The sequence below is a fragment of the Pseudobacillus wudalianchiensis genome, from assembly GCF_001685015.1.
GTDB classification, from domain to species: Bacteria; Bacillota; Bacilli; order Bacillales; family Domibacillaceae; genus Pseudobacillus; species Pseudobacillus wudalianchiensis.
Window position 1 is genome coordinate 173,014 of record NZ_MAYT01000028.1, and the last position, 57,671, is coordinate 230,684.

Annotated in this window: 60 protein-coding genes (2 of these 60 only partly in view); 1 reads left to right on the forward strand and 59 read right to left on the reverse strand. The window is 42.5% G+C overall.

Annotation, left to right across the window (positions count from 1 at the left end; all coding sequences use genetic code 11):
- The 51 genes from fliY to A8F95_RS16480 form a co-directional block, all read right to left on the reverse strand.
- Window positions 1–682 carry the 5' portion of a flagellar motor switch phosphatase FliY gene (gene fliY, locus A8F95_RS16230; protein WP_425415014.1) on the reverse strand. The gene continues 527 nt to the left of window position 1, outside the view, so 682 of the gene's 1,209 nt are visible here — the first part of the coding sequence; the start codon lies at window positions 680–682; the stop codon falls past the left edge of the window.
- Window positions 666–1,667 carry a flagellar motor switch protein FliM gene (fliM, locus tag A8F95_RS16235; RefSeq protein ID WP_065411474.1) on the reverse strand — a complete coding sequence of 334 codons (1,002 nt, stop codon included), beginning with the start codon at window positions 1,665–1,667 and terminating at the stop codon, window positions 666–668. The genes fliY and fliM overlap by 17 nt, the downstream gene beginning before the upstream one ends.
- A gap of 32 nt (window positions 1,668–1,699) precedes the next feature.
- Window positions 1,700–2,152 carry a flagellar basal body-associated protein FliL gene (gene fliL / locus A8F95_RS16240; RefSeq protein ID WP_065411475.1) on the reverse strand — a complete coding sequence of 151 codons (453 nt, stop codon included), beginning with the start codon at window positions 2,150–2,152 and terminating at the stop codon, window positions 1,700–1,702.
- Window positions 2,142–2,363: a flagellar FlbD family protein gene (locus A8F95_RS16245; RefSeq protein WP_065411476.1), complete on the reverse strand. Its 222-nt coding sequence runs from the start codon at window positions 2,361–2,363 to the stop codon at window positions 2,142–2,144. The genes fliL and A8F95_RS16245 overlap by 11 nt, the downstream gene beginning before the upstream one ends.
- A gap of 63 nt (window positions 2,364–2,426) precedes the next feature.
- Window positions 2,427–3,212 carry a flagellar basal body rod protein FlgG gene (gene flgG / locus A8F95_RS16250; protein WP_065411477.1) on the reverse strand — a complete coding sequence of 262 codons (786 nt, stop codon included), beginning with the start codon at window positions 3,210–3,212 and terminating at the stop codon, window positions 2,427–2,429.
- 162 nt (window positions 3,213–3,374) lie between these two features.
- Complete coding sequence (flgD, locus tag A8F95_RS16255; RefSeq protein WP_065411478.1) at window positions 3,375–4,013, reverse strand: flagellar hook assembly protein FlgD; 639 nt, start codon at window positions 4,011–4,013, stop codon at window positions 3,375–3,377.
- Between the two features lie 6 nt (window positions 4,014–4,019).
- Window positions 4,020–5,387, reverse strand: coding sequence for a flagellar hook-length control protein FliK (locus tag A8F95_RS16260; protein ID WP_245671408.1), 1,368 nt, complete (start codon window positions 5,385–5,387; stop codon window positions 4,020–4,022).
- Between the two features lie 40 nt (window positions 5,388–5,427).
- Window positions 5,428–6,060, reverse strand: a complete 633-nt coding sequence (locus tag A8F95_RS16265; protein WP_077247409.1) for a MotE family protein — start codon at window positions 6,058–6,060, stop codon at window positions 5,428–5,430.
- Window positions 6,061–6,069: 9 nt separating this feature from the next.
- Window positions 6,070–6,513: a flagellar export protein FliJ gene (gene fliJ, locus A8F95_RS16270; RefSeq protein WP_065411480.1), complete on the reverse strand. Its 444-nt coding sequence runs from the start codon at window positions 6,511–6,513 to the stop codon at window positions 6,070–6,072.
- A gap of 2 nt (window positions 6,514–6,515) precedes the next feature.
- On the reverse strand, window positions 6,516–7,838 hold the full coding sequence (gene fliI / locus A8F95_RS16275; protein WP_065411481.1) for a flagellar protein export ATPase FliI: 1,323 nt from the start codon (window positions 7,836–7,838) through the stop codon (window positions 6,516–6,518).
- Window positions 7,835–8,617, reverse strand: a complete 783-nt coding sequence (gene fliH / locus A8F95_RS16280; protein ID WP_065411482.1) for a flagellar assembly protein FliH — start codon at window positions 8,615–8,617, stop codon at window positions 7,835–7,837. The genes fliI and fliH overlap by 4 nt, the downstream gene beginning before the upstream one ends.
- On the reverse strand, window positions 8,610–9,623 hold the full coding sequence (fliG, locus tag A8F95_RS16285) for a flagellar motor switch protein FliG (protein WP_049661517.1): 1,014 nt from the start codon (window positions 9,621–9,623) through the stop codon (window positions 8,610–8,612). The genes fliH and fliG overlap by 8 nt, the downstream gene beginning before the upstream one ends.
- Before the next feature lie 48 nt (window positions 9,624–9,671).
- Window positions 9,672–11,258 (reverse strand): flagellar basal-body MS-ring/collar protein FliF, encoded by a 1,587-nt coding sequence (gene fliF, locus A8F95_RS16290; protein ID WP_065411483.1) that lies wholly within the window; start codon window positions 11,256–11,258, stop codon window positions 9,672–9,674.
- Window positions 11,259–11,314: 56 nt separating this feature from the next.
- Entirely contained in the window at window positions 11,315–11,623 is a 309-nt protein-coding gene (fliE, locus tag A8F95_RS16295; RefSeq protein WP_065411484.1) for a flagellar hook-basal body complex protein FliE, read from the reverse strand.
- A 13-nt stretch (window positions 11,624–11,636) separates the two neighbouring features.
- On the reverse strand, window positions 11,637–12,095 hold the full coding sequence (gene flgC, locus A8F95_RS16300) for a flagellar basal body rod protein FlgC (RefSeq protein WP_065411485.1): 459 nt from the start codon (window positions 12,093–12,095) through the stop codon (window positions 11,637–11,639).
- A 2-nt stretch (window positions 12,096–12,097) separates the two neighbouring features.
- Complete coding sequence (flgB, locus tag A8F95_RS16305) at window positions 12,098–12,490, reverse strand: flagellar basal body rod protein FlgB (protein WP_065411486.1); 393 nt, start codon at window positions 12,488–12,490, stop codon at window positions 12,098–12,100.
- Between the two features lie 382 nt (window positions 12,491–12,872).
- Window positions 12,873–13,652 carry a GTP-sensing pleiotropic transcriptional regulator CodY gene (codY, locus tag A8F95_RS16310; RefSeq protein WP_049661509.1) on the reverse strand — a complete coding sequence of 260 codons (780 nt, stop codon included), beginning with the start codon at window positions 13,650–13,652 and terminating at the stop codon, window positions 12,873–12,875.
- A 118-nt stretch (window positions 13,653–13,770) separates the two neighbouring features.
- Window positions 13,771–15,180, reverse strand: a complete 1,410-nt coding sequence (gene hslU / locus A8F95_RS16315) for an ATP-dependent protease ATPase subunit HslU (protein WP_049661506.1) — start codon at window positions 15,178–15,180, stop codon at window positions 13,771–13,773.
- 17 nt (window positions 15,181–15,197) lie between these two features.
- Window positions 15,198–15,740 (reverse strand): ATP-dependent protease subunit HslV, encoded by a 543-nt coding sequence (gene hslV / locus A8F95_RS16320; protein WP_049661505.1) that lies wholly within the window; start codon window positions 15,738–15,740, stop codon window positions 15,198–15,200.
- A gap of 21 nt (window positions 15,741–15,761) precedes the next feature.
- Window positions 15,762–16,664, reverse strand: a complete 903-nt coding sequence (gene xerC / locus A8F95_RS16325; RefSeq protein ID WP_065411487.1) for a tyrosine recombinase XerC — start codon at window positions 16,662–16,664, stop codon at window positions 15,762–15,764.
- 60 nt (window positions 16,665–16,724) lie between these two features.
- On the reverse strand, window positions 16,725–18,029 hold the full coding sequence (trmFO, locus tag A8F95_RS16330; RefSeq protein ID WP_065411488.1) for an FADH(2)-oxidizing methylenetetrahydrofolate--tRNA-(uracil(54)-C(5))-methyltransferase TrmFO: 1,305 nt from the start codon (window positions 18,027–18,029) through the stop codon (window positions 16,725–16,727).
- Window positions 18,030–18,153: 124 nt separating this feature from the next.
- Complete coding sequence (topA, locus tag A8F95_RS16335) at window positions 18,154–20,238, reverse strand: type I DNA topoisomerase (protein WP_065411489.1); 2,085 nt, start codon at window positions 20,236–20,238, stop codon at window positions 18,154–18,156.
- Window positions 20,239–20,488: 250 nt separating this feature from the next.
- On the reverse strand, window positions 20,489–21,289 hold the full coding sequence (gene dprA, locus A8F95_RS16340; RefSeq protein ID WP_245671397.1) for a DNA-processing protein DprA: 801 nt from the start codon (window positions 21,287–21,289) through the stop codon (window positions 20,489–20,491).
- Between the two features lie 247 nt (window positions 21,290–21,536).
- Window positions 21,537–22,439 (reverse strand): succinate--CoA ligase subunit alpha, encoded by a 903-nt coding sequence (sucD, locus tag A8F95_RS16345; protein WP_049661497.1) that lies wholly within the window; start codon window positions 22,437–22,439, stop codon window positions 21,537–21,539.
- Between the two features lie 34 nt (window positions 22,440–22,473).
- Entirely contained in the window at window positions 22,474–23,637 is a 1,164-nt protein-coding gene (sucC, locus tag A8F95_RS16350) for an ADP-forming succinate--CoA ligase subunit beta (protein WP_065411491.1), read from the reverse strand.
- Window positions 23,638–23,860: 223 nt separating this feature from the next.
- On the reverse strand, window positions 23,861–24,133 hold the full coding sequence (locus A8F95_RS16355) for an EscU/YscU/HrcU family type III secretion system export apparatus switch protein (protein ID WP_049661494.1): 273 nt from the start codon (window positions 24,131–24,133) through the stop codon (window positions 23,861–23,863).
- Window positions 24,130–26,028 carry a hypothetical protein gene (locus A8F95_RS16360; protein WP_141676290.1) on the reverse strand — a complete coding sequence of 633 codons (1,899 nt, stop codon included), beginning with the start codon at window positions 26,026–26,028 and terminating at the stop codon, window positions 24,130–24,132. Before A8F95_RS16360 ends, A8F95_RS16355 begins: the two co-directional genes overlap by 4 nt.
- A gap of 5 nt (window positions 26,029–26,033) precedes the next feature.
- Window positions 26,034–26,813 (reverse strand): ribonuclease HII, encoded by a 780-nt coding sequence (locus tag A8F95_RS16365; protein WP_425415017.1) that lies wholly within the window; start codon window positions 26,811–26,813, stop codon window positions 26,034–26,036.
- A 230-nt stretch (window positions 26,814–27,043) separates the two neighbouring features.
- Window positions 27,044–27,901: a ribosome biogenesis GTPase YlqF gene (gene ylqF / locus A8F95_RS16370; RefSeq protein ID WP_065411494.1), complete on the reverse strand. Its 858-nt coding sequence runs from the start codon at window positions 27,899–27,901 to the stop codon at window positions 27,044–27,046.
- Between the two features lie 33 nt (window positions 27,902–27,934).
- On the reverse strand, window positions 27,935–28,471 hold the full coding sequence (gene lepB, locus A8F95_RS16375; protein ID WP_065411495.1) for a signal peptidase I: 537 nt from the start codon (window positions 28,469–28,471) through the stop codon (window positions 27,935–27,937).
- A 124-nt stretch (window positions 28,472–28,595) separates the two neighbouring features.
- Window positions 28,596–28,940 carry a 50S ribosomal protein L19 gene (rplS, locus tag A8F95_RS16380; protein ID WP_049661486.1) on the reverse strand — a complete coding sequence of 115 codons (345 nt, stop codon included), beginning with the start codon at window positions 28,938–28,940 and terminating at the stop codon, window positions 28,596–28,598.
- 126 nt (window positions 28,941–29,066) lie between these two features.
- Window positions 29,067–29,810, reverse strand: coding sequence for a tRNA (guanosine(37)-N1)-methyltransferase TrmD (gene trmD, locus A8F95_RS16385; protein ID WP_141676292.1), 744 nt, complete (start codon window positions 29,808–29,810; stop codon window positions 29,067–29,069).
- Window positions 29,810–30,328 carry a ribosome maturation factor RimM gene (gene rimM, locus A8F95_RS16390; RefSeq protein WP_065411497.1) on the reverse strand — a complete coding sequence of 173 codons (519 nt, stop codon included), beginning with the start codon at window positions 30,326–30,328 and terminating at the stop codon, window positions 29,810–29,812. The genes trmD and rimM overlap by 1 nt, the downstream gene beginning before the upstream one ends.
- Window positions 30,329–30,341: 13 nt before the next feature.
- Complete coding sequence (locus tag A8F95_RS16395) at window positions 30,342–30,722, reverse strand: YlqD family protein (protein WP_049666312.1); 381 nt, start codon at window positions 30,720–30,722, stop codon at window positions 30,342–30,344.
- Between the two features lie 264 nt (window positions 30,723–30,986).
- A complete protein-coding gene (locus A8F95_RS16400; protein WP_065411498.1) occupies window positions 30,987–31,220 on the reverse strand; it encodes a KH domain-containing protein in 234 nt (77 codons plus the stop codon).
- 5 nt (window positions 31,221–31,225) lie between these two features.
- Window positions 31,226–31,498: a 30S ribosomal protein S16 gene (gene rpsP / locus A8F95_RS16405; protein WP_041099936.1), complete on the reverse strand. Its 273-nt coding sequence runs from the start codon at window positions 31,496–31,498 to the stop codon at window positions 31,226–31,228.
- A 244-nt stretch (window positions 31,499–31,742) separates the two neighbouring features.
- Window positions 31,743–33,092: a signal recognition particle protein gene (gene ffh / locus A8F95_RS16410; protein ID WP_065411499.1), complete on the reverse strand. Its 1,350-nt coding sequence runs from the start codon at window positions 33,090–33,092 to the stop codon at window positions 31,743–31,745.
- 11 nt (window positions 33,093–33,103) lie between these two features.
- Entirely contained in the window at window positions 33,104–33,418 is a 315-nt protein-coding gene (locus A8F95_RS16415) for a putative DNA-binding protein (RefSeq protein ID WP_065411500.1), read from the reverse strand.
- Between the two features lie 496 nt (window positions 33,419–33,914).
- Window positions 33,915–34,925 (reverse strand): signal recognition particle-docking protein FtsY, encoded by a 1,011-nt coding sequence (gene ftsY, locus A8F95_RS16420; protein ID WP_065411501.1) that lies wholly within the window; start codon window positions 34,923–34,925, stop codon window positions 33,915–33,917.
- 98 nt (window positions 34,926–35,023) lie between these two features.
- Complete coding sequence (gene smc / locus A8F95_RS16425) at window positions 35,024–38,587, reverse strand: chromosome segregation protein SMC (protein ID WP_065411502.1); 3,564 nt, start codon at window positions 38,585–38,587, stop codon at window positions 35,024–35,026.
- Window positions 38,588–38,605: 18 nt separating this feature from the next.
- Window positions 38,606–39,346 (reverse strand): ribonuclease III, encoded by a 741-nt coding sequence (gene rnc, locus A8F95_RS16430; protein WP_065411503.1) that lies wholly within the window; start codon window positions 39,344–39,346, stop codon window positions 38,606–38,608.
- Between the two features lie 118 nt (window positions 39,347–39,464).
- Window positions 39,465–39,698, reverse strand: coding sequence for an acyl carrier protein (gene acpP, locus A8F95_RS16435; protein WP_049661467.1), 234 nt, complete (start codon window positions 39,696–39,698; stop codon window positions 39,465–39,467).
- A 413-nt stretch (window positions 39,699–40,111) separates the two neighbouring features.
- On the reverse strand, window positions 40,112–40,855 hold the full coding sequence (fabG, locus tag A8F95_RS16440; protein ID WP_065411504.1) for a 3-oxoacyl-[acyl-carrier-protein] reductase: 744 nt from the start codon (window positions 40,853–40,855) through the stop codon (window positions 40,112–40,114).
- Complete coding sequence (fabD, locus tag A8F95_RS16445) at window positions 40,852–41,799, reverse strand: ACP S-malonyltransferase (protein WP_065411505.1); 948 nt, start codon at window positions 41,797–41,799, stop codon at window positions 40,852–40,854. The genes fabG and fabD overlap by 4 nt, the downstream gene beginning before the upstream one ends.
- 13 nt (window positions 41,800–41,812) lie before the next feature.
- Window positions 41,813–42,814 (reverse strand): phosphate acyltransferase PlsX, encoded by a 1,002-nt coding sequence (plsX, locus tag A8F95_RS16450; RefSeq protein WP_065411506.1) that lies wholly within the window; start codon window positions 42,812–42,814, stop codon window positions 41,813–41,815.
- On the reverse strand, window positions 42,811–43,395 hold the full coding sequence (gene fapR / locus A8F95_RS16455; protein ID WP_049661459.1) for a transcription factor FapR: 585 nt from the start codon (window positions 43,393–43,395) through the stop codon (window positions 42,811–42,813). The genes plsX and fapR overlap by 4 nt, the downstream gene beginning before the upstream one ends.
- 180 nt (window positions 43,396–43,575) lie before the next feature.
- On the reverse strand, window positions 43,576–45,651 hold the full coding sequence (gene recG / locus A8F95_RS16460) for an ATP-dependent DNA helicase RecG (protein ID WP_095407482.1): 2,076 nt from the start codon (window positions 45,649–45,651) through the stop codon (window positions 43,576–43,578).
- Window positions 45,623–46,510, reverse strand: a complete 888-nt coding sequence (sdaAA, locus tag A8F95_RS16465; RefSeq protein ID WP_065411507.1) for an L-serine ammonia-lyase, iron-sulfur-dependent, subunit alpha — start codon at window positions 46,508–46,510, stop codon at window positions 45,623–45,625. Before sdaAA ends, recG begins: the two co-directional genes overlap by 29 nt.
- A gap of 38 nt (window positions 46,511–46,548) precedes the next feature.
- A complete protein-coding gene (gene sdaAB / locus A8F95_RS16470; RefSeq protein WP_065411508.1) occupies window positions 46,549–47,211 on the reverse strand; it encodes an L-serine ammonia-lyase, iron-sulfur-dependent subunit beta in 663 nt (220 codons plus the stop codon).
- A 259-nt stretch (window positions 47,212–47,470) separates the two neighbouring features.
- Window positions 47,471–49,144: a DAK2 domain-containing protein gene (locus tag A8F95_RS16475; RefSeq protein WP_065411509.1), complete on the reverse strand. Its 1,674-nt coding sequence runs from the start codon at window positions 49,142–49,144 to the stop codon at window positions 47,471–47,473.
- A gap of 20 nt (window positions 49,145–49,164) precedes the next feature.
- Window positions 49,165–49,527 (reverse strand): Asp23/Gls24 family envelope stress response protein, encoded by a 363-nt coding sequence (locus A8F95_RS16480; RefSeq protein WP_049661452.1) that lies wholly within the window; start codon window positions 49,525–49,527, stop codon window positions 49,165–49,167.
- 250 nt (window positions 49,528–49,777) lie between these two features.
- Between A8F95_RS16480 and rpmB the strand changes: the two genes are divergently transcribed.
- Window positions 49,778–49,966 (forward strand): 50S ribosomal protein L28, encoded by a 189-nt coding sequence (gene rpmB / locus A8F95_RS16485; RefSeq protein ID WP_041099906.1) that lies wholly within the window; start codon window positions 49,778–49,780, stop codon window positions 49,964–49,966.
- 236 nt (window positions 49,967–50,202) lie between these two features.
- On the opposite strand, the gene spoVM is transcribed toward rpmB, so the two are convergent.
- From spoVM to rsmB, 8 genes are all read right to left on the reverse strand, one after another.
- Complete coding sequence (spoVM, locus tag A8F95_RS21780; RefSeq protein WP_099098601.1) at window positions 50,203–50,280, reverse strand: stage V sporulation protein SpoVM; 78 nt, start codon at window positions 50,278–50,280, stop codon at window positions 50,203–50,205.
- A gap of 28 nt (window positions 50,281–50,308) precedes the next feature.
- Window positions 50,309–50,962, reverse strand: a complete 654-nt coding sequence (locus tag A8F95_RS16490) for a thiamine diphosphokinase (RefSeq protein ID WP_065411510.1) — start codon at window positions 50,960–50,962, stop codon at window positions 50,309–50,311.
- A gap of 75 nt (window positions 50,963–51,037) precedes the next feature.
- Window positions 51,038–51,694: a ribulose-phosphate 3-epimerase gene (rpe, locus tag A8F95_RS16495; protein ID WP_065411599.1), complete on the reverse strand. Its 657-nt coding sequence runs from the start codon at window positions 51,692–51,694 to the stop codon at window positions 51,038–51,040.
- A gap of 1 nt (window position 51,695) precedes the next feature.
- Window positions 51,696–52,577: a ribosome small subunit-dependent GTPase A gene (gene rsgA / locus A8F95_RS16500; protein ID WP_065411511.1), complete on the reverse strand. Its 882-nt coding sequence runs from the start codon at window positions 52,575–52,577 to the stop codon at window positions 51,696–51,698.
- 55 nt (window positions 52,578–52,632) lie between these two features.
- Window positions 52,633–54,630: a Stk1 family PASTA domain-containing Ser/Thr kinase gene (gene pknB / locus A8F95_RS16505; protein WP_065411512.1), complete on the reverse strand. Its 1,998-nt coding sequence runs from the start codon at window positions 54,628–54,630 to the stop codon at window positions 52,633–52,635.
- Window positions 54,631–54,637: 7 nt separating this feature from the next.
- Entirely contained in the window at window positions 54,638–55,387 is a 750-nt protein-coding gene (locus A8F95_RS16510) for a Stp1/IreP family PP2C-type Ser/Thr phosphatase (protein ID WP_065411513.1), read from the reverse strand.
- A 5-nt stretch (window positions 55,388–55,392) separates the two neighbouring features.
- On the reverse strand, window positions 55,393–56,484 hold the full coding sequence (gene rlmN, locus A8F95_RS16515) for a dual-specificity RNA methyltransferase RlmN (protein ID WP_065411514.1): 1,092 nt from the start codon (window positions 56,482–56,484) through the stop codon (window positions 55,393–55,395).
- A protein-coding gene (gene rsmB, locus A8F95_RS16520) for a 16S rRNA (cytosine(967)-C(5))-methyltransferase RsmB (protein WP_065411515.1) crosses the window boundary here: on the reverse strand, window positions 56,484–57,671 show its 3' portion. It continues 153 nt past the right edge of the window; the window shows 1,188 of its 1,341 coding nt (coding positions 154–1,341); its start codon lies beyond the right edge, outside the window; the stop codon is at window positions 56,484–56,486. The genes rlmN and rsmB overlap by 1 nt, the downstream gene beginning before the upstream one ends.

The following is a 57,671-nucleotide window of genomic DNA, read 5'->3' on the forward strand; positions in this document are numbered from 1 at the left end:
CTTTAGCAAACTCTAATGGAACAAGCTGCATAATGTTGGAATCAATGAGATCGCCAATCGTTAAACGGAAAGAAATTTTCACAAGCAGTTCTTGTTCTTTTAGCGCATCTTCGCCCTTCCCTACATTCAAATCCATTATGCCGATCGAAGGCGGAGAAATATCAACACGCTTATTAAAAATCGTTGACATAGAGGTTGCAGCCGAACCCATCATCTGGTTCATTGCCTCTTGTACGGCGCTTAATTGGATCTCTCCTAGGTTTTCGCCAGGGTTGGTCCCATCGCCTCCGAGCATTAAGTCCGCAATGATGGCTGCATCTGATTGTTTAATAACGAGCAAATTAGTCGCCCCTGTAAACCCTTCTGTATACTCTACTTCAATTGCTACATATGGATGAGGAAATTCATCCTTTAGATTTTGACGATCGATCACACTGACTGTTGGCGTTGTAATTTCCACTTTCTGATTTAATAAACTAGAAAGTGCCGTAGCAGAGCTCCCAAATGAAATGTTACCGATTTCGCCGAGGGTATCCTGCTCAAAAGAGTCTACATACGTTTCTGTAGCCGATGCAGCGGCTGCCTCCATTGTATGATCGCTTTCTTCGTTTGTATCAGCTGTACCTCTTAACAAGGCATCTATTTCTTCTTGAGAAAGCATGCCGTCACCCATTGTCCTCATCTCCCCCCTTGAACTCATCAAGAATTTGAATGGCCATTTTTTTATTCATTTTTCCAGGTTGTGCAGTGAATTTTGGAATATCGCTAACCTTTACGATGAGCGGCTCATTGATACTTTTTTCCATCTCAATAACATCACCGACAGCAAGCGCCAAAAAGTCCTCTACCATAATAGTAGTACCGCCAAGTTCAGCTATAATAGGAACTTCTGCTTTTTGAATTCGTCGTTGTAAATTTTCATACTCCCCTGGCTGCCTTTCTTTTTTGTCCGGATTTTGCATCCAGTAATGGACAGAAAGTTTGGGGATTACTGGCTCTAAAACGACGTGAGGTATACAAATATTAATCATGCCTGTCGTTTCGCCAATTGTTGTATCTAATGATATCACAACTACCGTTTCATTCGGAGATACCATCTGCAAAAATTGTGGATTTACTTCAAAATTTGTCATAAGTGGATCAATATCCATAAGATTTGACCAGGCCTCACGATAATTCTCGAACGCCCGTTCAAATATATTCGACATAATCTTTGTTTCTATTTCCGTTAATCCCTCAACATTGTGGACACTTGCTCCGCGGCCGCCAAGTAATCGATCTAAAACAGCGTAGGCAATATTGGGGTTCACTTCCATCAGAACGTGACCATCAAGCGGCGGCACTTCAAAGACATTTAGCACCGTCATATTGGGAATAGAGCGGATGAATTCTTCATAAGGGACTTGATCCGTTGATGCGACTGAAATCTGTACGAACGTCCGCAGCTGAGCAGAGAAAAAAGTCGTTAAGATTCGAGCAAAATTATCATGCATCCGCGTTAAGCTGCGAATTTGGTCTTTTGAAAAGCGGAGGGCTCTCTTAAAATCGTAAACTTTGACCCTTTTCTCCTGCTCTTCCTTCTTCAGTTCATCCGCATTCATTTCTCCTGTAGAAAGAGCGGACAGCAAGGCATCTATTTCATTTTGCGATAAAACCTCTCCCGGCATGCTGTCACCTCCATCAAATAAATTGTCATGTATTACTGGATAATATAAGAGGTGATATAAACGTCAAGCACTTCTCCATCCTGCATAATTTCATTTAACTGATCTTTTAGCCGATTTGTCAATTGTTCTTTTCCTTTTTTCCCTTTTAAATCCTGCGATTTCATTTCAGAAAGCTCTTCAATAATAATATTCTTTGCTTGGAAATCACGCTTTGTTAGTTCCTCTTGCGTTTTTTTACTGTCTGTCTGAATTTTAAATGAGATGCGGATATAGTCATCCGACGCAAGATTCGTCGTCATTTCCGGAATATCTACTGAGGACTCAATGACCTCATCAATGTCAGGCTCTTTTGCACTGCCCTCTTTAGAAGACTTTAAGATAATGATGATTGCTACGGTGCCGATCAATAAAATGACTGTCAACATGACGATCATCACGGTGAGCAGCTTGTTATTCCCTTTTCCGGCTTTCGCTTCAGTCTCCATTCTTCATCTCTCCCTGTTCCATTTTCCCTAATACGTGCACCCGGCGATAAAACTCTTCCAACCGCTTTCTTACCTCTTCCTCCGACTCGCGCACAATATATTTCTTTCCATTCGAAAGTGTAATGGTTGTATCAGGGAAACTCTCAATCGTTTCAATATAAAGAGCATTCAGCGAAAACGATTTGCCATTTAATCTCGTTACACTAATCAATAGATTTTCAGGGTTGAAGCGGCAGCTCCAACCCTGACACCTCCCTCATTTACAAATCAGTCATTACCGCTTCAGATTCACAAGCTCCTGAAGAATTTCATCCGACGTCGTAATAATACGCGTATTCGCCTGGAAGCCACGCTGTGCCACGATCATTTCTGTAAACTCTTCAGAAAGGTCAACGTTTGACATTTCTAGTGTGCCGGAAACGATTTTACCAGCTCCCGTTTCTCCTCCCGGGGCACCTAACTCCGGCTCTCCAGAGTTACTAGACTCCCTGTACATATTTCCACCTGCTTTTTCCAAGCCATCAGGATTAGGAAATTTGGCCAACTGAATAGGCCCTCCATCTACAGTAGCTCCTACTGCTGTAATACTTCCATCTGCACCAATACTAAAGCTTTGAGCTTCCGGAGGTATAGTAATATTTCCACCGCCCTCGCCTTGTAAATAATAGCCATCGCTATTCACGACATTGCCCTCTGCATCTAAATAGAAGTTTCCAGATCTCGTATACAATGTGTCAGTACCATTAGACAATACGAAGAATCCATCTCCTGAAATACTTAAATCTAGTGGTCTTGCCGTAGTTTGCAAACTTCCTTGTGTATGAATTGTATCGATAGAACTAATTTGGCCACCCAATCCTACTTGTTTTGGATTCGTGCCGCCTAATCCGTTATTCGCTCCCGAAGCTCCAGAGATCTGCTGACTCACCATATCTTTGAAGGTAACGCGCCCTTTTTTAAATCCAAATGTATTCACGTTGGCAATGTTGTTGCCAATAACATCTAATTTATTTTGAAAGCCTTTCATTCCGCTGATTCCTGAGTACATTGAACGTAGCATTGATTATTTTTCCCCTTTCGAATGGGCTTCTTTCACAAACCCAATTCGTTATTTTCAATGGACTGACCATCCTCTTGCTTCTTCATTATTATCGGCTCATCGGCCGGTTTGATTAGGTCTTTTTTGTGAAATTTGTCGTTTTTATTAAAAAAATGGCAGCGATTATTTTTCAATTTTCGTTAGTGAAGAAGGGCTGGCTTTTTCTCCATTGTCTAATTGCAGCCAGATGGCGCCGTCCTTCATTGAAACGGATTGAACGATTGCTGTTTGGTCGGCTCCGTCTTTATTCCAAGTGACTTTATGCCCAATTAAATGACTGGCATCGACAAGTGAATGGCTGCTGCCAGTTCCGCTGCCGCCCTTCACTTCTGAAATATTAGCGGGTTCTAATATCGTTCCGTCTGTCATTAAAAATTGAACGCCATTTCCTTTAAACTGCACGGAAGCGATCGTTCCTGTTCCTGTTTGCACTTCTGGTTCAGCGTTCGGATCGCTGTTTTCCACAATTTTATGCCAGGTCACTTCTTTGCCAACGAACGAGTTATAGCTGATCATCTGGGAAGCCTGCTGCATTTGCAAAAACTTATCGAAAGAGGTAGCCATGTTCGTCATTTGTTCTAAGGAAGAAAAGGTGGCCATCTGGGCGATAAAATCTTTATCCTCCATCGGGCTGAGCGGATCCTGATTTTGCAGCTGTGTCATTAAAATCTTTAAGAACTCATCTTTCCCAAGTGCACTATTTCCTGTTTTCGGCTGCTGCTTGTTGTTTGCTAAGTATAAGCTAGGATCAATTTTTGCCATAGGTTGTTAAACCTCCATGTTTAATAATAGGTCTTGAAAGTTTTCCGTTGGCTCGTCATCAGTCTCCTGAGATTTTGCTTCCTGTTGTGGCTGACGAGATTGATCTTGCTGTTGCTGCTGACGATCAAACTTCTGCGGTTCTGCCTGACTGAATGTTAATTCGATTTTATCGACCGTAACATTTTGCTGGCTAAAGGCATGCTTTAGGCTGCTTACATGCTGCTCAAACAGCTCTTTTACCGCGGGAGTGGAAGATAAGATTTTCGCTGTCATGACGCCATTTTGCTGCAATAGCTCAATGCGCAAGCTTCCGAGCTGCTCTGGATACAATCTTAACAGCAGCTTTGTTCCATTTGGCATTTTCACTAAATTAGAGTTCCCAAGAATTTGCGAAAACTTTTCCATAAATTGCTCCATGTTCATCGGCCGTGGATTTGTTTGAACACTCATTGAAAAAGTTTCCGTACGGCCCAGCGGGTGGAAAAATGGTTGAATGTGCGTCGTTCCTTCTTTCCCAGGCAATAAAGCTGTAGTTTTCTGTGTTAATTGCCCGTCTGTTAGCTCACTCATGCCTTCTTGTTGAGGAGTACTAGACTGATGAGCAGAGGCTAACTTTGTATTGCTTGCTGATGGCTGCAAAAAGCTTTGGAAAGCCTTTTGTAAAATAGCTGTTCGGTTATCTGACTGCGGCTGTGCCAATAGTTTATCTAACTTGCCAGCCACTTCTTTCATCATTGTTTTCAATACCGCTTGTGAGGCAAGGTCTTTTGTTTGACCATCTGCTTTTTCACCTAGCAGCTGCCACAGCTTCCCTGCCTGTAAAACAGTTTGCACAGCCTTTTCTTCAAGCTTTGGCCATTCTTTCGAAGGGACAGCTGCCAATAGTTGAATGGCCTGCAATAAGGCATTCATTCCTTCTTCTCCGACTAATTCAATCGGCAGATCTTCTTTCTGAGCCTCGCTTTGATCTGCCTTTACAGACTCCACCGGAAGAGCTTCCGATTTTTCCGTACCAGCCAAAGCTGTAAGCTGGTCCGTTAAATCTTGGATGCTTTTTTGCAGCTGTTCTGTACTCATTCCTAAAAAGGCAGCGAGTTCTTCAAAAGAAGGCTGCTTTCCATCAGCGACCCATTCTTTAGCGATTAATTTAATCGCTTCTGGTATATTTAATAAACCTTCTAAACCGGTTGCTTCGACAATTTGCTTTTCTTCCATAAGCCTGGTCTGTGTCGGGTTAACAGCGGCTTCTTGAACCGGAGCGCTGCTTTGCTGTCCAGTAAGGATTGTTTTAAAATCCCCTGTCGAGGCAGCCTGCTCATTTACTGGTGCTTGCTTTTTATTCGTTTGGGCTGAGAGCGCATTTACTAATTGCATCACGATCTTGCCATCCCCCTGCTCTTATCATCATCGGCCACTAGGAAGCGCCTGAAAGTATTTTCGTGTATTTAGCAGCTTTGTCTGGAGGAAGCTTCTCTAAAACAGCCGCCTGCTTTTCTGTACTCATTTCGGTTAAAATTTTTACTGCTTCATTATCAGACAAATTGACTAAAATGCTGGCAATATTCTTCGGTGCCATTGCTTCATATGTGTCGCTCAACTTCTTATTTTCACTGTTCTGCTGCTCCTTAGCTGCATCAGCAGTATTGTCTTGCTGCCGTAATTTCTCTATTTCGATTTCTAAGCGGTCTTTCTCTGTTAACAGGTCTTCCATTTTTTTATCGGACGTCTTTAGCTTTTTTTCAAGCTGTTCTATCTTTGCTTCTTTATTTTTTACTTCCGCCTGCAGCGAAACAATCTTTTCCTTGTCTGTTTGGCCGCCCTGATTGTTTCCTCCATCGTCTATGAGCTTGGAAACGAAGGGGACATGTGCTCCTACTTCTTTTGCTTTCTCAAATATATTTACACCCGCTACAGTCATTACGATCAAGGCCACCGTAATGGCAAACAGCAATGGAATTACAAGAACAAAAAGAATCCATTGAAATACGCCGTATCCTTTCTCTTCTTCTATTTCCACGAATTCTTCTTTTTTCTTTTTCTTTGCCAAGACCCTCACCTATTTTCCACGGTTCATAAATTGAATGGCTGAAATTTCATCCATTTGTTTACTTTCCTCTTCCAACAAGCTTTCTTTGAACTTCTCAAAGTCTTTTTCTTTTATTTTTTCGTATTTTTTTACTTCTATATTTTTCTCTTGCAGCTGCTGCTCATGCCATTGCATTTTACTGCGGGCATTTATGACTACTTGCTGCTGATAGCGAATCGTTTGCTCTAGATTAGAAACAAAAAGCTGGTAGTGCTGAATTTCATGGATAGAAAAGCCGCTAACCATTTTTGTTTCCTGAAAATCAATTAAACTTTCTTTTTTCTTTAATAAAGAATATAACTTCTCAGCTGCTTCTTCGAATTGCTTTAGCGATTCGTTATAAAGGGTTTGTGTTTCTTCCTTTTCACGTTCTTTCAGCTGTAATATTTTTTGGAATTTATAATGATACACCATAGTTAATATTCTCCCCTTTCAGCTAACTGAATAAGAGATGCTACGCTTTCTTCTAGGGAAACTTTTTCATCTGTCCGTTGTTTTAAGTAAGAAATAATCTTTGGATAATATTCAATGGCGCGGTCTATTTCAGCCGATGAACCTTTTTTGTAAGCACCTATATTGATCAGATCTTCAGAATTTAAATACGTGCTCATCATGTCTCTAATTTGAATAGCGGCTTGCTTGTGTTCTTCTGTTGCTAAATGACTCATTAGCCGGCTTACACTTTTTAACACGTTAATCGCCGGATACTGTCCCTTATTAGCAAGCGCCCGGTCAAGGACAATATGTCCATCTAATATCCCTCTGACTGCGTCAGCAATGGGTTCATTCATGTCATCTCCATCGACAAGCACTGTATAAAAAGCTGTAATCGTACCTAACTCGTTTGTACCAGTCCGTTCTAGCAGCTTCGGCATGATGGCAAATACGGAAGGTGTGTAGCCTTTCGTTGCCGGTGGTTCTCCGACCGCCAGCCCAACTTCTCGCTGCGCCATCGCCACCCTTGTAACAGAATCCATCATCAACATGACATTTAGGCCTTTATCTCTGAAATATTCAGCAATAGCCGTCGCTGTAAAAGCTCCTTTGATTCTCATTAAAGCCGGCTGATCGGATGTAGCCGCGACAACGATTGAGCGAGAACGTCCTTCCGGTCCAAGATCGCGTTCGATAAACTCCCTGACTTCTCTTCCGCGTTCTCCAATTAAAGCAATTACATTTAAATCTGCTTTTGTATTGCGGGCAATCATGCCAAGAAGGGTGCTTTTGCCAACACCGCTTCCCGCAAAAATGCCAATCCGCTGTCCCTTTCCAACCGTTAACATACTATCAATCGCCCGTACACCTACTTCTAGCCGGTCATGAATGGGCGGCCGGGTAAGGGGATTAGGCGGACTTTGCTCTGTTCCAACAGAAGTAAGTGTTTTCGGAAGAGAAGTTCCATCCATTGGATTTCCCATTGAATCGACTACTTTTCCAATCAGTGAAGGGCCAACTTTAATAGCTAAAGGATGCCCTAAAGATTCCACAAGGCTTCCCGGTGAAATATCGCTTATATCGCTGTAGGGCATTAAAATGACCATTTCATCTTTAAAGCCGATCACTTCTGCATGGATGACCTGATCTTTGGCTGCTCCGTTTGGATAGATAAGACAAACATCGCCAATGGACGATTTTGGGCCTTGTGATTCAATCATTAAACCAACTACCCGCTTTATACGGCCATACCGCTTATACGTATCAAGACTGCTAATTTTTTGAGCTAACTTGGATAGCTTCAATGTTCTTCACCTTCAAGAAGTTCAAATAGTTGTTTTCTTAACTGCTGCAACTGGCTATCAAGCCCGATTTCGATCCGGCCATGACTCGTTTCAATATAGCAGCCGTCTTCCTCCAGCTTTTCATTCGGATAAATATAACAAAGCGTATCAATTGGAAACATGGCATCTATTTCTTCTTTTTGACTAACGACGAACGAATAGTGTGCCGGATGAACGTGTATTTGGATTTCTTTCTGGTCTGGCATATCTTTTAACGCTTGCTTGATCATCGTTAAGAAGGCTTGCTCGTCTTCTTGAAGTTTTTGGCTAGTAATCCTTTCAGCTGACTTTATGGCAATATCGAGTATGAGTTTTTCAGATCGCTGAACATTCATTTCATACTCTTTTTTCGAACATTCCACTGCTTCTTTTGCTGTCTCAATCAACTCTATATAGTCATCGTATCCCGCTTTACGTCCTTGAGCTTGACCAGCCTGAAATCCCTCTTCATAAGCTTGTTCAACTAGCGCTTGCTTCTCTGCCTCCCACGACTGCTTTTCGCTTTCTATCGCTTGTTCGATTTCTCGTCGTTGCTGTTCCGCTTGAGCAATCATATCGCGAGTTGCTGCCTCAGCCTCTTCCAATATCCTTTTTTTGTCTTCCTCAAAATAAACTGTTTGATTTGACAGTCCCTCTCCTTGATCTGAATCAGGAGGCGGGGAGTGAAATACTTTTACTTTGATTTCTTTATTCGCTTCGCTCGTACGTTCGGCCCGGTGGGATTTGATAATTCTAGACAATAATGTCATCCCCTCCACCGCGGGCTATAATAATTTCACCGGCTTCTTCAAGTCTGCGGATTGTACTTACAATTCGGGACTGTGCCTCTTCTACATCACGCAGCCGCACAGGACCCATAAATTCCATTTCTTCCTTGAAGGTTTCTACCATCCGCGTCGACATGTTTCGGAAGACGACCTCTTTTACATCCTCACTGGATACTTTTAACGACAGCAATAGATCTTCGTTCTCACAATCACGAATGACGCGCTGAATAGAACGATTATCCAATGTGACGATGTCTTCAAAGACAAACATCCGCTTTTTAATCTCTTCAGCGAGTTCAGGATCCTGAATTTCGAGAGAGTCCAGAATCGTTTTTTCTGTTGCCCGGTCGACACCATTCAATACCTCTACGACTGCCTCTACTCCGCCTGTTTGCGTGTAATCTTGTGTAACGGTAGCACTTAGCTTTCGCTCCAAAATGGCCTCTACTTCATTGATAATCTCGGGAGAGGTACTATCCATAATAGCAATTCTCCTAGCAATATCCGCCTGCACATCTTGAGGCAGTTCAGAAAGAATCTGACCTGCCTGCTGTGGATCTAAGTAAGAAAGAATTAAAGCGATCGTTTGTGGGTGTTCATTTTGAATAAAATTTAAAATCTGGCTTGCTTCTGCTCTGCGTGCAAAATCAAAAGGTCTAACCTGTAAAGAAGACGTGAGTCTATTAATAATGTTCTGGGCTTGATCTTTGCCGAGCGCTTTTTCAAGAACTGTCTTGGCATACCCAATGCCGCCTTGTGTGATGTAATCTTGGGCCAGCGCAATATTATGAAACTCTTCAAACACTTCCTCTTTCGCCTCAGCATCGACTTTTTTTACTCCTGATATTTCCAAAGTGAGCCGTTCGATCTCTTCTTCCGATAAATGCTTGTAAACAGAAGCAGAGACGTCCGGGCCGAGGGAAATAAGAAGAATGGCCGCTTTTTGTTTTCCTGTTAATTTTTTTTCTCTCACAGCCATCATGAACTCCTCCTATTCAGCACATGCTTATCTTTACCTAACCAATTCTTATTCTTCCGATAACCAGGATCGAAGGAGCTTAGCGAATTCTTCAGGTTTCTCTTTCGCCATCTTCTCCAACTGCTTTCTGCGGGCTGACGCTTCTGTTTCGATTTCATTAATATCTTCAAGTGTTTCAACTGGGTCCATTTCCTCTTCGAATTCCTCTTCCTCTTCTCGGCGACGAGCACGCAAAATAAAGAAGACTAAAATTCCGATAACGACGAGCAGTACCGCTCCAATCACATACACCCACCAAGGTATATTTGATTGCTTTTCCTCATCAAATGTCACTTTGCCTTTAAACGGCTGAACAGAAACGGCAATTTTTTGCTCTAAATCCTGATCCGTTAACTGCTGGTTATATCCTTTATCTATGGATGTGCGGACAATCGTACCAAGCATTTGCTGGATATCATCCACCCGCTCTTGAGGCAATGAATCCGGGCTGTTAGCTTTTGGAGGCTCAACCATCACTTGAATGCCTAAATCACGAATCTTATAAGGACTTTCTTTAATTTTCTTTCGAATTCGATTTACTTCGTTATTAATCGTTTCCTCTGAACGTTCATAATCTCCGGAACCACCTGCTCCCTCCATATAAGTGGAGCCTTGTGAATCAGCCGGGTCTTCTCCTTGGGGAACACCGCCCGCTGCGGCCTTATCCCCCGTAAAGGTTTCGGTAATTCGCTGAGCACTAATCTGAATTCCTTGCATCTTTTCTTCATCGACAGGAGTAACGAGGTTCTCTTCTCTATTTTCCTGAGTAAAATCGATATCCGCAGTGACGGATACTACAACCTTGTCCTGTCCCATAAGCGTCCCAAGCATACTCTGAACTTGGCGCTGAATATCCCGCTCAACATTTTTCTTGATTTCCATTTGTTGAACCATCTCATTGCCAGATAAAGAACCGCCGCCATCCTGCTGGTCATAATACTCAAAATTTTGATTCATAATAACAATATTCTCAGGTGGCAGGTTCGGCACAGTTTTCGAGACGAGATGATAAAGCGCTCGAATTTGTTTTTCATCAAACTGATATCCAGGCTCAGTGTTCAATACGACGGACGCAGAAGCTTTTTCTCCATCGTCTCTCACGAATACATCTTTTTCTGGGAGATTGATCATGACTTTGGCATCTTTTACTCCCTCAATACCTGTTATTAAATGAGCAAGTTCGGTCTGCATGGCATCGAGCTTTAAAATGTTAAATTCATTGTCGGTCATCCCAAAGCCAGCATTTTCACTAAAAAATCCATAATCAATGCTTCCTGACTTAGGTAGTCCCTCAGCTGCTAAATCAACCTTTAATGAATCTACGGTTTCTTCAGGAACTAATATCCCGGTTCCTCCCTCAGTAATTTCATACTTGATTCCCCGGCCATCTAAATTTTCTTTTATCGCTCCTACTTCCGTAGGTGAAAGGTCGCTGTAAAGGGGTACCATTGTTTCCCTTGTCATAAATAGAACAAGAGCACTAATAGCGATCACGAATAACAAAAAGGAACCAATCCCTATCCACTTTTGCCTTTTCGTGCGGCTACTCCAATATTCTCTTATTCTCGTTAATTGTTGGCGTATCGTTTCATTCATTACAATCCCCCGGTTAAGTTGCTTCTAATTCAAAGGGTGTTTCTATCTTTCTGCTTTTACATTTGCATTCTCATAACTTCCTGATAAGCTTCCACCGCTTTGTTGCGTACTTCCATTGTTAATTGCATAGCTATACTTGCTTTTTGCCCTGCAATTAATACTTGGTGGAGGTCAACATCTTCTCCACGAATCAATTTATTAGTTAAGTTATTAGACTGCGCCTCTGCCTGGCTGACTTGATTAAGTGACTCTTTCAAAAAGTGGGCAAAGTTGTGCTGCGCCTCATAAGGTGTTGCCTCCGGCTTCGTTTCAGCCCTCTCTGTTTTTAAAAAAGGTGTTACTCCTTGAATAGATTGAATAGCCATTTATTTATCTCCTTTACTTACCAATCTCTAGAGCCTTCGTCATCATAGATTTAGAAGCGTTAAATACCGTTACATTTGCCTCGTAGGAACGAGTAGCGGCCATCAAATCTACCATCTCACGCAATGGATCAACGTTAGGCATTTGTACATATCCTTCTTTATTGGCATCCGGATGGGTTGGATCATACACCATTTTAAAAGGTGTCACGTTATCATCGATAATCTTTGTGACCTTAACTCCGCTTCCTGCCCTGCTATTTTCTCTTCCCATTGCCTGATTCAAATACGAAGAAAACCCGCTCTGTTGAGGTTGAAAAACGACAGATTTCCGTCGATACGGCTGCCACTCCCCATTTATCTGACGGGCACGGGTTGAATCCATATTTGCCATGTTGGAAGAAACAACATCCATTCGTAGTCGTTGGGCGGTCAAAGCTGATGAAGTCGTGTTCATACTATGGAACATGGACACTTTTATCTTCCTCCTTTAATGATGTTTGAAAGAGAAGTAAACTTACCGCTTATCCGATCAGCAAGAGCGTTATAATAAATTTGGTTTGTGGCAAGATCTGCCATCTCTTTATCTACATCGACACTGTTTCCATTCTGATTAAAGGAAAGGTTACGATTCGTCATAATAGCGGGATGGCTTGCACTTGAATGGAAGGAAAAATGACGAGAGTCAGTACGGTGAGCAGTTAATTCATTAGCCTTTGTTTCGTCAAAAATCTCCTTAAAGCTGACATCTTTCGATTTATAATTCGGTGTATCAGCATTTGCGATATTATTAGCGATTACTTTTTGCTTTAACGCCGAATAATCTAATCCCTTTTCAAGATTGCTGAATGAATCTGAAAATATCTTCATTTATCACCACTCCGTCTACATATATTAATAATATTTTCTCTTATAAACACATTTTGAAACATTTTTTCCTCTATTTCCTTTATTTTAAAGAGAAAGCATCTTTTGCCCTAATTCTCTTTATTTTCAATCTCATGTTAGAAACTATAACATAAATCCTGTCTAAATTTCACGAAAGATTACGGTTTTACGAATAAATTAATAAAATTTTAACTAAAATGACAAATATAGGCTTAAAGACTCATATAATAGAACAATTAGAATTCGCTACCACACATTTAATCACAATTCCATAACAAGAAGCAAATGACAAACTTCCCATTTTGACAAAAACCAACAAAAAAACCACCTGTCGAAAACAGGTGGTTTTTGCTTTATTATTACTTTAATTTGATTTTAATTTTTCCAATTCTACTAAGAATTTATCGTTTAACACTTTGATATATGTGCCTTTCATCCCTAGTGAACGAGACTCAATTACACCAGCACTCTCCAATTTCCGTAGCGCATTTACAATAACAGAACGAGTAATCCCTACACGATCAGCAATCTTCGAAGCAACGAGTAAACCTTCTTTGCCGTCTAACTCTTCAAAGATATGCTCAATTGCTTCTAATTCACTGTACGAAAGAGAGCTAATGGCCATTTGGACCACCGCTTTGCTTCTTGCCTCTTCTTCAATTTCTTCTGTTTTTTCACGAAGAATCTCCATCCCTACGACAGTAGCACCATACTCTGCTAAAATTAAATCCTCATCGTGGAACTTCTCTTCTAAACGGGCAAGAACTAACGTGCCAAGACGCTCACCTGCTCCTTTAATCGGTACAATAGTAGTATGGCCATTTCTAAACAGTTCTTTATTCTCAACCGGAAAAGCAGTGTATTCACTATCGACACCAAGATTTGAAGAGGTGTCTTCCAAATTAAATAGATTTTTTGTGTACTCTTCAGGAAATTGCCTTTCAGCGAGCATTTTTTTCATTCGCTCATTTTCAATTTGCTGATTTACTCCAAAGCCAAGCAGCTTGCCTCGACGGCTAACAACATACACATTCGCTTCAATAAGACCTGACAGGGATTCTGCCATTTCTTTGAAGTTGACATGCTTGCCCGCCGCATCTTGAAGCAGCTTGTTAATTTTTCTAGTTTTTTCTAACAAATTCATGATTAAATCCTCCTACAATGACTGGTCTTTCTGTTACCGATCAATGCTCTTATTTTTTCTTATTTTAAACTAATCCATTTAATTCCTGTTGTGCCCTTCTATCCATCTGATTAAAACTTTATAAGATAAACTGGCTTACATCTTTATCACGTGAAATAGCTTCTAGCTTTTCATTCACGTATTGCGGGGTAATCGTTATTTTCTCCATTGTAATATCAGGCGCTTCGAATGATAGGTCCTCGAGCAGTTTTTCCATAATCGTATGGAGACGGCGCGCACCGATATTATCGGTGCTTTGATTCACTTCAAAGGCAATTTCTGCTATTCTTTTAATAGCATCGTCAGAAAATTCAATTTCTATACCTTCTGTTTCTAATAAAGCGATATATTGTTTAATTAACGCATTATCCGGCTCCACTAAAATACGAACAAAATCTTCTACCGACAGCTTTCCAAGTTCTACACGAATCGGAAAACGGCCTTGTAATTCCGGAATAAGATCAGATGGCTTTGACATATGAAAAGCCCCAGCTGCGATAAATAATACATGATCTGTTTTTAACGAACCATATTTGGTCACAACCGTTGAGCCCTCGACAATCGGTAGAATATCGCGCTGCACACCTTCTCTTGAAACACTAGCTGATGAGGAGGCGGCACCTTTAGCGGCTATTTTATCAATTTCATCAATGAAAATAATCCCCGTCTGCTCAGCGCGTCTAACAGCTTCTTGTGTCACGTCATCCATATCAATTAGCTTTTGAGCTTCTTCATTTGTCAACGCTTCTCGTGCTTCACGCACCGATAATTTTCTCTTTTTCTTCTTTTTCGGCAACAGTCCTCCAAGTGCATCCTGCATGCTCATGCCCATTTGCTCCATCCCTGATCCTTGGAACATGTCAAACATAGAAGGCGGCTGCTCCTCTACCTCAATCGTAACGACTTCTTCTTCCATATCGCCGCGCGCCAGCTTATCCGCTACAAGCTTTCTCTGTTCGCGAATAGAAGTTTCTTCATAAGAATCCTCTTGACTCGGTTGTTCCTGCCCGCCGCCGCCAAATAACATTTCAAATGGGTTCTTCATATTATTTGCTTTTTTTCTTGACGGAACGAGCAATTCAACGAGCCGCCGATTAGCCGCTTCTCTTGCCGGCTCTTGTACAGACTGTATTCTCTCTTCTTTCACAATTCTTACAGACGTTTCTGCTAAGTCACGAACCATTGATTCTACATCCCGGCCAACGTAACCGACTTCTGTGAATTTGGTTGCTTCTACTTTAATAAAGGGCGCGCCTGAAAGCTTCGCAACACGGCGGGCAATTTCTGTTTTCCCGACCCCTGTCGGTCCGATCATCAATATATTTTTCGGGATCACTTCATCTCGAATTTGATCACTTAACAAACTGCGTCGATAGCGATTACGCAAAGCAACCGCAACCGCTTTTTTAGCCTCTCTCTGACCAACAATATATTGGTCAAGTCGTTCTACAATTTGCCTTGGTGTCAATTGCAATGATTTATTCTCCAAGCTTCTTCACTCCTTTACTAAAGTTCTTCAACGATAATCTGATCATTTGTATAGACACATATTTCTCCGGCAATTTCTAGAGCAGCCTTGGCAATTTCCCGTGCAGACAAATGATCCCCTGAATAAGTTTTCAAAGCACGGCCTGCAGCGAGCGCAAAGTTTCCGCCGGAGCCGATCGCTAAAATGCCGTCATCCGGTTCAATAACTTCACCTGTTCCAGAGACGAGTAGAATATTGGATTGGTCCATAACGATCAGCATAGCTTCTAAACGGCGCAACACTTTGTCAGAACGCCATTCTTTCGCAAGCTCTACCGCTGCACGCTGCAGGTTGCCGTTGTATTCTTCAAGTCTCGTTTCAAACAGTTCAAACAGCGTGAAGGCATCAGCAACCGATCCTGCAAATCCTGCCAGTACCTTCCCATTAAATAGCTTGCGTACTTTTCTAGCTGTGTGTTTCATCACGACCGCATTTCCAAATGTCACTTGTCCATCTCCGGCCATCGCACACCCGCCTTTATGCTGCACAGCAAAAATGGTAGTAGCATGAAATTGATCCATAAATCTTGATTCCTCCTTTACTTACGCACGGGGATGATGAGTTAAATACGTCTTTCTTAAATGTTCCTTTGTGACATGAGTATACACTTGCGTAGAAGAAAGATGATCATGTCCAAGCAGTTCTTGCACTGTCCGTAAATCCGCTCCATTATTCAGCAAATGAGTGGCAAATGTATGCCGCAGCATATGAGGGTGGATTTTCCTTGTCAAAGAAGCTTTCTCAATCAACGTTGTTAAGATGTGCCGGATACCTCTCGAAGTCAGCGGTTTGCCACGATGATTAACGAATAAAAAAGAGTGATGGTCTGTCGGCTTCATTAAGAATTTTCTCGCAGTTGCTATGTATCGCTCGATTGCTTCAAGAGCAAAGCTTCCGAAAGGCACGTATCTCTCTTTATTCCCTTTTCCTTTAATAAGTAACACGGAAAAATCAAAATCAATATGTTTCATCTCAATTCCTGTGCATTCACTTACCCGAATGCCTGTTGCATAGAGCAGCTCAAGGATGGCTCTATTACGAATATCTAAAGGATCCTCTCCTTCACACACAGCAAAAAGCTCTTCCATCTCTTCTTCATAAAAAAAGGAGGGGAGCTTCTTTCCACCTTTTGCCTGCTGCACGAGCGCAAAGGGATTTTCCGTTATAACCTTTTCTCTAGATAAAAAGCGAAAAAAACTGCGCATGCTAGAAACCCGTCTAGCGATAGTAGCACGGGACAATTGTTGGTCATGCAATGTTGTTAAATACAACCGTGCATCTAAATATTCTATTTCTTTTAAGTCCTCAATGCTTTGCTCACTAGTGAACTTAAAGAATTCTTCAATATCGTATCGATAAAATTGTACCGTATAATCTGAATAGTGTTTTTCAACCCGCAGGAACTCAATGAAACGTTGTAAATACTTATTAAAAGGTTCAGACATTTACACACCCCCTTAGGGCTACTAAATCTTATCATAATCAAGCAGCCCTTGCAAGAAAGTTTACAAACTTTTCACAAAAGTTTGAATTGTTTCTAATGCCCGTTGAGCATGAGCTTCATATCTTTCTTTCTTATTTCTTATTTTAACCGGGAGATCAGGAAACAAACCAAAATTAGCATTCATTGGTTGAAAGTTCTTGGCGTTTGTTGTTGTAATGTAATGGGCCATGCTGCCAATGGCTGTTTCTGGCGGAACCACTACCGGATCTTTTCCTAATGCTAGGCGTGCAGCATTTATCCCCGCAATTAAACCGCTCGCTGCCGACTCCACATAACCTTCCACTCCTGTCATTTGACCGGCAAAAAATAAATGATTGCGTTCTTTAAACTGATAAGTCGGATTCAATACTTTTGGTGAATTAATAAAGGTATTGCGATGCATCACACCGTAACGAACAATTTCTGCTTGTTCAAGACCAGGAATTAACTGCAAGACCTCTTTTTGCGGACCCCATTTTAAATGTGTTTGAAAACCGACGATATTATAAAGCGTTCCTGCTGCATCGTCTTGTCGCAATTGTACAACCGCATAAGGTCTTTTGCCCGTTTTAGGATCTTCTAATCCTACAGGCTTCATTGGCCCAAATAGCAATGTCTTTTTCCCACGGCTTGCCAACACTTCTACTGGCATACAGCCTTCGAAAAAAATTTCTTTTTCGAATTCTTTGAGGGGAACAGTTTCTGCTGAAATAAGCGCTTCATAAAACTTATCAAATTCCTCTTCTGTCATCGGACAGTTTAAGTAAGCAGCTTCTCCCTTATCGTAACGGGATTTTAAATAGGCTTTATTCATATCTATGCTGTCTCTTTCAATAATAGGAGCCGCAGCGTCATAAAAATATAAATAATCCTCTCCCGTTAATTCTTTCAGCTTTTCAGATAACGCTGCGCTCGTCAGCGGACCTGTCGCAATTACGGTAATCCCTTCAGGAATCTCCGTTACTTCTTCATTAAATACCGTCACATTCGGATGATTTTTCACCCGTTCTGTTACTTGACCAGCAAACTCGTGGCGGTCAACAGCAAGAGCTCCTCCCGCTGGGACAGAACAATGATCAGCAGCAGAAATGATCACTGAATTCAATGTTCTCATTTCTTCTTTTAATACGCCGACAGCATTCGTAAGTGCATTCGCCCGTAATGAATTGCTGCAAACAAGCTCAGCAAATTTATCTGTATGATGAGCCGGTGTTTGTTTAACCGGACGCATTTCAAATAGACGTACCTTTATACCCCGTTCAGCAATTTGAAATGCTGCTTCACTTCCGGCTAGGCCTGCTCCGATCACATTAACGACTGGTTCCATTGTTTTCAACCTCCTCAAAAATAATGGTACGTACATCTATGTCCCTAAAGCATTGTACAACAGACGTTCGCATAAAAAAAGTATTATGTGCGAAAACAAGTAAAAAAGCGGGAATATCCCGCTTTTACACTTGTGTTTCTTCCTTATAATCGCATCCCGTGCATTGAATTTGCACGCCTTTTTTCAGTTTTTTCTCGACGAGCATCTGTTCACATTTTGGACATTTTCGTTCAATTGGTTTATCCCACGATAAAAAGTCACATTCTGGAAAACGATCACATCCATAAAAAATTCGCCGTTTCTTACTTTTTCTTTCTATTATATTTCCTTCATTACACTTTGGACATTTCACACCGATCTCTTTTACAATTGCCTTTGTATTTCGGCAATCAGGAAAATTACTGCAAGCCATAAACTTTCCGTAACGGCCCATTTTAAAGACCATTGGGCTGCCGCAGTTTTCGCAATCTTCTCCTGCCGGCTCGTCTTTAATTTCTACCTTTTCCATTTCTTCTTCCGCTTTGACTAAGTGCTTCTCAAACCCTTGGTAAAACTCATCGATGACTTCTACCCATTCAACTTGCCCATCCTCTACATTGTCTAAGTCTTTTTCCATTTTTGCCGTGAACTCCACGTCAATAATATCTGAAAAGAACTCCACCATTAGCTCATGGACAATCTCACCTAGTTCTGTTGGGATAAATCTCTTATTATCAAGAGCTACATAACCGCGTTTTTGAATCGTATCGAGCGTAGGAGCGAAGGTAGACGGACGGCCAATACCAAGCTCCTCAAGTGTTTTGACGAGTCGTGCTTCTGTGTAGCGGGGTGGCGGCTGGGTAAAGTGCTGCTTTGGATCAATTGTTTCTGTTTGAACGTTGTCACCTTTCTCTAGGCTAGGCAGCTGCTTTTCTTTCTCTTCCTGGCCGTCATCCGATCCTTCTATATATACTTTCATAAACCCTTGGAATTTCACTTTCGAACCGGTAGCTCGAAACGTAATCTCACCGTTTACAAGATCTGCACTAACCGTATCTATAATGGCTGCTGACATTTGGCTAGCAAGGAAGCGTTCCCATATGAGCTTATAGAGTCTGAGCTGGTCCCGTGACAAAAATTCTTTTAACATACTAGGTTCTTTTAACACACTGGTCGGTCGAATGGCTTCATGTGCATCCTGGGCATTGGCTGCTTTTTTCTCTTTTTTCGCTTTTGCCTCTATCTCTTTCGTATATTCTTTCCCATGGACAGATTCGATAAATTCACGAGCCTCTTTTTGGGCAATCTCTGAAACCCTTGTAGAGTCTGTTCTCATATACGTAATCAATCCGACTGTTCCTTCTTTGCCAAGGTCAATTCCCTCGTATAATTGCTGGGCGAGCATCATCGTTTTCTTTGCCCGGAAGTTTAGCTTACGAGCTGCTTCCTGTTGAAGCGAAGAAGTCGTAAATGGCAATGCAGGATTTCTTCTTCTCTCTTTCTTTGTGACACTCGCAATTTCAAAACGATTTCCCTTAATAGCGGACAGAATCTCTTTTACTTCTTCTTCTGATTTTAAGGCTGTTTTCTTTCCGTTTTTTCCATAAAATGATGCTGAGAAGGACTCTGTTCCCTTTAAAAATTGTGCTTCAATCGTCCAGTATTCTTCTGGCGTAAATTGATTAATCTCTTTCTCACGGTCAATAATAAGCCGCAAAGCAACTGACTGCACACGTCCCGCACTTAGTCCTTTCTTTACTTTCTTCCAAAGAAGCGGACTGATGTTGTAACCGACTAGCCGGTCTAAAATACGGCGTGCTTGCTGAGCGTCGACAAGATCCATATTAATTGGGCGTGGATGCTTGAAGGATTCCTTAATCGCATCTTTCGTAATTTCATTAAAGACGACACGGCAATCGGATGACGTATCTAGATCTAAACTATGAGCCAAATGCCAGGCGATCGCTTCCCCTTCTCTATCGGGGTCAGCTGCCAGGTAGATTTTTTTGGCCTTTTTAGCAGCTGTCTTTAATTCCTTCAATACTGGCCCTTTTCCGCGAATGGTAATATATTTCGGTTCATAGTTATTTTCTATATCAACACCCATTTGGCTTTTAGGCAAGTCGCGTACATGCCCCATGGATGCTTTTACTTTATATTTTTTCCCCAAATAACGTTCGATTGTTTTCGCTTTTGCAGGGGACTCGACTATTACTAAGTATTCTGACATGCATAAACCTCCCCCTAGAGGTGAAAATAAATAGATGTAACACACATTATTAGCCGGTTTGATGACAATTGTCAATCAATTGGTGTTTTAATTATGTTTTTCTATTTGTTTTTCTCTATTCACTAAAAGTATTTTTTATCCTTTTATTTCATTGATTCTTTTGCAAAATTTAATACAGTTTGCGAATAAAAGCAACCTTTTTTTATAAAAGAAGAAAAATCAATTGACTTTTCTATAACATTTTCCTTCATTATTGCATGATTTCCGATAAAATATCTTCGCTCGTCTGCACTAACTTTGCTCCCTCACTGATTAATTCATTTGTTCCTTGAGACAACGGATCGTCGATTCTTCCCGGCACACAAAAAACTTCCCTCCCCTGCTCTAAAGCACAGTAAGCAGTAATTAACGAGCCGCTTTTCTTTCCTGCTTGTACTATAACAGAACCAACTGATAACCCGCTAATAATTCGGTTTCTAGCCGGAAAGTGCCATCTTTCCGGCTTTGTATTCGGTGGATATTCTGATAAAAGCAGGCCCGATTTGATAATTTTTTGTGCTAAAGGAATGTTCTCTCTAGGATACAAGTGTTGAAAGCCTCCTGCTATGACAGCGATTGTTTCTCCTTTGTTAGCCAACGCTTCCTCGTGGGCAAAAGTATCTATTCCTTTGGCAAGCCCACTGACGACGACGCAGTCATTCTGAATAAGGTTTGGCACTAATAATCGCACGGACTTATGTCCATACTCATTTGCTTTTCGTGCCCCTACGATGGCCACCTTTCGTTCTCGAGTAAGCAAAGCCGGGTTCCCCGCCGCATAAAGAATCCAAGGAGGCTGCGGCAATGTTTTTAAGAGGGCGGGATAAAAAGGGCTATAAATAGGGATAGCCATGATCCCCTGGCTTTCATATTTACTAATCAATGGCTGGATTGGCTGTTCTTTTAACTGTTCTATAACAGTAATAGCTTGTGAAGAAGAAAGGGCAAGTGTGTTGGAGAGATACGTAGAGGAATATTGATAAAGGTTTTTAAGATCACTCTCTTGTTTCAAAAGCAGATAAATTGCTTTCCAACCAATACCGCGGCAGTGTTGCAAATGAATAATTTTCTTTGTTAATAGATCCAGCTTAAGTTCCCCCTTTTCATAAAAAGCGCTATTAATAATGAATGTTCCTCGGCCCTTCTATCAACCATAAAAAGTCTGCATTGACCTTTAACAGAGCCTATAAAAAAAGACTGTCCCGAATGCCTTTTTCGCTGCTTTCGGGACAGTCTCTTCGTTGTATATTCAGGCAAAATTAATGAGTTTTACACTCGTCATAAATGCCTTTTTCTTTGATGACTTCGATCAATGTTTCGCCCATAACAGATGGAGTTTCAGCTACTTTAATGCCGCATTCGTTCATGACACGGATTTTTTCGTCAGCTGTTCCTTTTCCGCCAGAAATAATCGCACCAGCATGGCCCATGCGTTTTCCTGGAGGTGCTGTACGGCCGCCAATAAAGCCAACAACAGGTTTTGTCATATTTGCTTTTACCCATTGTGCTGCTTCTTCTTCAGCTGTTCCGCCGATTTCACCGATCATAATAACCGCTTTTGTTTCTGGATCTTCGTTGAATGCTTTTAATACATCAATGAAATCCGTACCGTTTACTGGGTCTCCACCAATACCAACAGCTGTTGACTGGCCAATTCCAGCTTGTGACAATTGATGTACTGCTTCATAAGTCAATGTACCGGAACGGGACACAACGCCCACGTGTCCTTTTGTGTGAATGTAACCAGGCATGATACCAATTTTACACTCACCAGGTGTAATGACTCCTGGGCAGTTTGGTCCAACTAAACGAGTTTTCTTGCCTTGCATGTAACGCTTTACTTTTACCATATCTAATACTGGAATGTGTTCAGTAATACAGATAACAAGTTCAAGTTCTGCATCTACTGCTTCTACAATTGCATCTGCAGCGAATGGAGCAGGAACATAAATTACAGAAGCGTTCGCACCTGTAGCTTTTACTGCATCACTCACAGTATTAAACACTGGTACACCTTCTACTTCTGTTCCACCTTTACCAGGTGATGTACCACCAACGATTTTTGTACCGTATTCTAGCATTTGTTTTGTATGGAAAAGAGCTGTTTTACCAGTAATACCTTGAACGATTACTTTTGTGTCTTTATTAACAAATACACTCATGCCTATACCTGCCTTTCTCTGGTCAACTCCGGGATTATTTGCTTACAAGCTCAACGATTTTTTGTGCGCCGTCAGCCATAGACTCAGCTGCAACAATGTCGATATCAGATTCACTTAAGATTTTCTTACCTAAATCAACGTTTGTTCCTTCTAAGCGAACAACAAGTGGTACAGATAAGCCAACTTGCTTCGCTGCTTCTACTACACCAGTAGCAATAATGTCACACTTCATGATTCCACCGAAAATGTTAACGAAGATTCCTTTGACGTTTTCATCGGAAAGAATAATTTTAAATGCTTCTGTTACTTTTTCAGCTGTCGCGCCGCCGCCAACATCAAGGAAGTTAGCCGGATCGCCGCCGTAATGCTTAATAATATCCATTGTTGCCATAGCAAGGCCTGCCCCATTAACCATACAGCCAATGTTGCCATCAAGAGAGATATAGCTTAAGTCATATTTAGAAGCTTCGATCTCTTTTGGATCTTCTTCTTCTAGATCGCGGTATTCCATAATGTCTTTATGGCGATACAATGCGTTAGAATCAAAGTTGATTTTCGCATCAAGAGCCATAACATTGCCATCACCTGTTACAACAAGCGGGTTAATTTCAGCGATAGAAGCATCTTTCTCAATAAATGCTGTGTAAAGCCCCATCATGAATTTAACTGCTTTGTTTACAAGCTCTGCTGGAATGTTAATGTTGAAAGCAATACGACGAGCTTGGTAAGGCATTAAGCCAGTTACTGGATCGATATACTCTTTGAAAATTTTCTCTGGAGTCGCTTCAGCTACTTCTTCAATTTCTGTTCCGCCTTCTTCTGAAGCCATTAATACGACTTGAGATGTAGCACGGTCTAGAACAAGACCTACATAATATTCTTTTTGAATATCGCAGCCTTCTTCGATCAATAAACGCTTGACTTCTTTACCTTCTGGACCAGTTTGATGAGTGACAAGCGTTTTACCTAAAATTTCTTCAGCATATGTACGCACTTCATCAATATTTTTTGCAACTTTAACTCCGCCCGCTTTTCCGCGGCCGCCTGCATGAATTTGCGCTTTTACGACACAAACCTCCGTGCCAAGTTGTTTTGCTGCTTCAACTGCTTCTTCTACGGAAAAAGCAACTTTACCGTTTGGAACGGCTACCCCGTAACTTCTGAGGATTTCTTTACCTTGATACTCATGGATATTCATACTCCATCCTCCTATCAATCTCAAAAAAGTAGACTGCGTTTCCATTGTATATAAGATCGGAATTTCTGTCTAGATGTTGAACTTAATTTTGTTATTGTTCGGCTTTTTTATAGAATTTTGCAATTATTTAAGCGTTCGTAAGCGCTTTTTATGGAAAAAATGGTTGTTCTTTCGCAGTCCCTTCTATACAATACCCTGCCCTCATATGATAAACCTCATTCACTTATTTTTTCGATTGGTCCAATCTATAAATGAAGGCAAATACTTCCGCTACTACCTGATATAGCTCTTCTGGAATCGATTCATTAATTTCCAGCTTTCCTAACAGTTCGACAAGACTCGGGTCCTCTTGGATAGGAATATTATGTTCTTTAGCCTTTTCAAGAATGTTATCGGCTACTTTTCCTTTCCCTTTGGCAATTAATACCGGTGATTGGTTCTTTTCCGGGCGGTAAGAGAGCGCTGCCGCCTGTTTTCTCTTCGCCTCTTTATTCATATGCGGATATCCACTCCCTCATAAGACGGCGCTTCCATTGCTCTTACAAGTGCAGGCTGCTTGTTTTTTTGCGACTGCTTAAATTGAACACTGGATAGTTGGTACCCCTTTTCTTCTATGCCTGTTTTTAAAGCAGGTATCAGGGCAGCAGCAGCCGCTTTTAATCCCGGTGTCCCATTAAATACTTGTAATTGAATGACTCGGTTTTGCACCTGCATATCAATAACCGTTTCTTTTATATGCTCGAGCTCTAAATAAAATAGCACTCGGCAAAAGTTGGAATCAAGTTTGCCGTCCTCTGTTTTTTTTCCTGACCATTGTAGGGTCATCTCCGTATGAAATCCGAATAAATTCATTGGCACCTGCATGATCAGCTGCTGCAGAGGACCATTTTCTGTAGACAACAGAGGCTGGACATTCATTCGTCCTAGCAATTGTTCAGCAGGCTCTCTCACGTGAACAGGTATATTCTCGCTAAGAAGACGGAGAAGCTGCGGCTTTATCATTTTCTCTAATTCAGCTTCCACAGACTTATTGGACCCGAGTTTTCCTTCTAAATCTACTCCTAATAATTGAAAGGTATCTTTGATGATAGAATGAGCTTCTTTAGCTGTTAGAGGAAACGGCCGATCATTTTCCAAAGCGAGAACGATTTGTTGAAAAAGGATCTCCTTTTTCGAAAGCGACGCTAATGGCGAAGCGTGAAGAATGGCTGTTTCATTTTTAACGACACGGATCAATTCCTCTGCTTCTTTGTTAAAGAGGGCAGCTAATTGACGAAGCGCTTCCTTCGGCTGACCGTGTTGAACGCTCACTTTAGCTGCGGTTTTGAAAATGGCAGCTAACTGTTCATTGTTAAAGTCCTTGCCCTTGAGGCCGTCCACTAACGTCTTAATTTCAGCAAGCAAAGGCTCAATAGCCGTTTTTCCCGCTGCTCTCGCATGAGTAGACAGTGCCTGTTCTAATTTCTGCAAAGCCTCTTTGCTCATTGGCTGCTGGATCAATGGGCTGAGCGCCTCTTTTAAAGGCACCTCTTTAGGACTGGAAGGCAGCTGATTTGCCGCTTCCGCCTGGACCCCTTCTCTTCCTTTCCATTGACGCATGATTTGAACAAGAGCATCCTCTATGGTTTCTGCGGTCTCCGGTATGATTCCCCACGATTTAACTAAGTCCAAAGCTGCTTCCTTAGAAGCCGACACTTTTTCCGGCAAAAATAGCCTCTCCATCACTTTAGCCATGATTTTCTGAGTCGTATGTTTTTCCAGCGGCGTCTGCCATTCTTGCAATAACTTTGTTAAGGCAGCGGCCGAGGCTGGAGGCCGTTCCATTTGCTGAAGCTTTGCAGCCAGCTCCTCCGTCAATTGGCTGAGCGGAGCTGGAGAATGAGCTGTCATCAGAGGCTGAAACACATCTTTAGTCATTGGCAAAGACAGCTTGGCCATCATTTTGATGACTTGTAATCCTTCGGTTAGTGGTGCCTTTGCCAGCCACTCTCCTGCTTTAATGATCAATTCCTTCGTTAAAGGAATTTTTGCTTTCATCATCATTTCCACAAACGATTTATTCTCTTTTGTTAGCGGCAAGGATAACTGCAGTAACAAGTCCTTAGCCATTCTTGCTATACTTTCGGATGCCGCCGTTGGGGAGGTAATTACCTGCAGTTGTACCCCTTCATTCGTTGATGTGACCCGAAACCAATATCGTTCCCCTGATTGAAGGGGGACTTCCAGTTTGGCAACCATTGTCGTCGTCCCAGTTGAAAGTTCAGCCATCCCATTCGGCAGCATTTTGACAACTTTAGCAGGAAATATTTCTCCTTCTCGAAATTGTGCTGTTTTCTCTTTGCCAATCAGACCTTGTGCTAATGCTGCTTGCTGAATAATCACGTTATTCACCTCCGTTACTTTTTCTGTTGCTGTTCCATTTCTTTGATCGGAGAAAAACTTTTTCGGTGAATCTCACACGGGCCGCTCACATTCAGTCCCTCCAAATGTTCTGCTGTACCGTATCCCATGTTTTTTTCAAAAGCATAGTGCGGATAACGCTGAGCATACTCCGTCATTAACCGGTCCCTCGTTACCTTTGCGACAATAGAGGCTGCTGCGATAGATACACTTTTGGCATCCCCCTTAATAATAGACGTCTGCGGGATTGGTGCAGGCAGCCTCATCGCATCAATCAGTAAGTGTTCCGGTGTTTGTGAAAGACCCGCGATAGCAGCTTGCATGGCTTTTTTTGTCGCCTCATAAATATTGATTTCATCTATTTCTGAAGCAGTAATGATTCCAATACCTACGTCTGCTTTTTCCATTATTTCGCTATAAAAATATTCTCTTTTCGTCTTGCTGAGCTTTTTTGAATCATTAAGGCCTAACAATTCGAGATCTTTTGGCAGTACAACCGCTGCTGCTACAACCGGTCCCGCGAGCGGTCCTCTCCCTACTTCATCGATTCCCGCTATGTAATGTATCCCTTGCTTCATAAGCTTCCACTCTTCTTCGAGCATTTGTTCATAGTGTAATTGCTCTTGCTTTCGCTTGTTCTGCAGACGGTACCATTGGGAAATAGCCTGCTGAACTCCTTTCCGGGGATCTTTCAGCCATTCTTGAAACTGCGGATGATCTTCTGTATTAATTTTTTTTAACTCATTTTTAATAGCACTTACTGAATCGGACATGATGAACTCCTTTTATTCACTTAATTGGCTAACTATTTAATATACCATTTGAATTTTGCATATATTGTTTCTGTATAAAAAATTACACTTCCTCATTTTCAAAAGCCAATGGTATGAACTAACTCCTCAGCTCTCTAATTCTCTATTGAACTAATTAGACAATCTTCGCTTTTCTTCTTATATCGGCCTTTTTCAAATAAAATAAAGACCCTAGAATAGGGCCTTCATCGCTGTTAATTAGTTTGTTCATCCGGAAAGTCAAATGTTAGCTTTCCAAGTTTTTCTCCCCGGACATCGCGGATAATAACATCCGTTGTTTTATCATAGTCAATTTCACCACGTCCAGCATAGCAGCCACGCAGTTTGCCGATGGCATTAAAAAGATCGATGACGTCCTCTGGGATCTCACTAAGATCGTACCGTTCTTGTAGACGATCCGGATAGCGAGTTTCTAAAAAACGAAGGGCAAAAACAGCTACATCTTGTAAATTAAGGATAGTATCCTTAATAGCTCCTGTTAAAGCAAGCTTATAACCTGTTTCCTCGTCTTCGAATTTCGGCCAGAGAATACCGGGTGTATCAAGAAGCTCCATCTCTTTTCCTGCTTTAATCCACTGCTGAGCTTTTGTTACGCCAGGCATGTTGCCCGTTTTGGCGATATTTTTTTTAGCCAATCGATTGATTAGCGTAGATTTGCCTACGTTTGGGATTCCGACGATCATAGCCCGAATAGCCCTTGGCTTTATGCCTCTTGATTTCATGCGGTCAAATTTTTCTTTTAAAATTTCCTTCGCTGCTTTGTGAATAGCTGCAAGACCACTGCCGGCATGGGAATTAATGGCTAAAGCCGGAATACCTTCTTTTTTAAAATACGCCAGCCAACGGTTTGTGACCGCTGGATCTGCCATATCGGCTTTATTTAAAAGGACAAGCCTAGGCTTTTGTTGAATGATTTCATCAATCATCGGGTTTCGAGAAGAAATCGGCAGGCGAGCATCAACTAATTCAAAAATGATGTCTACTAGCTTTAGTTTTTCCGTTACTTCCCTTCTTGCCTTAGCCATATGGCCGGGAAACCATTGAATTGTCACAGCTTCCACCTCCGTTCTATCCTAGATACACTTTTAATCCACTAATCGTATTTTATTTAACGGCCAGAAGACAACACTCGTATCGCCTACTACCTCGTCAATCTTGATGGTTCCAATATGGCGGCTGTCTTTGCTGTACAGGCGATTATCTCCGAGCACAAAGATCTCTCCTTTAGGCACCGTTTCCTCTCCTGTAATATCCTGTAAGGTAAAGTCAGGCGTAAGCGGTCCCGGTTCTTGCTCTTTATATTCATCTAAATAAGGCTCTTTATAATATTTCCCGTTAATATATAGTTTATCATCTTTATACTCCACCTTATCACCTGGAAGACCAATCACACGCTTTATGTAATCTTTATGTTCAGGGGCATGAAATACAACGATATCAAAACGTTCAGGTTCTCCTAATTTATTGACAATCATCCAGTCCCCGTCATTTAAGGTTGGCATCATTGACTCTCCATCGACAACGATGGGTGCAATAATAAAGTATCGAATGATTGCTGCCAGCCCGATGGCTATCAAAAAAGCTTTTGTCCACTCCCAAAATTCATTTTTTTCCTTTGCCAAATTCGTCACCACCTAATTTAGTATGTCACTATCATATCATTTTGGGCATCATTGAGAAAAGCAAGGAACTCTTTCATTTGAAAAAGGAGCTTGTCTCCAAGCTCCTCTCACAACATAACTATTATTAACGAATTTCTTTAATACGAGCTGCTTTACCGCGAAGGTTACGCAAGTAGTACAATTTAGCACGACGAACTTTACCGCGGCGAGTTACTTCGATCTTTTCGATCTTCGGTGTGTGAAGCGGGAAAGTACGTTCAACGCCTACGCCGTAAGAGATTTTGCGAACTGTAAATGTTTCGCTTACTCCACCGCCGCGACGCTTAATGACAACCCCTTCAAATACCTGGATACGCTCACGTGTACCCTCAACAACTTTTACGTGTACGCGTACTGTGTCTCCAGGACGGAAAGCTGGAAGATCTGTGCGAAGTTGTTCCTTAGTAAGTTCTTGAATCAATTTGTGCATATTATTCCTCTCCTTCTAACCGATGCTCAATACAACTTTTTATGAAGTCGCAGCGGAACACCGTTGTAATGGGCTTGGACCTTGTCACAAACCACTAAAAAATTTTATCACATTTAAAACAACAAATCAAGAATCTCTTTCTTTTTCCCACTCTGTTAACCATTTTTTCTGCTGATTTGATAAAGGATAATCCTCTAGCAAATCCGGGCGTCGTTCCCACGTCCGGCGTAAGGACTCTTGCTCTCTCCACTCCTCGATTAATCGATGGTTTCCAGAAAGCAGAACTTCCGGCACTTTCAAACCGCGAAATTCAGCCGGCCTCGTATAATGTGGATGCTCCAGCAGCCCTGATGAAAAGGAGTCAAGTACAGGAGACTCCTCGTTGCCTAATACGTCGGGCAAGAGACGGACGACACTGTCTGTAATGACCATGGCGGCTAGTTCACCACCTGTTAAAACAAAATCGCCAATGGAAATTTCGTCTGTGACGAGCTGCTCGCGGATCCGCTCATCATATCCTTCATAATGACCACAAATAAAAATAAGGTGCTGCTCTGCTGCTAGTTCCTCCGCCTTCTTTTGCGAATAGCGTTCTCCCTGCGGACACATTAAAATAACACGTGGAGCGGGAGAAGGGGAGGATGCCTTTGCCTGTTCTATCGCGTCGAATACAGGCTGCGGTTTTAGTACCATTCCTGCCCCGCCCCCATATGGATAGTCATCAACCGTCTTATGCTTCCCCTCCGCATACTCCCGAAAATTGACCACATTGTATTCCACTTTTCCTTTTTCAGCTGCTTTTTTCAATATGGAAGAGTGAAGAACACCTTCAAACATCTCAGGAAAAAGAGAAAGAATATCAATCTTCATCATGATAATAATCCTTCCATTGGTTCAATAAAGATGAGTTTCTCTTTGACATCTACTTTCTTTACAATCTGTTCGATGTACGGGATATAATAGTCCTTTCCATTCTTCCCTTTAACGACCCAGACATCATTGGCCCCTGGCGTCAGAATTTCAGTTACTTTTCCGATTTCTTCTTCCTCTATTGTTTTGACTACACAACCAATGATTTCATGAAAGTAATATTCGCCTTCATTCAGTTCTCCAAGCTGTGACTCTTTTATTTTAAGCAATCCGCCCTTAAATGGCTCAACCCTATTTAAACCGTCAAACCCTTCAAAGGTAAGTAAATCAAATGTCTTGTGCTTACGGTGGGATGCTACAATAAGTGGCTTGCCTTCCATTTCGCCAGGCATAAACAAGTACAGTGTATTGCCTACTGTGTATCGTTCATCAGGAAAGTCTGTTCGCGAAATCACTCTCACTTCACCGCGGATTCCATGTGTGTTAACAATTTTTCCTACGTTAAACCATTTTTCCATTCTTGATTCACCTCTAACGAATCTCCACAACAATGCCATCTTTGATGACGATTGTTTTTTCTGTTTCTTCCCAGCGGTCACCGATGCTTACATCGATCAGCGCTTGTACTTCTTTTTCTTTTAACTCACTGCCAAGAGGAAGAATATCTAATTGGCTTTGTTGAAATTCCAAGTTCTCCATCTTTTGCCGCCGCTGCTCCATCTCTTTTTGAAAAAAGCTGGCTTTCTCCTGATGGCTGCTTTTTTGCTGTCTTTCTGTTTTTTTCAATTCAAAGCGCAATTGCTCATATTCTTTTTCAAGCTGGCTTTTTTTATCCTGATAAGATGAAAGCAACGATTGTTTCAGTGTCTCTGTTAATACTTGTTTCACGACTACTGTCTGCAAAATCTGCATGCCTTCGCCTTCCTTTCTATGCCAGATGCTTCCCCTTCGACACACACGACGTGCTAGTGAGGGCGCTGCGACACGATGTCGCGCCTTTAGCCTTCATTTCTCTTTATCTAGCTGCAGCGGCCAGCCCGTACGGTGGTTTCGGTCTCTCTGTCCGAGTCTGAGGAACGACTCCTTGTCGAGCCCTCCAACCTCCTATCGGGCTAATCGGGCCGCTTCCGCTTTTCTTGCTAAAAATTTATATGAAAAAAGGGAGGTTATCCCTCCCTATTCGGCTATTTCTACATACACTTTTTTCTGATGGGCGGCGTTGGCCGCCGCTGTTATAATAGTTCGAGCGGCCTTAGCAATCCGGCCATGCTTCCCGATGACTTTTCCAATGTCTTCCGAATGAAGAGATAGACGATACACAATCTTGCTTTCTTCCGCTTTCTCCTCAACGGCGACTTGTTCAGGGTAGTCGACAAGTGGTTTAACAATTGCTAAGATTAACTGTTCCATTTCTCTTATTTGCTAACTTTAGCGTTGTGGAATTTTTCCATAATGCCTTGTTTAGAGAAAAGGTTGCGCACTGTGTCAGAAGGTTTTGCACCGTTTTGAAGCCATTTTAATGCTAGCTCTTCATCGATTTTCACTTCTGCTGGTTGAGAAATTGGATTGTATGTTCCAACTGTTTCGATTTGACGTCCATCACGTGGAGAACGAGAATCTGCTACTACAATACGATAGAATGGAGCTCTTTTAGAACCCATGCGTTTTAAACGAATTTTTACTGCCATTTTTAAAGCACCTCCGAATAGTTTTACACAAGATAGAATAATAACAAATAATTAGGTTGTTTGTAAAGGTTTTTTTCTTTACATTTTATTTTGTTGCGATGAAAGAGCGGAATTTGCTTTTCTTTGTCCAGCTGTAGGCGCTAGCACGTACGCTGATTTCGCCCTCTCTGTCGAAGTCTGAAAAGCGGCTTCTCGTCGAGAGCTCCAATCCGCTATCGTGCTGAACAAGCGCCTTCCGCTTTTCTTACATAAATGGGAATTTGAACGGCATTCCTTTTTTCTTGCCTTTTTGCTGCATGCCGGACATTTGCTTCATCATCTTCTTCATTTCTTCAAATTGCTTTAAAAGACGGTTCACTTCTTGGATGGACGTTCCGCTTCCCCTAGCAATCCGTTTTTTACGACCGGAACTAATAATTTCCGGATGTTGTTTTTCCTCGCTTGTCATCGATTGAATAATCGCTTCAATATGAGAAATTTGCTTTTCATCCACTTGGACATTACTTAAACCTTTAATTTTATTAGCCCCGGGAAGCATTTTAATAATTTCATCTAATGGTCCCATGGAGCGAACTTGACCAAGCTGTTCAAGGAAATCATCAAATGTGAAGGACATCGTCCGCATTTTTTGCTCTAACTCTTTTGCCTTTTCTTCGTCGACGTTTGTTTGTGCCTTTTCAATGAGCGTCAGCACGTCACCCATGCCCAGGATCCGAGAAGCCATTCTCTCCGGATGGAAAGGCTCAAGAGCGTCTAACTTTTCGCCCATCCCAGCAAACTTAATGGGCTTTTCAGTTACCGCACGAATAGATAAAGCAGCTCCTCCACGCGTATCACCATCAAGCTTCGTTAAAATAACACCCGTTACTCCAAGCTGTTCATTAAAGCTTTGAGCAACATTGACAGCATCCTGACCCGTCATAGCATCCACCACGAGGAAGATTTCATCTGGATTGGTCAATTCCTTGATATCTTTTAACTCACCCATTAAGTTTTCATCTACATGAAGACGACCAGCTGTATCAATTAGCACGTAATCGTGATGATCCTCTTTTGCTTTTTCAATCGCTTGTTTAGCAATCTCTACTGGACTCACTTGGTCTCCTAAAGAAAAAACAGGCATATTTAGTTGCTTGCCGAGCGTTTCCAACTGCTTAATAGCTGCCGGACGGTAAATATCCGCCGCTACGAGCAGCGGCTTGCGATTATATCGCTTCCGCAGCAAATTAGCCAGCTTGCCGGTAGTCGTTGTCTTACCAGCCCCCTGCAAACCGACCATCATAATCACTGTTGGCGGGCGCTTTGCTACGGCGATTTGGCTCTGCTCACCGCCCATCAAATCTGTTAATTCTTCTTTCACGACTTTGATAACCTGCTGGCCAGGTGTTAAGCTTTTCATCACTTCCTGACCGACAGAGCGCTCGCTGACTTTTTTAACGAAGCTTTTAACGACCTTGAAGTTAACATCGGCTTCAAGAAGTGCAAGACGCACTTCTCTCATCATGTCTTTAACGTCCGCCTCTGTGACTTTTCCTTTGCCGCGGATCTTTTGCATCGTATTCTGCAGTCGGTCGGCTAATCCTTCAAATGCCATTGTGCCGCCTCCTAATCTAATTTCTCAAGCGATTCAATAATGGACAGACCCTCATCCGAAACAAATGACTTTAACTGCTTCAGCAAGCGGCTGCTCTCTTGAAATTTTTTGAATAGCAATAACTTGCTTTCATACTCTTCAAGCATTGCTTCTGTGCGTTTAATATTATCGTAAACCGCCTGACGGCTTACTTCATACTCCTCCGCGATTTCACCAAGAGAGAAATCATCCAGGTAATAAAGGGACATATAACTGCGCTGCTTATCTGTTAACAAAGAATGATAAAAATCATACAAAAAATTCATTCTTGTTGTTTTCTCAAGCATAGACAGCCCCCCTTGTTAAGTTAAAAACCTTTACATAAAAACAGTCTACTCATTTTAAACAACAATGTCAAGAAAATATCTTTACGGTCCAGAAAAGTGAAAGGCGCTTGCTCAGCACGATAGCGGATTGGAGCTCTCGACGAGAAGTCGCTTTTCAGACTTCGACAGAGAGGGCGAAATCAGCGTACGTGCTAGCGCCTGTAGCTGGACAATAAGAAAAGCGGAAGCGGCCTGATCAGCCCGATAGGAGTTTGGAGGACTCGACAAGGAGTCGCTCTTTGACTCCGACAGAGAGACCGAAACCGCCGTACGCACTAGCGCCTGCAGCTGGACAACAAGAAAAGAAAAAGACGCTTGCTCACTAGTTCCACATCTGGCCAGTAAATCTGCTTTTTAGGTCGGTAGACCCAATTAACTGGTCAGTAAAATGACAAGTTTGGCGAGTAAGAAAAGCGAGCAGCATTTACTGACATTCAGGCAAGCCCATTCTTCCTAATTATTCCTCGTCTTCTTCTCCATCTTCCTCTTTTTCTTCAAAGGCTGATGAAAATAAGCCATATACATATTTCTCAGCATCAAAGTGTTGGAGATCATCCATCTTCTCACCTAAACCAACGAATTTCACCGGAATTTCAAGCTCTTTACGAATTGCGAGGACGATTCCTCCTTTGGCTGTTCCGTCAAGCTTTGTTAACACAATTCCACTTACATCTGTTGCTTCTTTAAACGTTTTTGCTTGCACCATGGCATTTTGCCCAGTCGTCGCATCGAGAACGATCAATACTTCATGTGGTGCCCCTGGAACTTCCCGTTCAATGACTCGTTTTACTTTTTCTAGTTCCTTCATTAAATTTACTTTGTTTTGAAGCCGTCCAGCTGTGTCACATAGTAAGATATCTGCATTCCGTGATTTAGCCGCCCGAACAGCATCGTACATAACAGCCGCCGGGTCCGATCCTTCTCCTTGCTTAATAACCTCGACGCCTGTCCGTTCTCCCCAAACCTCAAGCTGCTCAATCGCCCCGGCACGGAATGTATCTCCGGCAGCCAACAAGACATTCTTGCCTTCTGACTTAAACTTATGAGCCAGCTTACCGATTGTTGTTGTTTTCCCTACACCATTGACGCCCACAAAGAGAATGACTGTCAGGCCGTCTTCCTGTATATTTAATTCATTTGGCGTTTCTTCGCCATTTTGGTAAATCTCAACTAGCTTTTCAGTAATTATATCACGCACTTCTGCTGGATCTTTCGTATTACGCCGTTTCACTTCATATTTCAACTGATCAATCAATTCCATGACGGTATCGAAGCCAACGTCAGCTCCGATAAGAATTTCTTCTAACTCCTCAAAGAAGTCTTCATCAATTTTACGGTAACGCGCTACGAGGTCATTCACCTTATTAGAAAAATTGTCACGTGTTTTTGTCAGGCCTGTTTTAAACTTCTCTGTCGCCTGATCTGTCGAAGTCGTTAATTTTTCTTTTAATTTTTTAAAAAAGCTCATCTGTTCTCCTCCTATACTGATTATAGTTAAGCAAATAGATAATAAGCCAAATAGTGTAAAAGCTCGCCTATTCGTTATTTAGCTTACAAATGCCGCGATTAAACAGGAGTTTCCTCTTTTTTGTCCATTGTAACGGAGACCAGCCTTGATACTCCTGATTCTTGCATTGTAATTCCATAAAGAGCATCTGCTTCTTCCATTGTGCCTTTTCGATGCGTGATGACAATAAATTGAGTATCTTGACTAAATTGTTTTAAATAGCGGCTGAACCTAAAGACATTCGCCTCATCTAAGGCCGCTTCCACTTCATCAAGTACACAGAAAGGAACAGGGCGTACTTTCAGAATGGCAAATAAGAGGGATATAGCCGTCAATGCGCGCTCCCCGCCCGACAACAAACTGAGGCTTTGCAGTTTTTTCCCAGGCGGCTGTGCTACGATTTCTACTCCAGTGTTCAGTAGATTGTCAGGATCGGTCAATCGCAATTCAGCCTTACCGCCCCCAAATAATGATTGAAAAACAGGAAGAAAATGCGTGCTGACGGATTGGAAGGTTTCCTTGAATCTCTTCGTCATTTCTTCATCCATTTCCTCTATTACCTGCGATAGCGTATCTTTCGCTTCTTGCAGGTCGGCCCGCTGCTCTTCAAGAAAGGTATAACGTTCAGACACGCGATCATATTCTTCAATCGCGCCAAGGTTAACGTTGCCTAGTTCTTTAATTGACAGCTTAATTAAATGAAGCTTTTTACGTACCTCTTCAATCGGGAACGGCAATGGATACTTTTCTTTTGCAGCTTCATACGTCATCGCATACTCTTTACTTAACTGGCCTAAGCGGTTGTCAAGCTCTACATCTAGGCGGTTGATTTTTACCTCTTCGTCTTGGACGGCTTCACTCATGGCTTTATGAAGTCTTCTCGCTTCTTTAAGCTCTTTCTCTTCATTTTCTAGCTGGCCCAGCTTATCCATCCGTTCATTTCTGCGCATCGTAATCAGCTTTGTAATTTCTTCTTTATCCTGCCGCTTTTTCCGTGCTGCCTCATCAAGCTCTTCTTCCCCTTGTCCGCTTTCTGACATTTCTGTTTGCAGCCATTTTAAATCTTCACTCCACTGCTTATATTTTTGCTCAGAGACCGTAAGCTCAGCAACGACTTGTTCAAGACGCTCTGTTCTTGAGGCCAGCTGTTCATTTTTCACTGCCAGTTTAGAACTCAACTCACTTATAGATTGCACAATAGTTTCTTTCAAGGTGCTTTCATGTGTCTTTTGCTCTGTTAATTTCTTAATCTTAACATCCAGCGTTTCAATTTCTTTCTGACTGGCAGCTAATTGATTTTCAGCCTTTTCTAAAAGTTGTGTCAGCCTCTGACTCTCCGCTTCGAATTCTTGTTTCTCCGCATCATAAATAGATAGACGGCTGTTAATCGTTTGATAAGCAAATTGCCATTCAAGCTGTTCATTCTTCCGTTCCTGCTCTTTTTCTCTGATCGATTCTGTTTCATTTCTCATCTGCTTAAGAAGGACTTCTTTAGAGAGAATATCTTCTTTTAATTTTTTTACTTCACGTTCGGCCGCTGCTGTTTTGGATTCCATAGAAGAGAACTTCGCTTTTAATGTTTCAAGCTCATTTTTGCGGCTGATTAATGAATTCCCTTGTTGCTTTAAAGCGCCCCCCGTCATCGAACCGCCTGGATTCACAATATCGCCGTCAAGCGTGACGATACGATAACGATAGTTCATAAGTTTAGCCAGTTCATTGGCCCCTTCCAGGTGAGCCGCGATGACGGTGTGACCAAGCAGACTGGTCACCGCTGGACGGTATTGATCCGGAAAGCGAATAAGATCGGCCGCTACGCCGATGAAGCGATCATCATTTTCAAGCTGTGTGAAAAGGGAAGCCGGAAATGTTTTTTCTTTTATAGAAGTTAACGGCAGGAATGTTGCCCGTCCAAATCGATGCTTTTTTAAGTAGCCAATCGCTTCTCGGGCTGCCCGTTCATCAGTCGTAATAATATGCTGCATACTGCTTCCAAGTGCTATTTCAATAGCCGTCTCATATTCTTTCGGCACATCGATGATTTCGGCGATGGCCCCTTCAATTCCCGAGAGGTGTCGGTCTCGCGCCTTCAATATTTCCTTAACCCCCTGGAAAAATCCTGAATAATCTTCTTCCAAGGATTCCAGCATATCTTTGCGAGATTTAGCTTCTTGAAGAATTTGATAAGCTCGATAAAGGTTAGATTCTTGCTTTTCATACTTCGCCTTCATCGTTTCGAGCAGACGCTGTTCCTCGTGTAAAGCATCCAAATGAGCTGCTATACGCTCCTGCTCCGAAACTAACGCTTCTTCTATCGCTGATTTCTTCGCTGCTATTTCTTCTCTTTCAGCAAGATATCTTTTATTTTCGGCATCCAGCCGCTCTTTTCTCCGCACTAATTGCTCTAACTGCTGCTTTACGTGCTGCCGTTCATTTTTGGCTGAAGCTTGTGCATTTAAGTTTTCAATGTACTCTGATTTTAAGGACTCGATTTCCTCTTCCAGATTTTGCGAGAGCTGTTTCTTTTCCTCCTGTTTTTCCGACAGCTGTTGTTTTAATTCAGCCGCTTCCTTCTTGTCTGCTTCGGACATTTTCTTTAATTCCTCTGCCTGTTTGGTAAGCTGCTTAATTTTCTCTTTTACTTCTGCCAAGTTGTCCGCAAGCTGTCCTTCATTTTGGATGGCATTCTTTCTCCGTTCCTGCAGCACTTGCTTGCGGCCTTCAAGCTTTTCTAATTCTTCACTGGCCGCTAACAGCACAGCCTGTAAATCGTTAACAGACTCATCAAGAGCCGTAATTTGCGCTCGCAGCTCTTCTGCTTTCGCTTCTCTCTTTTGCAGATTTGAAAAAAGAGCGGATTCCTCTTTCATATGTTCTGTATGACTTGACTTTAACGTTTCCCACTGGGCATGCAGTTCATCAATTTCATACACAATCGCTGCGATATCATAGCCTGTCATTTCTTCTTTCTTATCCAGATAATCTCTTGCGATAGAAGCCTGGATACGTAAAGGTTCGATTTGGCCTTCTAGTTCGTGAAGGATATCCTGGACGCGCAAGAGATTTTCTTGGGTTTCATCTAATTTCTTTTCTGCTTTCTTTTTTCGAGTTTTATATTTTAATACGCCGGCTGCCTCTTCAAAGATCGCTCGACGCTCTTCTGGTTTACTATTTAATATTTCTTCTACTTTCCCTTGTCCAATAATGGAAAAGGCTTCTTTACCGAGACCCGAGTCCATAAACAAATCAACAATGTCTTTTAAACGGCAGGCTCTTTTGTTAATAAAATACTCACTGTCCCCTGACCGGTAGACCCTTCTCGTTACGTTGACTTCATTATATTCAATCGGAAGCGTTTGTGCTTCATTGTTTAATGTTAGCGTGACTTCAGCAAAATTAAGCGGCTTACGGCTGTCGCTGCCAGCAAAAATAACATCTTCCATCTTGCCGCCACGCAAGCTCTTAGCTGACTGCTCCCCAAGCACCCAGCGTATCCCGTCAGTAATGTTACTCTTACCTGAACCATTTGGTCCGACTACAGCGGTTACCCCATCGACAAATTCAATAGAAACGCGCTCAGCAAATGATTTAAAGCCGGCGATTTCCAATTTCTTCAGGAACATGTTTCTTTCCCCTGCCTTCTACTCTGTCTGTTGTTTCAAAGCTGTCAACGCCATTTGAGCGGCTAATTGCTCGGCTTCTTTTTTCGATTTTCCTTGTCCACTTCCAAGTACTTCGCCATTTAATGAAACTTGCGAGACAAACTCTTTGCTATGGGCCGGACCCTTTTCTTGCAAAATTTTATATTCAATCAAGCCTTTTGTCTCTCGCTGTACAAGTTCTTGCAGCTGGCTCTTGTAATCCATCATATGAGAAAAAGCACCGGAATCAATTCTTGGAAAAACCATTTTTTCGAGAAAAGGGAGAACGGCATCCATTCCTTGATCTAAAAACAAAGCACCCATAAATGCTTCAAACACATCTGCCAGGAGAGCAGGTCTCATGCGTCCTCCGGTCATTTCTTCTCCTTTTCCAAGAAGAACGTATTTCCCAAAATTCAACTCATTCGCAAACGTAACGAGCGATGGTTCACAAACAACGGCAGCTCGTAGTTTCGTTAAGTCTCCTTCTGACATTAGTGGGTATTTTTTGAATAAGTAGTGGGAAACGGTCAATTCAAGGACGGCGTCCCCTAAAAATTCAAGTCGTTCGTTATCTTCATATGGTTTTTTCCGATGCTCATTCACATAGGATGAATGAGTAAAAGCATGTTTTAATAAATTCTCATCATGAAAATGAATTCCCAAGTTTTCCTGTAACTGCTGAAATTGCTGCTCTCTTTTCGTTAAAGGCCTTTTAGAGTCTCTATGTGGTTTCTTCATTGGATTTCCTCCGGTAATTAAACTAATTTACATCCACCCACAGTGTAGTCGAAATTGAAAAAAATCGCAAAAGAATACAAGCTCCGTTTCAAGAACGGAGCTTGTATTCTTCGAACGATTAATTTTTGCTGTTTATGTAATTCACAGCGTCGCCCACTGTTGCAATTTTTTCTGCATCATCGTCAGAGATTTCCATGTCGAACTCATCTTCTAATTCCATTACTAGTTCAACTACGTCTAAAGAATCTGCTCCAAGGTCTTCCTTGAAAGAAGCTTCAAGATTTACTTGGGATTCTTCTACTCCAAGACGATCTACGATAATTTTCGTTACACGCTCTAATACATCTGCCACACTCATTCACCTCCCCTCAAGTCATTATAGACGATTTTCGGTAAAGATAAAATAAATTTTCTATTCTGTAAAAATAAGAGTGTAGATGGTGCCTTCTAGCTCCTCCTGTGATACGCCAACATCGAATCGCTTGCGCTGATTTCGCTCTCTATAAGGTTTAAAAAAGCAACTCTTCGTCAAGAACTTCAATCCGCTCTCGTGCAGAACGAGCTCCTTCCGCTTCGACGCACACGATGTGCTAGTGAGGGCGTTGCGACACGATGTCGCGCCTTTAGCCGTCGTTCCTTTTTTGTCCAGCTGCGCCTCCTTGCCCCTCGAGGTCGTAAGCCGATCTGGCTGTGTGGCTGAAGAGCGCCACTTCGCCATTTCGTCTTATGCTTGTCGGCGCAGAGCAGTCGGCTTCGCTTTTCTTGTTACATCACCATGCCGCCGTCGATGTGGATGGTCTGGCCGGTAATGTATTTAGAGTCTTCGGAGGCAAGAAAAAGAGCTGCTTTGGCGATATCTGCCGGTTCACCAAATTGTGCGAGCGGTATTTGGCTGAGCATGGCTTCTTTTGCTTCTTCTGGCAAGGCATCTGTCATATCGGTTGTAATAAACCCTGGAGCTAAAGCATTGACTGTAATGCCACGTGAAGCGAGCTCTTTCGCTGTGCTTTTTGTTAAACCAATCACACCCGCTTTAGCTGCCACATAGTTAGCTTGACCTGGATTGCCGCTTACTCCAACGATCGAAGCGATGTTGATGATTCGGCCGCTCCGCTGTTTCATCATCGGCCGTGTAACAGCCTTCGTACAAAGGAATACGCCTTTTAAATTTGTGTCAATGACGTCTTCCCATTCCTGTTCCTTCATACGCATTAACAAATTATCGCGTGTAATACCGGCATTGTTGACAAGGATATCAATTTTGCCGAATGCTTCTGTCGTTTGTTTTACCATTTCTGCCACAGATTCACTGTTAGAGACATCACATTGTATCGCTAACGCTTTGCGGCCCAGTGCTTTGATTTCTTCCACGACTTCGTTTGCTTTTGCTTCACTTCCAGAATAGTTCACTGCCACGTCCGCTCCGGCACGGGCAAGTTCTAGAGCAATTTCACGGCCAATGCCGCGGGATGCCCCTGTTACTAAAGCGGCTTTTCCTTCAAGTTTCATTGTGCTGCCTCCTTTAACGCTTTCGCTGTTTCTTGGATAGATTCTCCATCTTGAACAGAGTAAGTCGTTACTTTCCGATTTACTTTTTTAACTAAGCCTGATAAGACCTTCCCTGGGCCAATTTCAATAAACGTATCGACTCCAGCTTCGATTAGCGCTTCTACACTGTCTTCCCAAAGAACTGGAGAATATAATTGTTGAAGTAATTTTTCTCGAATTTCCTCAGCCTTTACAACAGCTTTTGCATCAACGTTCGCAATAAGCGGTGTGTCACAATTTTTTATTTCCACTTCCGCGAGCACTTTTTCAAGCTGATTTGTCGCCGGTTTCATGAGCGAGGAGTGAAAAGGACCACTTACATTCAACGGAAGCACCCGTTTTGCCCCTTTTTCTTTAGCAAGTTCCCCAGCTCGCGCTACTCCATTCTTTGTTCCTGAAATAACGATTTGCCCTGAACAGTTTAAGTTGGCAAGGCCTACTGTATCGCCGGATGCTGTTATTTCATCCGTTACTTCTTGTAAAAGGCTTCGCTCCATGCCGAGTACAGCAGCCATCGTTCCCTCACCCGCAGGTACAGCCTGTTCCATGAATTGTCCACGTTTATGAACAACATAGACAGCATCTTCAAATGCCAATGCCTTAGCAGCAGTGAGTGCTGTATATTCACCTAAACTATGACCAGCGACAAAATCAGGTTGGATGCCTTCTTTCTCAAAGATTCTTAATGCTGCAATGCTTGCTGCTAAAATAGCCGGTTGAGCATTCATCGTTAAAGTTAATTTTTCTTCCGGCCCATTAAACATAAGCTCGCTTAATGAAAAACCTAATTTACGATCCGCTGTTTCGAATAATTCCCGAATTTCCTCATGCTCATCTGCAAGAGCTTTTCCCATTCCGACTGCTTGAGATCCTTGTCCAGGAAAGACAAACGCTATTTTCCCCATCTTCTTTTCCTCCTTACTGATCTGTTGATGACATTAGACTCGCTGCCTCCGCAATTTTAGACGGGACATTCGCTTCTGCCATCGTATGCGCCTGCTTTAATGCATTGTAAAAAGCATTGGCGTTTGATGAACCGTGCGCTTTAATAACAGGGGCTTTCAAGCCAAATAACCCAGCGCCTCCGTATTCCGTATAATCCATTTTATCTTTCAAACTATAAAGCTCATTTTTAAGCAGACCAGCGCCTAGCTTTGCTTTTAAAGACGATGTAAGAGCCGACTTTAACATGGAAAACACAGATAAAGCCGTCCCTTCAATGGTTTTTAATACCATATTCCCTGTAAAACCGTCCGTTACGACTACGTCGGCCACTCCATTTAATAAGTCACGGGACTCCACGTTGCCAACAAAGTGGAGTCCTTCTTGCTTGCTAAGCAGCTGGAAGGCTTCCTTCGTTAAATCATTTCCTTTTTTCTCTTCTGTGCCAATATTCAATAGGCCAACACGAGGATTCGCTATACCTCTCACCTTTTCCGCGTAGATCGAACCCATCATGGCATATTGAAGCAAATGTTCCGGCTTAGCATCCACGTTGGCTCCGAGATCTAACATGACAAACCCCCTGCCATCAATAGTCGGCAGTGTAGGTGCAAGAGCCGGACGATGAATTCCCTCAATGCGGCCCACAACAAACAAACCAGCTGCCATCAAAGCACCGGTGTTTCCAGCCGATACACAAGCAGCTGCCTCTCCATCAGCGACAGCTTGTGCCATCATGACCATGGAGGCACTTTTTTTGCGACGCACAGCTCTTACTGGTTCGTCCGTTCCAAGAATGACTTCATCTGTATGTATAACTTGCGCCCGACTGTTTGGCGTCAATAACGGTGTAATCTTCTCTTTATCCCCATAAATAAGCACTTCTAGACTAGGCAGTTCCGTCAACGCCTTATTTGTGCCTAAAATAATTTCTTTAGGTGCATGATCGCCGCCCATTGCATCTATTGCTATTTTCATTGTCCTTCATCCTCTGTTTGTGTATTAGAGCGATACATTGTAAATTCTCCGCGGAAAACAAGCTCCTGTCCGACATAACTGTTTACTTCAACAATCGTCCGTTCATTCGCTGCTTTCACATCGAGTACTTTTGCCTTTGCTACAACCCGCTCCCCTTCACGGACCGATCTTTTAAAACGGATATTGGCCTTGGCAGTTAAAGCTAGCTCGTCATTGATAACAGCAACAGCCAGAGAGTTAGCCTGCGCAAACAAATGATGGCCGCGGGCAATCCCATTTCTAACAAATACATGCTCTCTTTTTACATCAAATATAGAGATCGCACTTTTGTCCAGTTCAATATCAATTACATCGCCGATCACTTCCTCAATTGGCAGCGAGCGAACTTCATTCGTCAGTTTTTTTTCGGCTACATGCTTAATTCTCTCACGCAGTTCCGGAATGGACAGCTCCATCCTATCTAATCGGATCGTCTGCACGCTTACTTGAAAATGTTCGGCTAATTCTTCATCCGTGATAAACGGGTTATGTGCAATCGTTTCTTGAAGTTGAAGTTGTCTCTCTTTCTTTGTTCGTTTCATTGTCTCACACCATCCGATATTAGGACTAGGTACTAATAGTAGTATAAAAGCAAAAAAAAAAGAATGCAAGGAAAAACTTGCATTCTTCAGACTCCTGACGAGAAGAGGAATAACCATGAAGCTCATGAGCACCACAGGCAGGCGAGCAACGAAAAACGAACATTTATTAACCGCCTGACTTTAATCTAACTTTTCACCTGAAAGGGCGCCAGACTCCTCTAAATGCCGGCGCAGTGCTGCATACTGCTCATCGTTCCAAAACGCCTCTGATTCAATGAGCTGTTTCGCATCTTCCCTTGCGACTTCAAGCGCCCGGTAATCATGTACCATATCAGCTACTTTAAATTCTGGCAGACCGCTTTGCTTTTTGCCGAAAAAGTCTCCCGGCCCTCTTAATTCAAGGTCTTTTTCGCTCAAGACGAAGCCGTCATTGGTCTCCGTCATGATTTTCATCCGCTCCTGGCCAATCTCTGTTTTGGGATTAGCGAGTAAAATACAGTAGGACTGCTCGCTTCCCCGTCCGACACGGCCGCGCAGCTGATGAAGCTGAGAAAGGCCGAAACGTTCTGCATCATAAATAACCATCATCGTGGCATTTGGAACGTTCACACCGACCTCCACAACGGTGGTCGACACTAAAACCTCTACTTCCTGCTCTGTAAAAGCTTTCATGACCGTTTCTTTTTCTTCTGCTGGAAGCCGGCCATGCATTAACCCTACACGATAGCGGCCATGGAAGTATTGAACGAGTTGAGCATGAACGTCTAGGGCATTCTGCAAATCAAGCTTTTCCGATTCCTCAATTAATGGACAAATAACGTAAGCTTGCCGGCCCTTTACTAATTCCTTTTCCATAAAACCGAGAACACGGTCCAGCATTTCTTCTTTTGCCCAGTACGTCTCGATTTCTTTTCTTCCGGCTGGCATTTCATCGATGATCGAAACATCCATTTCTCCAAATACGGTAATGGCTAATGTACGCGGAATAGGCGTTGCCGTCATGAAGAGAACATCTGGACTCTCTCCTTTTTCGCGGAGAATCCGCCGCTGGTTCACGCCGAATCGATGCTGTTCATCGGTAATAACGAGACCAAGCCGATGAAAGCCCACATCTTCCTGAATGAGCGCATGCGTACCCACTAAAATGTTGATCTCACCAGACTCCAGGCGTGCGAGCAGTTCTTTTCGCCGTTTGCCTTTAACCGAACTCGTGAGAAGAGCGACCTTTACATCCATTGGCTCAAATAACTGAAGCAGTGATTCAGCATGCTGCTCAGCAAGAATTTCAGTCGGCACCATTAGCGCCCCTTGAAAGCCTGCTGTAACGCTCGCATAAAGACAGACAGCAGCTACTGCTGTCTTCCCGCTTCCCACATCGCCCTGAAGAAGCCTGTTCATCCGATAAGGCGACCTCATATCAGCGCAAATATCATTCACTACCCTCTTTTGAGCATTTGTCATCGTAAAGGGCAATGAGTTGATAAATTGTTTAAGCTTCTGAACATCATAGGCTTGGGAGATCCCTGCCGAGTGCTCCCTCTCAAACTTACGCAATGCCTGCATCTTTAATTGAAAATAAAGAAACTCTTCGAAAACAAAACGTCGCCTTGCCTGCTTCATTTCCTTTTCGGATGCTGGGAAGTGAAGGGAGCGAAGGGCATCTCGGCGATTCATCAACTTATACTGATGGATCGTTTTCTGTGGAAGCGTTTCTTCTATATGTTCGCCGTACTCCGCCAAAGCAAGCCCGACGTATTTGCGGAACATTTTTTGCGAAAGTGCGCCCCTTAACGAATAAACAGCTTCAAAGTCACCCTGTCGGCTGTGCGGGCCAGCTGCAAATTGCTGGGCCGTAATCGTCTGTCTATGCTTATCCCATTTTCCCGTGATCGTGACCGTATCATTAATAGCGATCTTACTTTTTAAATAAGGCTGGTTAAAAAAAATAACATTCACTAAATAGCGTCCGACGAGCAGTTTAAATGTTAAACGAGATTTTTTCTTTGAATAAAACATAATTGAGGGCTGGCTATGAACTTTCCCTTCCACAGTTACCCGCTCTTCATGCCCAACATCAGCCAGGTCTCTAAGCCGGTAGTCTTCATAGCGAGAAGGAAAAAACTCCATTAAGTCCTTAATCGTTTCAACGCTAAGTTCATTTAATGTTAAGGCCGTTTCCTTACCGATCCCTTTTAATACCTCTACTGGCTGCAAGAGCAGAGATGGATTAATCGCGGGATTGGAGTGGTGTGCCATAAATTTTCGCCTCCAATTTTCGCCCGGTAGGTGTGGCCGCCAAGCCGCCGCCGGCTGTCTCCCGTAAGGCAGAAGGCATCGTTTGACCGATCTTATACATCGCATCAATTACTTCATCACAAGGAATCCGGCTTGTCACACCGGCAAGCGCCATGTCTGCAGCTACCATTGCATTCGCAGCCCCCATGGCATTTCTCTTTACACAAGGAACTTCTACGAGACCGGCTACAGGGTCACAAACTAATCCAAGCATATTTTTTAACGTAATGGCCATCGCTTCCGCACACTGCGCTGGTGTACCGCCAGCCATTTCCGTAATAGCTGCTGCTGCCATCCCGGAAGCAGAGCCTACCTCAGCTTGACATCCGCCAGCTGCTCCGGAAATAGAAGCGTTGTTCGCCACGATATACCCAAATGCCCCGGCTGTAAACAAAAAGTGAATTTTTTCTTCACGGGTAGGCTTTAGCTTCTCCTGTACCGCAAACAATGTCCCGGGAACAACTCCTGCACTGCCAGCAGTCGGCGTTGCACAGATCGTGCCCATCGCGGCATTCACTTCGTTTGTCGCTACTGCTTTACTAACAGCGTCAAGCAGTAGCGGGCCTGATAGCGTATTTCCCTTTTGGATGTATTGCTGCAGCAACACGGCGTCTCCTCCCGTTAATCCAGAGAGAGAATGAACTCCCTTTAAGCCGCGTTCTACTGCCTGCTCCATCACATCTAAGTTTTTTCCCATTAATTCTATAATTTCTTCATAAGATTTTCCTGTTACCTCTTGCTCTTGTTCAATCATAATATCAGAAATCTTCTTTTGTTGGTCTTCAGCTAATTTTACAAGTTCAGCTGCACTTTTAAACAAACTAACCACTCCTCTTCTTAGCTGGATTTATAGGCTGATTAGTCAGCTACTCTTACTACTTGAGTAATATGAGGCAAACGCCGGATCTCATCTAGAACTTCATCATCAATCATTTGATCCACTTCAATAGTCATTAAAGCCATTTCTCCGATTCCTTTTCGAGAAACCTGCATGTGGCCAATGTTGATATTGTGCTTTGCCAATTCGTTAGAAACCGTTGCAATGGCCCCTGACCGATCTTCATGAACAACAAGAATAGCAGGATGATGACCTGTAAGTTTTAGTTCGAATCCGTTTAACTCTGTAATTTCGATTTTTCCGCCCCCAATCGAAATTCCCACGAGTTCCATTTCTGACTGGTCATCGCCAATCCGAACTTTTGCGGTATTCGGATGAACCGGGACACTTTTCTCTTTCACAAACTGTATATCGATTCCGTGCTCTTTCGCTATATTGATCGCATCTTTAATGCGTTCATCAAATGTATCAAAATCAAGAAGCCCTCCAACAATCGCTACATCTGTTGCATGCCCTTTAAATGTTTCCGCAAATGAGCCATAAAAAGAAATAACCGCCCATTGCGGTTCTCTGCCAAATAAACTTCTAGCCACTCTGCCAATTCTGGCCGCTCCTGCTGTATGAGAGCTTGAAGGTCCGATCATAATCGGTCCAATAATATCAAATACACTTTTATATTTCACTACGCCGCCCCCTTTGATTTTATTTATACTTAAGACAGCTTCCATCCTTGATTGATGCCTATTTAAAAACAAGCTGATAAGCCACAATAGAAAAAACTTACCCTCTCTATTTTACTATGATTACACTAAAAATGCACATAAAGAAGAAGGAAGGGAGGACCCTTCCTTCGAAAGTATAGCTAAAGGCTGCTTTATACACTGCCAGACTGATTGAAGCTGACGTTTGTCAACAACCTGGAAGGAAAGCCCTTCCTTCACGTTATTCTACTGCAAAGATGAAAGAATAAAGAGGCTGTTTGCCGTTGTGAACTTCTACTTCCACTTCCTCAAACTGTTCCTCAATAAAACTAGTTACCTCTTCTACTTCTTGTTCAGAAGCATCTTCTCCATAAATGATCGTAACGATTTCAGATTCATCATCTATCATCGTACGGATGAGCTCTTTTGCTGCAATCACTTTATTTTTGTCTGTTAACAAGATTTTCCCATCGGCAATCCCCATAAAATCATCTTTGGCAATTTCAATGCCGTCAATATTCGTATCACGAACCGCGAAAGTGATTTGCCCCGTCTTGACGTGAGCAAGAGCAGCTGTCATAGCTGCTTTGTTTTCTTCAAGGCTCGCTTCTGGATTATAGGCAAGCAGGGCCGACATTCCTTGAGGAACCGTTTTCGAAGGAACAACCACTGCCTCGATATTGACTACTTCAGCCGCCTGTTCTGCTGCCATAATAATGTTTTTGTTATTCGGTAAAAGAATAACCCTGTTTGCGTGGACCTGTTCAATGGCCTTTACGATATCTTCTGTGCTTGGATTCATCGTTTGGCCGCCTTCTATTACGGCAGAAGCGCCGATGCTTTCGAACAATTGGGCGATTCCCTCTCCCATGCAGACGGTAACAACTCCCATTTCCTGTTTTCCTTTTTGCACGGCGGCAACGGGCTCTTTAGACGGAGTGCCAACAATGTCACTATGCTGCTGGCGCATGTTCTCAATCTTCATATTGATCAAACTTCCATAGCGCTGGCCGTATGTCAATACGTTCCCAGGTTGTTCAGAATGGATGTGCACCTTGGCGATCTCATCATCGGCGATGACAAGCAGGGAATCTCCATACTCGCTCAAATCCGCCCGGAATTTCTCTTCAGAAAATGGATTCTTTTTAACTTTGTCCTCTTCAAAACGAACCATAAATTCTGTACAATAACCAAATTCAATAGCGGATGTATCCATAAAGCTTTGAATGCTTTTGTGGTGTGCAGCGCTGACAAGCTCATCCATCTTTGGTGTGATACCTGCAGTTTCAGGAAGCTTTTCTCCTTTTAACTCGGCAAGAAAACCTTCATATACGAGCAACAATCCTTGTCCGCCGCTGTCTACGACTCCAACCTCTTTCAGTACAGGTAAATAATCCGGTGTCCGTTCTAATGAAGCTCTTGCTTCCTTTACAAGTTCTTCTGCAATCACAACGATATCTGCCTGTTTTTTAGCAACGGCAACGGCCTTCTTGGCAGCATCTTTCGCAACGGTTAAAATCGTTCCTTCTACCGGTTTCATAACTGCCTTGTAAGCCGTTTCAACACCGGCCTCAAAAGCTTGCGCTAACTCTTTACCTGTTACTTCCTGCTTCTGTTCTACTGCTTTAGAAAAGCCGCGGAACAATTGAGACAGAATAACACCTGAGTTTCCGCGCGCTCCCATAAGCAGCCCTTTAGACAAGGCTGCTGCTGTTTTGCCAAAATGAGCGCTTATATTTTGTTGAACTTCCTTTGCACCAGAAGTCATCGATAAGTTCATATTTGTTCCCGTATCCCCGTCAGGAACAGGAAACACGTTCAGCGCATCGACCATATCGGCATGAGCTGATAAATGAGCGGCTCCTGCTTGAACCATGTCAGCAAACCGCTTTCCTTCTAATGAAGTAATTGACACGAATCTTTCCTCCTCACACTCTATGGATTCGTTACTCGAACCCCTTGCACAAAAATGTTTACTGCATCAACAGACAGACCAACCGTTTGATCAAGCGTGTATTTTACTTTTGATTGCACGTTATTGGCTACCTCTGATATTTTTGTTCCATAACTAACGATGATGTACATATCAATAAATACTTGGTCCTCTTCCTGGCGTACAACGACACCGCGGGCAAAGTTTTCCCGTCGCAGGATTTCAGTGATTCCGTCTTTTATTTGTTTTTTAGATGCCATTCCTACAATTCCATAGCAATCAATAGCTGCTCCACCGGCAATCATAGCAATTACGTCGTTTGAAATATCAATTTGTCCGTATTTTGTTCTAAGCTCAATGGCCACTTGGACCCCCCCTTAAAATTGGTTGTAAGCTATAGACATTTTACTATAGTTGCCCCTGTTTTAAAAGAAACACTTACCCGCACTATATCATTTCAAAAGAAGCAGAAGGATGTCAAGGTTTTTTTCTTGAAAGACTTTTCAAGAACAGTTGCAATTAAAAAAGTTGTATGGTAAATTATTAAAGTATCTTTCAGAATATCATGAAGTATTGAAACCATCTTTTCAGCTTCAATGGTGAGGAGTGAATAATATGCCAAAAAAATGTGTTGTAACAGGCCGTAAAGCTCGTTCCGGCAACACTCGTTCCCACGCTATGAACGCAAATAAGCGTACTTGGGGGGCCAACCTGCAAAAAGTTCGCATCTTAGTAGATGGCAAACCTAAACGTGTTTGGGTTTCTGCAAGAGCGTTAAAATCCGGAAAAGTAGAGCGCGTATAATAATTTTCCAATAGAAAAAACCGGCTGTTTATCAGCCGGTTTTTTCTATTGGAAAGCTATAAAGTAACCGCATGATGGATAGGTCGGTGCTAGCATGGATTTGCATCCTGATCTAGCGTTTAGCTCCTTGAAGCCCATTACCTGTCCCCAATAGAGCCAAAAAGCGGATTCCTTCCAGAAAAACAGCAGGCATTTGCCCTTTTGTTTCTTTCATCTATCTTCTGTATGGCCTGCCTTCACTTTTTCAGTGTTCCAAGCATTGCCCGGACAAGCCCGCCAAGAAACTTAGGCAGTTTAATAGTATAAAATTTCATGATTGCCACCCCTCCAATTTAAAGCTGCTCAATCATCGGAACTTCTTACCATTATTAATATGCCATCTGTGAAAGAAAAAGTACCACTTTCGCCTATCAATTCATTACTTACATATAAAGTCGAGCCTAATTGGACGGTGTGATTAGTGAGCGGATATTTAAAGCCCTCTAACGTGAATTCTTTTACTTCTTTCGTTACAGGAAAAAAAGAAAAATACTTATAGTCCGTGTCGTTTTCTACTCGTTTTTTAAGCGGCCCTTGATAAATGGCTAGGCGATTTTGACGATCGACGACCTCCACTTCGGTATCATGAAAGGCTAGTTGATTGTTCGTCAGCAAGCTGACCGTGCCGAAAAAATGATCTAGCCTGCCGCCTGTTGCCCCTAAAATAGTAAGATGTCCTGGCTTAAATGAAAGGGCCCATTGCAAGGCGAGCTCCAAGTCGGTTTCATCTTTTTCAGCCGGAAATGTATGGATAGATTCCACTTCTTTTTTAATAAGGTCCCACTCTTCTGCTGTAATAGAGTCAAAATCACCAAATGCGGCTTGCGGCTTAATCCCTCGATGAAGCAGATATAATGTTCCCCGGTCAATTCCTATCCAATGGACATCTGTTTCCTCAAAGCTCTTTAAATCAGGCAGCTCTCTTTCCGGTCCTCCAGCTACTAAAATCATTTTCAATCTCTTTCACCTCCCCCTATTAATATGATATAGAAATAAATGGAGCCGTACGAAACGACTCCATTCCCGTTATCTTTACATTGTTGTCGACAGCCGAATATCAGCGATTGCCTGTTTTCGATCTGCTTTGTTATAGACAGCTGACCCGGCTACTAATACATCTGCTCCTGCATCTGTACATAATTTGGCCGTTTCAGTGTTTACACCGCCATCGATTTCAATTAAAACATCAAGCCCTTTCGCTGTGATCATCTGTTTTACCTCACGAATTTTTGGCACGACAGAATGGATGAAGGACTGGCCTCCAAATCCCGGATTAACCGTCATTAAAAGAACAAGATCAATATCTTCTATAATATACTCAAGCACAGATGCAGGGGTTGCTGGATTCAATACCACTCCCGGTTTTACCCCGAAGGAACGAATTAATTGAATGGTTCTATGCAAATGCGGGCAAGCCTCAGCATGTACTGTAATATAATCGGCTCCCGCTTTGGCAAATGCTTCAATGTAACGATCAGGATTTTCAATCATTAAATGAACATCTAACGGAAGCTTTGTAATCGGACGAGCAGCTTCAACAATTAATGGACCGATCGTAATATTGGGAACAAAATGTCCATCCATTACATCTACATGAATCCAATCAGCGCCTCCCATTTCTACTTCTTTAATTTCTTCCCCCAGCTTAGCAAAATTAGCTGATAAGATCGATGGGGCAATTTTCACCATATTAATACCTCGGCTTTCTTTCTTTAATTTCATCCATAAACTGCAAATAATGTTCATACCGGTAGGAAGGAATTTCTCCGTTATCAACAGCTTCTTTCACTGCACATTTTGGTTCGTTAACATGCAGGCAGCCCCTAAATTTACACGAGTGACTTCTTTCCACCATTTCAGGAAAATACTGAGGAAGGTCTTCCGCTTCAATTTCTGTTAATTCCAGCGAACTGAAGCCAGGTGTATCAGCGACCAGCCCATCTTCCACGTTAATTAATTCCACATGCCGCGTTGTATGTTTCCCTCGCCCAAGAGAATTTGAAATATCGTTCGTCTTCAACTCTAGTTCAGGTTTAAGAGCATTTAATAAGGAGGATTTTCCAACGCCGGATTGTCCAGCAAATACCGATGTTTTCCCCTGCAGCTGCTCTCTTAGTTCATCAAGATTAGCAAGATTTTCTGAAGAAGTAAGAAGCACTTCATAGCCAAATGAGCGATAATCATCAGCATAATTTTTAATAAGGGCTTCTTCCTCTTCATTTAACAGGTCGATTTTTGTAATGCAAATAAGCGGTTCTATATGTTTTGATTCAATTAGAACGAGAAAACGATCGAGCAAAGCTGTACTAAAATCCGGCCTAGCAGCAGAAAAAACAAGAATTGCCTGATCTACATTGGCAATTGGCGGTCTGACGAGTTCATTTTTCCTTTCTTCAATGGCTAAAATATACCCTTCCAGATCGTTTTCTACTTGAAATTCAACAAAGTCACCGACGAGTGGAGACACTTTCCGCTTCCGAAAAACACCTCTGCCCCGGCATTGAAAAATCTGATCATTAGCCGCTACATAGTAAAACCCGCTCAGCGCTTTCACTATCTTTCCTTCAGGCATCCCATTCCTCCTATATTAAAAGAATTATTTACGAACAACCCTTTTCAATTGTTTCTTATTCTTCACTATCAGCATCATCCGCCGCTTCTGCCTGTACATCCTCTGTTTCATCCGGATAAGGAATCGTTTCATCAATAATCACTCGCTGATCCCTAATCACTTTATAGCCCGCTTTACTATCCTTCGTTAACACAAACTCTAACGTTTTCTTTAAATCTTCTTGAATGGTAAGCACTTCGAATGGCTCTGTCATACTGTGATTCATGTCTTCTATATAAATTTGGACTTCCTGAGGTTTTCCCTCTTCTTCTGGTTCGTAAGGAATGGTAATTTCTTTCGTGACCGTCTTCGGAGGAATTTCTTTCTTCCCTTTAGAAATTGCTACCTGCACGGTGTCCCCTTTATTCAGAGCCGTGCCACTGCTCGGCTTTTGAGACATGACCAAGCCTTTTGCTACGGAATCGGAATAATCTTCCCGTACAATGACAATGTTTAAGCCTGTAGATTCAGCGTAATCTTTTAAACTCTTTTCATTGTAATCCTTTAAATCAATCAGGGAGATCTTCTCGGGTCCGCCACTCACTGTAAACGTAACCGTTGTTTCCTCAGGCACTACTTTATTCTCTGGTTCGGGGTCCTGATCCAGAATAGTGCCAGCTTCACTCTCATCATGAGTGGTCTTTTGCTCTATACTTTTAAATCCGGCTTTTTCAAGTTCTTCATTTGCTTCAGCAAATGACTTGCCTCGATAATCAGCAAAGGAAATAGTCTCTTTCCCCGAGCTCATATAGATGTTCACCGTATCGCCCTCTTGTATCGTTCGTCCGGCTGCTGGGGCGGTTTTAATGACTACTCCTTCAGGTACCTCATCGCTGAATCGTTTTTTTGTTTTTCCAACTTTAAACCCATCCGTAACAAGCTTCGATACCGCTTCATCCAACTGTTTGCCGCTCACGTCAGGCACCTTTATCTCTTTCGGTCCCAATAAGGCAGGAACGAGAATAGCCGCTGCAACGGCCAGGACAATAAGCAAGACAGAAACGAGTACAACAATCGGCCAACGTTTTCGCTTCTTCTTTTCTTTTACTTTCTCTTGCGGTTCATCCTTCGGGTCAGCCGGCCGAACAATCTTTGTATCGAGCCCTTCAGAAAGTTGACCGTCTGTAATCACCGGAATAGCTTTTGTTTTTTCGTCATCTTCTTGGATAGAAAACTTCTCCTCATTCGCTCTTTCAGGATCGAGGGTGGTTGATAAATCTTGTTCCATCTCTTCAAGACTTGCATACCGGTGAAAAGGATCTTTCGCTGTCGCCTTCAAGACGATATTTTCCACACTTTGCGGAATAGCCGGATTCCATCTTTTCACGGACGGTGTTTCAACCTGCAAATGTTTTAGTGCAACAGATACGGCAGATTCACCTGAAAATGGCAGCTGTCCCGTTAGTAACTCAAACATCACAATCCCTAAAGCGTAAATATCTGACTTCTTTGTCGCCATTCCTCCACGTGCTTGTTCTGGAGAAATATAATGAACAGATCCAAGAACAGCATTTGTTTGCGTAATGGAGGTAGCACTTAATGCCATAGCAATACCAAAGTCTGTGATTTTAACGTTTCCATCTCGATCCATTAATATATTATGCGGTTTAATGTCCCGATGAATAATGGAGTTGTGATGGGCAAAAGCAATAGCTGAAGCAAGCTGTTTCATAATATCAATTGTTTTTTCTACTGGAATAGGGGAATACTGTTGAATGTACTGTTTTAACGTCATTCCATCCACGTATTCCATGACAATATAATTGATGCCTTCTTCTTCCCCCACATCATAAATATTCACGATATGGGGGTGAACGAGACTCGTAGCAGACTGTGCTTCTCTCTGAAAGCGTCTTAAAAACTCTTCTTCATTTACAAAGTCGAGACGCAACACCTTAAGAGCGACTTCTCTTTCTAAAATCATATCTTGCGCCAAATATACATTGGCCATTCCGCCGCCGCCAATCATTTTAATGATTTTATAACGGCCGCCCAGTCGCTTTCCAATTAACATCCTGCTCTCACCCGCTTTCAAGGCCAGCAGAATGCTTGAGAATAACAAGGGTAATATTATCTTCCCCGCCATTTTCATTTGCCAATTGAATAAAGGAATCAGCTTTTTTCTCAATAGAAAGTTCGGCTTCTAAAATTTGCTGCATTTCTCGCTGTGCTAATTTATTGGATAAGCCATCTGAACAAAGAAGGAGTAAATCCCCCTGCTCAAACATTACTGTGTAAAAATCTGCTATAATATCGCGTTCTGTCCCTAATGCCCGAGTTAATACATTTTTTCTCGGATGGTTTTCTGCATCTTCCTTCGTAATTTCCCCTGATTTCACAAGCTCATTTACGAGTGAATGATCTTCCGTTACTTGCGTAAGACCATTTTCATTGAATAAATAACCACGGCTATCACCAATGTTAGCAATGGTACAAAAGCTAGCCGTACATATAGCGGCTACAAGCGTCGTCCCCATGCCACTACATTCTGGAACGTCTTTCGAGTGTTCTAATACTTTTTCGTTGCTTTTTAAAATAGCTGTTTTTAACCAGCTTTCTGCTTGGTTGGCGCTTTGAATTACTTCTATTTTCGTCCATAGTTCTTTCATGGTCTCAATAGCCATGTGGCTGGCGATATCTCCTGCATTATGACCGCCCATGCCATCAGCCACGATGGCCAGGCGGTCACCTGCCTCATTAAGAAATACTCCGCCGTTGTCTTCGTTGTGAGGACGAATTCGGCCTTTATCTGTCCGAAAAACAGAGTCCATAGGGCTCACCTCGTTTCTTCTGACCGTTCTTTCGCTCGTAACTGTCCACAGGCCGCATCAATATCATGACCCTGCTCACGGCGAATCGTTACATTGACACCTCGATCTTTCAACGCCTTTTCAAACTCAAATATTTTATTTTTTGGTGTACGTACATAGTTACGCTCTGGCACATAGTTCACCGGGATTAAATTCACATGGCACTTTAACCCTTTAATTAATTCAGCTAATTCGATGGCATGTTCAACGGAATCATTTTCTCCGCCGAACAAGCCGTATTCAAAACTAATACGCCGCCCAGTTTTATTAATGTAATAACGAACAGCCTCCATCAAATCCGGTAGTTTGTATGCTCTATTAATTGGCATGAGCTTTGTGCGCAGCTCATTGTTAGGAGCATGAAGAGAAATGGCAAAGTTAATTTGCATTTCTTCGTCTGCAAACTTATAAATTTTCGGGATAATACCGCTCGTTGAAACCGTAATATGCCGGGCCCCAATGTTTAGGCTCTGTTCATGGTTAACAATTTTTAGGAAAGCTAGCATCTGGTCATAGTTATCAAATGGCTCGCCAATTCCCATGATAACGATCGAGCTGACCCGCTCATCTTTTTCATCCAGTGCCTGTTGTACTTTTACGACTTGAGCTACAATTTCTCCTGCTTCTAAATGGCGCTTTAAACCGCCAAGTGTAGAAGCACAAAACGTACAGCCGATGCGGCAGCCGACTTGCGTTGTGACACAGACTGAATTTCCATAGTCATGGCGCATTAAAACTGTTTCAATCGAATAGCCGTCATGAAGCTCAAATAAAAACTTAATCGTCCCATCGGAAGACTCTTGCTGAATAAGTGTCTTTAATGTCGTAATCGCAAAATGAGCGGCAAGCTTTTCATGCAGCTGCTTTGACAAATTAGACATTTCCTCATAAGACGTCACCCGCTTTTTATAAAGCCAATCAAAAATCTGTTCTGCCCGAAACGGCTTTTCTTCTTGCTCTTTTAGCCAGTCTTTCAACTCCTGCAATTGCAGTGAATAAATGGATGGCAGCTGCTGTTTGTCTCCTGCTTTTTCTTTCGCTGTTGTTGCTTGCTCCATTACTGCACCTTCTTTCGTAGTTTACTGATAAAGAATCCATCTCCGCCAAAGTCCTGCGGTAGAACTTGAAGCAAATAATCATTGGCCAGCGTCTGAATGACAGGCGGCAAATCGGTAAGTTCTGCTGGTTCAAAATCAGGGTGGGTCTCTAAAAACTTTTTCACAGTGCCTTCATTTTCTTCTCTATCGGCTGTGCACGTGCTGTAAACAAGAACACCGCCTTTTTTTAGAAGAGGCGCTGCAGCATCTAAGATGTCGAGCTGAATTTTTTGAAGGGAAGAAAGATCTTTCTCTTCCTTCACATATTTAATATCCGGTTTTCTTCGCAAAACACCAAGACCTGAACAAGGAGCATCTACTAACACGCGGTCGAAGCTCTCTTTTTCAAAAATTTCTCCCGCTTTGCGGCTGTCCCATGCCTTGGCCTCAATGTTTGTCAATCCGAGCCGAGCAGCATTTTGCTTAATCAATTTGATTTTATGCTCATGCAAATCAAGCGCTGAAACAGAACCCGTGTTGTTTAACTTTTCCGCTATATGGGTCGTTTTGCCGCCTGGGGCTGCACAAGCATCTAGAATGGCTTCATTCGGCTCAATGCCAAGAGCATAAGCAACAATCATTGAGCTTTCATCTTGAATCGTTGCCATCCCAGTTTCAAATACTGAGGAGCGGGCAGCATTGCCTTTTAAAATGCGGATCGCTTCCGGCAGCACATCACTTGGCTCTGCTTCAAATCCTTCTGCTTCAAGCAGTTGCAAAACTTCTTCCTGGTCCGCTTTTGTTTTATTCACCCGGATGGTTTGCATCGGCGCTGTCAAATTGATCGCACACATTTCTTTTGTTTTCTCTGCTCCAAATTGGACAAGCCATCGTTTCACAAGCCAAAGGGGGTGGCTCGTTTCAATCGAAATTCGTTCGGCTTCATCTTTTATTTCCGAAAAACTGCGCAGGTCATTTCTCTGCACGGAACGTAAAATCCCGTTCACAAGACCAGAGATTCCTTTATGCCCTCTTTTTTTCGCAATCTCTACTGCTTCATGGATGACAGCCCGTTCTGGTACTTTATCGAGATAGATCATTTGATAAAGAGAAAGCCGCAGCAGCTGTTGTACCCATGGCTCCAACTTTTTCTTAATAAACGGTGCTAGGAAAAAATCTAGCGTCAACTTTCTCTGAATGGTTCCATA

Coding starts and splice junctions, on each gene's coding strand:
- fliM (WP_065411474.1), bottom strand. CDS start 1,667: ATGCCGGGAGAGGTTTTATCGCAAAATGAAATAGATGCCTTGCTGTCC.
- fliL (WP_065411475.1), bottom strand. CDS start 2,152: ATGGAGACTGAAGCGAAAGCCGGAAAAGGGAATAACAAGCTGCTCACC.
- flgG (WP_065411477.1), bottom strand. CDS start 3,212: ATGCTACGTTCAATGTACTCAGGAATCAGCGGAATGAAAGGCTTTCAA.
- flgD (WP_065411478.1), bottom strand. CDS start 4,013: ATGGCAAAAATTGATCCTAGCTTATACTTAGCAAACAACAAGCAGCAG.
- A8F95_RS16260 (WP_245671408.1), bottom strand. CDS start 5,387: ATGCAATTAGTAAATGCGCTCTCAGCCCAAACGAATAAAAAGCAAGCA.
- fliJ (WP_065411480.1), bottom strand. CDS start 6,513: ATGGTGTATCATTATAAATTCCAAAAAATATTACAGCTGAAAGAACGT.
- fliG (WP_049661517.1), bottom strand. CDS start 9,623: ATGGCTGTGAGAGAAAAAAAATTAACAGGAAAACAAAAAGCGGCCATT.
- fliF (WP_065411483.1), bottom strand. CDS start 11,258: ATGAATGAAACGATACGCCAACAATTAACGAGAATAAGAGAATATTGG.
- fliE (WP_065411484.1), bottom strand. CDS start 11,623: ATGGCTATTCAATCTATTCAAGGAGTAACACCTTTTTTAAAAACAGAG.
- flgB (WP_065411486.1), bottom strand. CDS start 12,490: ATGAAGATATTTTCAGATTCATTCAGCAATCTTGAAAAGGGATTAGAT.
- codY (WP_049661509.1), bottom strand. CDS start 13,652: ATGAATTTGTTAGAAAAAACTAGAAAAATTAACAAGCTGCTTCAAGAT.
- hslV (WP_049661505.1), bottom strand. CDS start 15,740: ATGGATCAATTTCATGCTACTACCATTTTTGCTGTGCAGCATAAAGGC.
- xerC (WP_065411487.1), bottom strand. CDS start 16,664: ATGTCTGAACCTTTTAATAAGTATTTACAACGTTTCATTGAGTTCCTG.
- trmFO (WP_065411488.1), bottom strand. CDS start 18,029: ATGGAACCAGTCGTTAATGTGATCGGAGCAGGCCTAGCCGGAAGTGAA.
- topA (WP_065411489.1), bottom strand. CDS start 20,238: ATGTCAGAATACTTAGTAATAGTCGAGTCCCCTGCAAAAGCGAAAACA.
- sucD (WP_049661497.1), bottom strand. CDS start 22,439: ATGAGTGTATTTGTTAATAAAGACACAAAAGTAATCGTTCAAGGTATT.
- sucC (WP_065411491.1), bottom strand. CDS start 23,637: ATGAATATCCATGAGTATCAAGGTAAAGAAATCCTCAGAAGTTACGGG.
- A8F95_RS16355 (WP_049661494.1), bottom strand. CDS start 24,133: ATGAATAAAGAGGCGAAGAGAAAACAGGCGGCAGCGCTCTCTTACCGC.
- rplS (WP_049661486.1), bottom strand. CDS start 28,940: ATGCACAAATTGATTCAAGAACTTACTAAGGAACAACTTCGCACAGAT.
- trmD (WP_141676292.1), bottom strand. CDS start 29,810: ATGAAGATTGATATTCTTTCTCTTTTTCCTGAGATGTTTGAAGGTGTT.
- rimM (WP_065411497.1), bottom strand. CDS start 30,328: ATGGAAAAATGGTTTAACGTAGGAAAAATTGTTAACACACATGGAATC.
- A8F95_RS16395 (WP_049666312.1), bottom strand. CDS start 30,722: ATGCAGATTTTGCAGACAGTAGTCGTGAAACAAGTATTAACAGAGACA.
- A8F95_RS16400 (WP_065411498.1), bottom strand. CDS start 31,220: ATGGAACAGTTAATCTTAGCAATTGTTAAACCACTTGTCGACTACCCT.
- rpsP (WP_041099936.1), bottom strand. CDS start 31,498: ATGGCAGTAAAAATTCGTTTAAAACGCATGGGTTCTAAAAGAGCTCCA.
- ffh (WP_065411499.1), bottom strand. CDS start 33,092: ATGGCATTTGAAGGATTAGCCGACCGACTGCAGAATACGATGCAAAAG.
- A8F95_RS16415 (WP_065411500.1), bottom strand. CDS start 33,418: ATGCTTGAGAAAACAACAAGAATGAATTTTTTGTATGATTTTTATCAT.
- ftsY (WP_065411501.1), bottom strand. CDS start 34,925: ATGAGCTTTTTTAAAAAATTAAAAGAAAAATTAACGACTTCGACAGAT.
- smc (WP_065411502.1), bottom strand. CDS start 38,587: ATGTTCCTGAAGAAATTGGAAATCGCCGGCTTTAAATCATTTGCTGAG.
- rnc (WP_065411503.1), bottom strand. CDS start 39,346: ATGAAGAAACCACATAGAGACTCTAAAAGGCCTTTAACGAAAAGAGAG.
- fabG (WP_065411504.1), bottom strand. CDS start 40,855: ATGAAACTTGAAGGAAAAGCCGCTTTAGTAACAGGGGCATCCCGCGGC.
- fabD (WP_065411505.1), bottom strand. CDS start 41,799: ATGGGGAAAATAGCGTTTGTCTTTCCTGGACAAGGATCTCAAGCAGTC.
- plsX (WP_065411506.1), bottom strand. CDS start 42,814: ATGAAAATAGCAATAGATGCAATGGGCGGCGATCATGCACCTAAAGAA.
- fapR (WP_049661459.1), bottom strand. CDS start 43,395: ATGAAACGAACAAAGAAAGAGAGACAACTTCAACTTCAAGAAACGATT.
- recG (WP_095407482.1), bottom strand. CDS start 45,651: ATGGCACACCACTCCAATCCCGCGATTAATCCATCTCTGCTCTTGCAG.
- rpmB (WP_041099906.1), top strand. CDS start 49,778: ATGCCAAAAAAATGTGTTGTAACAGGCCGTAAAGCTCGTTCCGGCAAC.
- spoVM (WP_099098601.1), bottom strand. CDS start 50,280: ATGAAATTTTATACTATTAAACTGCCTAAGTTTCTTGGCGGGCTTGTC.
- rpe (WP_065411599.1), bottom strand. CDS start 51,694: ATGGTGAAAATTGCCCCATCGATCTTATCAGCTAATTTTGCTAAGCTG.
- rsgA (WP_065411511.1), bottom strand. CDS start 52,577: ATGCCTGAAGGAAAGATAGTGAAAGCGCTGAGCGGGTTTTACTATGTA.
- pknB (WP_065411512.1), bottom strand. CDS start 54,630: ATGTTAATTGGAAAGCGACTGGGCGGCCGTTATAAAATCATTAAAATG.
- A8F95_RS16510 (WP_065411513.1), bottom strand. CDS start 55,387: ATGGACTCTGTTTTTCGGACAGATAAAGGCCGAATTCGTCCTCACAAC.
- rlmN (WP_065411514.1), bottom strand. CDS start 56,484: ATGGAGCAAGCAACAACAGCGAAAGAAAAAGCAGGAGACAAACAGCAG.